The following is a 57671-nucleotide window of genomic DNA, read 5'->3' on the forward strand; positions in this document are numbered from 1 at the left end:
CGAATGGCCCGGCCGTGGTCGCCGTGCGCGGCGATGGTGTGTTCGACGTCACCGCAAAATTCCCGACCGTCAGCGCACTCTGCGAGGAAGACAATCCGGCGAAGGCGCTTGCCGCGATCAAGGGCGAGCGCATCGGCGATCTCGAAGCGATCGTGGCCAATACGGCCCCCGATGGTCGCGACCCCAAGAAGCCGTGGCTGCTTGCACCCGTCGATCTCCAGACGCTGAAGGCGGCCGGGGTGACCTTCGCCATCTCGATGCTGGAGCGCGTGATCGAGGAGCGGGCGAAGGGCAATCCATCCTCGGCCGAAGCGATCCGGAAGGAAGTGACCCGGCTGATCGGCGACGATCTGTCGAAGCTCAAGCCCGGCTCGGACCAGGCGATGCAGCTGAAGCAGGTGCTGATCGACCAGAACGCCTGGAGCCAGTATCTCGAGGTCGGTATTGGCCCCGATGCCGAGGTCTTCACCAAGGCGCCGACCTTGTCGTCGGTCGGTACCGGCATGGATGCGGGGCTGCATCCGAAATCGACCTGGAACAACCCCGAGCCGGAGCTGGTGCTGTTCGTCTCGAGCCGCGGCAAGATCGTCGGCGGTGCGCTCGGCAATGACGTCAATCTGCGCGACTTCGAGGGCCGTTCGGCGCTGCTGTTGTCGAAGGCCAAAGACAACAACGCCTCGTGCTCCATCGGCCCGCTGCTGCGCCTGTTCGACGACAGCTTTACCCTCGATGACGCCCGCAAGCTCGACATCAGCCTGAACGTGAAGGGGCAGGACGGTTTCGTCCTCGACGGCCATTCCTCGATCAGCATGATCAGCCGCGATCCGACCGATTTGGTCGAGCAGACCATCGGCAAGGTGCACCAATATCCAGATGGCTTCGTGCTGTTCCTCGGGACCATGTTCGCGCCGGTCAAGGATCGCGACGCGCCGGGACAGGGGTTCACCCACAAGCGCGACGACATCGTGACGATCTCGGCGCCCCAGCTCGGTAAACTCGTCAACCGCATGCGGACCAGCGACGAATGCGAGCCTTGGACGTTCGGCATCGGAGCGCTGATGAAGAATCTGGCGCAGCGGAAGCTGATTTAGCGCCGACCTTCACCTCGCCCCGCTTGCGGGGAGAGGTCGAATTTGCGCAAAGCGCAAATTCGGGTGAGGGGGACTCTCCACGAGTCCGTCTGTCACCGATTGAGCGGAGAGAGCCCCTCACCCCAACCCTCTCCCCGTAAGAACGGGGCGAGGGAGCGCACCGTCGCTCTCGCAACAGCCCGTATTATTTTCTTCATCTCCTCGTTGCATCGCTGGAACAAAATCGCGCTGCGCGTGTCATAGAAGTCGCCCAGCCGCTCGCGTGCGTTTTCTCGCTCAATAGTAAAATAATATGACTAGTCGGAACCAAACTTCCGTGAAATAGTCCCTCCCGCCGCCTCAAAGGTCGGCCTGTGGGTGCGATGCTACCAATCGGCGCCCCGGATAACATTTTGGGAGACACGCCTGATGATCCTCAAAGCCCTCTTTGCGGCCAGCGCCACGGCCGCCTTGCTGCTCGCGCTGCCGGCGAATGCCGCCGAACTCACCATCGGCTTCTCGCAGATCGGATCGGAATCCGGCTGGCGCGCGGCCGAGACCTCGGTCTCCAAGCAGGAGGCCACCAAGCGCAAGGTCAATCTCAAGATCGCCGACGCGCAGCAGAAGCAGGAGAACCAGATCAAGGCGATCCGCTCCTTCATCGCGCAGAACGTCGATGCGATCTTCCTCGCGCCCGTTGTCTCGACCGGCTGGGACTCGGTGCTGAAGGAAGCCAAGGAGGCCAAGATCCCGGTCGTGCTGCTCGACCGCGACATCGACCCCTCCGGCAAGGAGCTCTACCTCACCGCCGTCACGTCAGACAGCGTGCACGAAGGCGCAGTCGCCGGCGATTGGCTGGCGAAGACGGTCGGCGGTAAAGCCTGCAACATCGTCGAATTGCAGGGCACGGTCGGCGCGAGTGTCGCTGCCAACCGCAAGAAGGGTTTTGACACCGCCATTGCCAAGCATGCGAATCTGAAAGTGGTGCGCAGCCAGACCGGCGACTTCACCCGCGCCAAGGGCAAGGAAGTGATGGAGAGCTTCATCAAGGCGGAAGGCGGCGGCAAGAACATCTGTGCAGTCTATGCCCACAACGACGACATGATGGTCGGCGCGATTCAGGCAATGAAGGAGGCCGGCCTCAAGCCGGGCAAGGACATTCTCACGGTCTCGATCGACGCGGTCCCCGACATCTTCAAGGCGATGGTTGCGGGCGAGGCCAATGCGACGGTCGAGCTGACGCCGAACATGGCGGGCCCGGCCTTCGATGTCGTCGCGGCGTTCAAGGAGAAGGGCACCGTTCCGCCGAAATGGATCCAGACTGAATCCAGGCTGCTCACCGCTGCCGACAATCCGCAGAAGGAATACGACAGCAAGAAGGGCCTCGGCTACTGAGGCGAGCCCTTCGCCGGACCACTCCTTGTGGTCCGGCCCCCTTCGAATCCGCTGCGCGAATGAATAGGCTGGGTGTCCGCAGCATAAGCGGACGCCGGTGGGAGTGACGTCGTTATGGAGAACAGCCTTGATCCTGCTCCTTCCCTGCTGCAGGTGCGCGGGATCAGCAAGAGCTTTGGTGCTGTGCGTGCCTTGCAGGAGGTCGACTTCACGCTTCGCGCCGGCGAGATCCATGCGCTACTCGGTGAGAACGGCGCCGGCAAGTCCACGCTGATCAAGGTGATCACGGGCGTGTTCCCGCGCGATGCTGGCATCGTCAGGATCTGCGGCGAAGAGGTCGCGCCGCGCTCGGCCAAGGCGGCGGTTCAGGCCGGCATTGCCACCGTCTACCAGGAGGTCAATTTGCTGCCGAATCTCTCGGTGGCGCAGAACCTGTTCCTCGACCGGCAGCCGATGCGCTTCGGCATCGTGCGCGAAGGCGAGATGCGACGCCGCGCGAAGTCGCTGCTCGCGGATTTCGGACTCGACATCGACGCATCCGCGCCGCTTGGCAATTATTCGGTGGCGATCCAGCATGTCACCGCGATCGCGCGCGCCGTCGATCTCTCCGCCCGCGTGCTGATCCTGGACGAGCCGACCGCGAGCCTGGATCGCCATGAGGTCGAGATCCTCTTTCGCATCATGCGTCAGCTTGCCAAGCGCGGGATTGGCATCGTCTTCGTCAGCCATTTCCTCGACCAGGTCTACGAGATCTCCGATCGCCTCACGGTTTTGCGAAATGGTCGCCTGGTCGGCGAGCGCGAGACCGCGTCGCTGTCGCGGCTCGAGCTGATCCGGATGATGCTCGGCCGCGAGCTGGCCGAGACCACCAGCGCGCGGGCCGCGACGCGCGAGCATCAGGCCCGCGAAGTCTGTGCGAGCTTCGAGGGTTACGGCAAGGCCGGCTATGTCGCGCCGTTCAATCTCGAGCTGCGCCATGGCGAGGTCGTCGGTCTCGCCGGCCTGCTCGGCTCGGGCCGGACCGAGACGGCGCGGCTGGTGTTCGGCGCCGAGCGCGCCGATGGCGGGCAGGCGAGGGTGGAAGGCGCGCCTGTCCGGCTTCACTCGCCGCGCGACGGCGTGCGCCACGGCTTTGGCTATTGCCCTGAGGAGCGCAAGACCGACGGCATCGTCGCCGAGCTCACCGTCCGCGAGAACATCGTGCTCGCGCTCCAGGCCAAGCGCGGTTTGCATCGGCCGCTGTCGCGACGCGAGCAGGACGAGATCGCAAGCCGTTACGTCAAGATGCTCGACATCCGTCCGGCCGATCCGGAGCGTCCCGTCGGCCTGCTGTCCGGCGGCAATCAGCAGAAGGTCCTGCTGGCACGGTGGCTTGCGACCTCGCCACGGCTGCTCGTGCTGGACGAGCCGACACGCGGCATCGACGTCGGCGCGCACGCCGAGATCATCCGCCTGATCCGCGAGCTCTGCGACGACGGGCTCGCGCTGCTCGTGATCTCCTCCGAGCTCGACGAGATCGTGACCTATTCCGATCGCGTGGTGGTGCTGCGCGACCGCGCTCATGTCGAGGAGCTCATCGGCGAGGCCATCGACGTCGGCAGCATTCTCGCCGCCATCGCCGCCGATAGCGTCGCCGTTGCGCTTGAGGCTCACACATGACCGCGCTGCTGCCGCGCCGCGGCCTTGCCCAGATCCTCGCGTTGATCGTCATCCTCGCGATCGACCGCGTGGTGTCGCCGCAATTTTTCGATCTGCGGCTGCAGGACGGCCGCCTGTTCGGCAGCCTGATCGACGTGCTCAACCGCGGCACGCCAGTGGCGCTGCTCTCGCTCGGCATGGTGCTGGTGATCGCGACGCGCGGCATCGATCTCTCGGTCGGTGCGGTGATGGCGATCTCGGGCGCGATCGCGGCGAGCCTCGCCGACAACTACAGTCTGGCCGTGGTGCTGGCGGCTGCGCTCGGCGCGGGCCTGATCTGCGGATTGTGGAACGGATTTCTCGTCGCGGTGCTCGGCATGCAGCCGATCGTGGCGACCTTGATCCTGATGGTGGCGGGGCGCGGCATCGCGCAGCTCATCACCGAGGGGCGCATCGTAACCTTCTCCTCGCCCGATCTGGTCTGGCTCGGCAATGGCTCTATTCTCGGCCTGCCGGTGCCGGTCGCGATTGCGCTGGGCATGCTGATCCTCACCGGCGCGGTGGTGCGCGGCTCGGCGCTCGGATTGCTGATCGAGGCAACCGGCGGCAATGCGCGGGCGAGCGAGCTTGCCGGCGTCGGCACGCGCGCGATGATTTTGGCGGTTTATGTCTGGTGCGGCGTTTGCGCTGCGCTGGCCGGCGTCATCGCGGCGGCCGACATCATGGGCGCGGATGCCAACAATGCCGGCCTCTGGCTCGAGCTCGATGCCATCCTCGCGGTGGTGATCGGCGGCACCTCCCTGTTCGGCGGCCGCTTCAGTCTCGTGCTGGCCGTGCTCGGCGCGCTGATCATCCAGACCATGAACACGGGCATTCTGCTGTCGGGCTATCCGCCGGAGTTCAATTTGCTGGTCAAGGCGGTGGTGGTGCTCGCGGTGCTGCTGCTGCAATCGCCGAAGCTGTCGGGCTTTGCCGGTGTCGCGGCGCGGCTGCGGAGGACCAAGGCATGAAAGGCCTGCCGCCCGTCCTCATCACGGCGATCGTGCTCGTCGCGGGATTCGCGCTTTGCGCGATACAGTTTCCCAACATCGCCTCCACCCGCGTGGTCGGCAATCTCCTCACCGACAACGCCTTCCTCGGCATCGTCGCGACCGGCATGACCTTCGTCATCATTTCCGGCGGTATCGATCTCTCGGTCGGCTCGGTGATCGGCTTCACCACGGTGTTCGTCGCGCTGGCGATCGAGCGCTGGGGAATGCCGCCCCTGGTCGCCTTCGTCGCCATTCTCGCGCTCTCAGCGGCCTTCGGCGCGGCGATGGGCGCGGTGATCCATGTCTTCGATTTGCCGCCTTTCATCGTGACGCTCGCCGGCATGTTCTTGGCCCGGGGTGCCAGCTTCCTGCTCTCGACAGAATCGGTGCCGATCACAGCACCGGTCTATTCCACCGTGTCGGACTTCGCACTGCGACTACCCGGCGGCGGGCGGCTCACGGCGGTCGCGATCATTATGCTTACGATCGTGATCGGCGGCGCATTGCTGCTGCAGCTCACCCGGTTCGGCGCGAATGTCTATGCGCTCGGCGGCAGCCGGGCGACCGCGAGCCTGATGGGCGTCGCCGTCGGCAGGATGACGGTGAAGATCTACATGCTGTCGAGCCTGCTCGCCGGCATCGCCGGCATCGTCTTCTCCTTCTACACCAGCGCCGGCTACTCGCTCTCCGCCGTCGGCGTCGAGCTCGACAGCATCGCGGCCGTCGTGATCGGCGGCACGCTGCTCACGGGTGGGCAGGGCTCGGTGATCGGCACCTTCCTCGGCGTGCTGATCCAGGGCATGATTCAGACCTACATCAATTTCGACGGGACGCTGTCGAGCTGGTGGACCAAGATCGCGACCGGCGTGCTGCTGTTCGCCTTCATCGCCTTGCAACAGGGATTGGTCGCGCTCGCGCGCCGGCCTGTGGCAAAGCGCGCGGGAGCAGTATCATGACCACCTCGCGCATCCTCATCATTCCGACGCGCCGGGCGCACTCCAATCACGCCGAGGTGGCCCGCTCGATTGGCGTCGACATCATCGCCGGCCGCTATGCGGAAGGCACGCGCCTGCCGGGTGATGCCGAAATGATCGCGATGTTCGGAGTGTCACGGCCGGTGCTGCGCGAGAGCGTGAAGACACTGGTCGCCAAGGGCCTGCTCACCACCAAGGCCCGCGTCGGCACCGTCGTGCGCGAGCGCGTCGCCTGGAACATGTTCGACGCCGATGTGCTGGCCTGGCATCTCGACGCCGGCATCGACAAGCGCTTCCTCAACGACCTCGCCGAGATCCGCCTCGCGGTCGAGCCGCGTGCGGCCGCGCTGGCAGCGGCGCAGCGGTCGGAGCAGGACGTCGTCGAGCTGCGTCGCTGCATGGAGCGGATGCGGCTTGAGGCTTCCGATTCCGTCGGCTTCGCCGATGCCGACCTCGCGCTTCATGTCAGTGTGGCGCGCGCCTCCGGAAATCTGTTCATGCGCTCGATCGGGCACGTCATCGAGGCTGCGCTGCGCGCCTCATTCCTGCTCAGCGCACCGGTCGAACCGGAAGACCGCGACACCGTTCTGCTCTGGCATCAGAAGATCGTCGATGCCATCGCGGCCGGTGATGCCACGACTGCTTCGGAGGCGATGGTCTACGTCATTCACAACGGCATGCGCCGCCACGATGGTACAGTGATCGAGACTGTACCGGCCGAAGCGCTGCCGTCCGCGGAAGCTGGAGAAAGATCGTGACTGAACTTCGCATCGCCATCGTCGGCTTCGGCAAGATCGCGCGGGATCAGCATGTCGGCGCCATCGCAGCGGTTCCCGGCGCGACGCTGGCAGCCGTCGCCAGCCGCAATGCCTCGCTGCCGGATCTGCCGCATTTCGCGACCATCGAGGAGCTGCTGGACAAAGGTCCGCCGATCGACGCGGTCTCGCTCTGCACGCCGCCTCAAGTGCGCCGCGCCCAGGCCGTCGCAGCGCTCAGGGCCGGCAAGCATGTCATGCTGGAGAAGCCGCCCGGCGCCGGCGTTGCCGAGCTCGATCCGCTGATCGCGATGGCGAGGGAGGCAAGACGGACGTTGTTCGCGACCTGGCATTCGCGCCATGCGCCGGCGGTCGAGCCGGCGCGCGAGTGGCTCGCGGCGCGGCGGATCACCTCCGTCCATATCAGTTGGAAGGAGGACGTCCGCGTCTGGCATCCCGGGCAGGCCTGGATCTGGGAGCCGGGCGGGCTCGGGGTGTTCGATCCCGGCATCAATGCGCTGTCGATCCTGACCAGGATCCTGCCGTCTCAGGTGTTCGTCACCGCAGCCGAGCTCGCCTTCCCCGCCAATTGCCAGGCGCCGATCGCCGCGAAGCTGACGCTGACCGACATCGACGGCCTGCCTGTGGCCGCCGAGTTCGATTTCCGCCAGACCGGGCCGCAGAGCTGGGATATCCTCGTGGAAACCGACCAGGGCCGGATGACGCTATCCCGCGGCGGCCGGATCATGGCCATCAATGGCAAGACCGTTGCCGAGGCGCCCGACGAGGAATATCGGGAGCTGTACCGGCGCTTCGTCACGCTCGCCGCGACAGGCGCGAGCGACGTCGATTTGGCGCCGCTTCGTCTCGTTGCGGACGCCTTCCTGCTCGGCAGGCGCACGATCGTCGAACCGTTTGTGGATTGATCATGGCTGCATCGAAAACGGAAAGAGACGTCTTCGGAACGCTGCCGGACGGCCGCGAGGTCGAGCGCATCGTGCTGCGCGGCGAGGGCGGGTTCGAGGCGCGCATCATCACCCATGGCGCGGTGATCCAGGCGCTGATCGCGCCGGACGCCAAAGGCGGCTACGACGACGTCGTGCTCGGCCATGATGGGTTCGCCGGCTATCTCGCTGAACGAAAGTTCTTCGGCGCCACCGTCGGCCGCTACGCCAATCGCATCGCCAACGGACAATTTTCGTTGGACGGCGAGGCGGTCCAGCTTCCCGTCAACAACGGTCCGAATGCGCTGCATGGCGGGCTGGACGGTTTTGATCGCAAGCTCTGGGACATTGCGGAGATCGACGACGGCGCCGAGCCCGCGGTCACGCTGTCCTATGTCAGTCCGCACGGCGAAGAGAACTATCCCGGTCGTCTCGACGTTCGCCTGACCTATCGCGTCACCGGCCCGGCCGAGCTATCCCTGAACATGGAGGCGCGGACCGACCGGCCGACCATCGTCAACCTGACCAACCACAGCTTCTTCAATCTGGAAGGCGCGACATCAGGCACGCCCATTCTCGATCACAAGCTGATGGTCGCCGCCGGGCATTTCCTCGCGATCGATCCCACCGCCATTCCGTTGCCCGAGCCGCCGCGCAGCGTAGCCGGCACGCCGTTCGACTTCCGCGAGCCGCAGGCCGTCGGCGAGCGCATTCGCGAGAGCGACCAGCAATTGCGTAACGGCAGGGGCTACGACCACACCTACTGTCTCGCGCGTGACGGCAAGCTTGCGCTCGCGGCGCGGCTGGAGGCGCCGCGCTCGGGGCGCATCATGGAGCTGTTCACTGATCAGCCCGGTCTGCAGGTCTATTCGGGCAATTATCTCGACGGCACGATTTCGGGCAAGGGCGGCAAGCTGTACCGGCAGTCGGACGCCATGTGCCTGGAGCCGCATATCTGGCCGGACGCACCGAACCGGCCGGATTTCCCGAGCCCGCGCCTAGCGCCCGGCGAGGTCTACCGACATCATACGGTCTATCGCTTTGCGGTGAGGAGGTCATGATGGAACAGGTGCCGACCTCGGTTCTTTCGAACGATCCGTGCCATCTCGGCGAGGGACCGACCTATGACGTGAGCACCGACACCGCCTGGTGGTTCGATATCCGGGAGGGGCGACTGTTCGAGGCGCAGCTCGGCAGCGGCAGCATTCGCGTTCATGCGCTGGGCCGGATGGCGAGCGCACTTGGGCGGATCGATGCCGAACGGCAGTTGATCGTCGCGGAAGACGGCCTCTATATTCGCAAAATTGCCGACGGCGCGATGACGCTGCGCTGTCCGCTCGAAGCCGACAATCCCACGACCCGCTCCAACGATGCCCGCGTGCATCCCTCCGGCACGTTCTGGATCGGCACCATGGGCCGCAAGGCGGAAGCAGAAGCAGGCGCGATCTACGCGTTCCATCACGGCGAGATCTCGATGCTGTTTCCCCGCATCAGCATTCCCAATTCGATCTGCTTCTCGCCCGATGGCGCCACGGGCTACTTCGCCGACACTGCGCGCGCGGTGCTCTACGCGGTGCCGCTCGATCCCGCGACCGGCCTGCCGCGCGGCGAGCCGGAAGTGCTGCTGCGCCACACCGGCATCGGCGGCCTCGACGGTTCGGTGTGCGACGCCGACGGAAACATCTGGAATGCCTGCTGGGGCGCGAGCCGCATCGACCTCTACTCTCCGCAAGGCGAGCGGCTGCGCTCGATGAGCGTGCCGGCAAAGCAGGCGAGCTGTCCCGCTTTTGTCGGCCCCGATCTGTCGCGTCTCCTCGTCACCTCGGCCTGGCAGGACATGGATGCGGCGGCGCGTGCCGCCGATCCGCAAGCCGGCTACACCTTCCTGTTGGAGGCCTCCGCGCATGGTCGCGCGGAGCCGGACGTCAAGCTCGCATAGGAGGCTCGAAGCCGAACACCACCAAACTTCTCGAAGACACGAAAAAACAGTCTGACATCCAAGGGAGCGAAACATGTTGAAACTGAAGACGACATTCCTCGCGCTGGCGCTGGCCGGCGCCGCGACGATGGCCGCGGGCGTCACCGCCTCGGCCCAGGACAAAGCAACAGTCGGCATTGCCATGCCGACCAAATCGTCGGCGCGCTGGATCGACGATGGCAACAACATGGTCAAGGTGCTGAAGGAGCGCGGCTACAACACCGACCTGCAATATGCCGAAGACGACATTCCGAATCAGCTCTCGCAGGTCGAGAACATGGTGACCAAGGGCGCGAAAGCGCTGGTGATCGCCGCGATCGACGGCACCACGCTCTCTGACGTGCTCAAGCAGGCGAAAGCAAAAGGCATCATTGTGATCGCCTATGACCGCCTGATCCGCGGCACGCCGAACGTCGACTACTACGCGACCTTCGACAATTTCCAGGTTGGCGTGCTCCAGGCCGAGTCGATCGTGCAGGGCCTCGGCCTCAAGGATGGCAAGGGTCCGTTCAACATCGAGCTGTTCGGCGGCTCGCCCGACGACAACAACGCCTACTTCTTCTACAACGGCGCGATGAGTGTGCTGAAGCCGTACATCGACAGCGGCAAGCTCGTCGTCGTCTCCGGGCAGATGGGCATGGACAAGGTCGCGACCTTGCGCTGGGACGGCGCCACCGCGCAGGCCCGCATGGACAATCTGCTCAGCGCCTACTACGGCAATAAGAAGGTCAACGCGGTGCTGTCGCCGTATGACGGCCTGTCGATCGGCATCATCTCCTCGCTGAAGGGCGTCGGTTATGGAAGCGCCGGCCAGCCGATGCCTATCATCTCGGGCCAGGATGCCGAGGTGCCCTCGATCAAGGCGATGCTGCGCGGCGATCAGTATTCGACCATCTTCAAGGACACCCGCGATCTCGCCAAGGTGACCGCCGACATGGTCGACGCTGCGCTTGCCGGCAAGCAGGTCACCGTCAACGACACCAAGACCTACGAGAACGGCGCCAAGACCGTGCCGTCCTATCTGCTCAAGCCAGTCGTGGTCTATAAGGACAATTGGGAGAAGGTCCTGGTCGAGAGCGGCTACTACAAGAAGTCGCAGTTCCAGTAAGGCCAGATATTCTCCCTCGCCCCGCTCTTGCGGGGAGAGGGTTGGGGTGAGGGGCTCTCTCCAAACGGGCAGCTGCCTTCGCGGAGACCCCCCCTCACCCGGATCGCATCTAACGATGCGATCCGACCTCTCCCCGCGAGCAGGGAGAGGTGATCTAACACTGATTGAGGGACGTGAAATCATGACCGCGATGCTGGAGATGCGCAACGTCAGCAAGAGCTTTTCCGGCGTGCAGGCGCTGCGCGATGTCAACTTCTCGGTTGAAGCCGGGCAGATCCACGCCCTCGTCGGCGAGAACGGTGCCGGCAAGTCCACGCTGATGAAGGTGCTCAGCGGCGTCTACCCGGCCGGCAGCTACGAGGGCACCATCATCTTCGATGGCGAGGAGCGCCGCTTCCGCGACATCAACGATTCCGAGGCGCTCGGCATCATCATCATCCATCAGGAGCTGGCGCTGATCCCGCTGATGTCGATCGCCGAAAACATTTTCCTGTCGCACCCGCCGTCCAAGCTCGGTGTCATCGATCGCGACGAGGTGTATCGGCGCACGCGCGACCTGCTCGCGCAGGTCGGCCTGAAGGAATCGCCGGATACGCTGATCACCGATCTCGGCGTCGGCAAGCAGCAGCTGGTCGAGATCGCCAAGGCGCTGTCCAAGCGGGTGCGGATGCTGATCCTGGACGAGCCGACCGCGAGCCTCAACGAGGCCGACAGCGCCGCGCTGCTGGAGCGGCTGATGGCGTTCCGCACGCAGGGCATCGGCTCGATCCTGATCTCGCACAAGCTCAACGAGGTCGCCAAGGTCGCCGACCACATCACCGTGCTGCGCGACGGCCGCACCGTCGACAGCATTGATTGCCACGCCGAGCCGATCCAGGAAGACCGCATCATCCGCAGCATGGTCAATCGCGATCTCGCCCATCGCTTTCCCGAGCGCAGCGTGAAGATCGGCGAGCCGGTCTTGACCGTCGAGAATTGGTCGGTCTATCACCCCATCCACCCCGAGCGGCAGGTGATCAAGAACGTCAATTTCGGCGTCAAGCGCGGCGAGGTCGTCGGCATTGCCGGGCTGATGGGGGCGGGGCGTACCGAATTCGCCATGAGCCTGTTCGGACGGTCCTGGGGCACCAATATTAGCGGCCGTATCAGGCTCGAAGGCCGCGAGATCGCGCTGCCGAGCGTCGCCGCTGCGATCGACGCCGGCCTCGCCTATGTCACCGAGGACCGCAAGCAACTCGGCCTGATCCTCGCCGACGACGTTCGCAAGAACATCACGCTGGCAAGCCTCGACCAGGTCGCCCCCAACCGGGTGATCGACGACATCGCCGAGCTGAAGGTCGCCAGCGATTACCGCAACCGGATGCGCATCCGCTGCTCCGACGTCTACCAGGAGACCGGCCAGCTCTCCGGTGGCAACCAGCAGAAGGTGGTGCTGTCGAAATGGCTGATGACCGACCCCAAGGTGTTGATCCTGGACGAGCCGACCCGGGGCATCGACGTCGGTGCCAAATACGAGATTTACTGTATCATCAACGAGCTTGCGGAAGCCGGCCGCGGCGTCGTGGTGATCTCCTCGGAGATGCCCGAGCTGCTCGGCATCTGCGACCGCATCTGCGTCATGAACGACGGCGCCTTCGTCGGCGAGTTCAAGGGCGCAGACGCAACGCAGGAAAAGATCATGCGCGCCATCATGCGCAACGACAGAAATTATGGAAGCAGCGCCCTTGCGGGTGCGGAGATGGGAGGATCGCAGCCATGACCGACAAGACGGTTTCGCTGCCCGAGGAGGGCCGGCACGGCAGCTTCATCAAGAACAATTTGCGCAGCTACGGCATGCTGATGTCGCTGATCGCGATCATGCTGTTCTTCCAGGTCATGACGGGCGGCACGCTGCTGCAGCCGCTCAACCTGACCAATCTGGTACTTCAGAACAGCTACATCGTCATCATGGCGCTGGGCATGCTGCTTGTCATCGTCACCGGCCATATCGACCTCTCGGTCGGCTCGGTCGCGGGCTTCGTCGGCGCGGTGGCCGCCGTGCTGATGGTGACCTACAAGGTCGACTACACGCTCGCCTTCATCGCCTGCCTGCTGCTGGGCGCGGCAATCGGCGCCGCGCAGGGCTATTGGGTGGCCTATTTCAAGATCCCATCCTTCATCGTGACGCTGGCCGGCATGCTAGTGTTCAAAGGACTTGCGCTTGCGGTATTGCAGGGCCAGTCGCTAGGACCGTTCCCGGCGACCTTCCAGAAGCTGTCCTCCGGCTTCATTCCGGAGATGCTGCCAGAGGCCGGCACGCTGCATCCGACCTCGATGCTGGTCGGTGCGGTGCTCGCGCTCGGCCTCGTCTACGCCAGCGCCAAGGGGCGCTCGCGCGAGCAGCTGCACGGCATCGAGGTCGAGCCCTACGCGTTCTTCCTCGGCAAGAGCATTCTTCTGGCCTGCGCCGTGCTCTATTTCACCTTTCTGATCGCCTCGCATCGCGGTCTGCCGAACGTGCTGGTCATCATGACCGCGCTGATCGCGCTCTACGGCTTCGTCACCCGCCGCACCGTCATCGGTCGGCAGGTCTATGCCGTCGGCGGCAATGCGAAAGCGGCAAGCCTGTCGGGCATCAAGACGGAACGGTTGACCTTCCTCACCTTCGTCAACATGGGCGTGCTCGCCGCGCTCGCCGGCCTCGTCTTCGCCGCGCGCCTCAACACCGCAACGCCGAAGGCGGGTCTCGGCTTCGAGCTCGACGTCATCGCGGCCTGCTTCATCGGCGGCGCCTCGGCCTATGGCGGTGTCGGCCGCGTCGGCGGCGCCGTGGTCGGTGCCATGATCATGGGCGTGATGAACAATGGCATGTCCATCCTCGGCATCGGCATCGACTATCAGCAGGTCATCAAGGGCCTGGTCCTGCTCGGGGCGGTGTGCATCGACGTTTATAATCAGCGGAGATGAGGCTGTGTAGCCGGATGGAATGTATCGCAATACGGGACCACTGACCCGCTTCCGCTCTGCTCCATGCAGGCTGGGGCAGCCGTTACTGCGTCGTGAACAGCACCGCCGCGATCGCGACGGAGATGCTCACCGCCGACACGGTGGCCACGGTCGATAGCACGCCCATTCGCCGGAGCGCGATGGCGAAGACGATGATGATGGGCGTCGCGGTCATCAGCCCGATTTGTGCATCGCTCATGTCATCGCTCGCAGCTCCATGGAACCTGGGGCGTTTGGTACCGCGACCCGGCCGGCCGGACGTTGCGACGGCGCAAACAAATTGACCGGCATCCGCCCAAGTTTGTCCGGCGACAAACTCGGATCGACACGGCTGAGCTAAGTCTGGCCGGTGTCCTGATCCGGAAGAGCAGATGTCGGCAGCCGATTGCGAACCACAGGGAGCGGGCTGGGGAATCCTGGACGATCTTCCCGGCGATCCCATGATCTGGGTGCTGATCTTCAGCGAGCTCGCCGCCTTCGGTCTTTTTCTCGGTACCTTCACGGTCGCCCGCGCGATCCATCCCGCCGTGTTCGCCGCGGGGCAGGCGGCGCTCGATCCGGGTCTCGCCGGATTGAACACTGTCGTGCTGATGACGAGCGGTTGGGCCGCGGCCCGGGCTACGAAGGCCGCGCGGGCCAGCGAGAGGCGGGCGACACGATACTGGCTCCTCACAGCCATGGGACTTGGTGGCCTGTTCGTGGCGGTCAAGCTCGCCGAATATGCCGAAGAGATCGGACGCGGTATTGGACTCGAGACCAGCCCGTTCTTCACACTCTACTTCCTCCTGACCGGCTTCCATCTTCTGCACGTCTGCCTCGGCATCATCATCCTCGCATTGGTCTGCCGCCGCGCTGAAGCGTTCGGCGTCGAGACGGGAACGGCCTTCTGGCACATGGTCGATCTGGTCTGGATCGTGATGTTCCCGATTCTTTATCTGGTGCGGTGACGATGCCGGATCGCCTGGACTTCACCTGGATTGCGCTGATCGGCCTCGCACTCGCGACCATCCTGGTGCCGCCGCTGGTGCCGCGGCCACTGCTCGGCAACGCCCTGCTGCTGGCCTTGGCCGCCGTCAAGGGCCGCCGGATTGCACTCGACTTCCTCGAGCTTCGCGCGGCGCCTGCGCTCTGGCGCGGCCTCGTCAGCGCCTGGATCCTCATCGTGGTGCTGTTTGCCTGGCTCACATCCGCCGTCGTCGCCCTGATCTGACTCACTCCTTGCGCCCTGACAAAGAACGGGCTGGGCCAATCGGCAATAAATCGCATCACCGATTTATGCGACGCGACTCAATTGAAAGGATTGGCAATGGCTGAACGCCTGACCAAGTCGGCCGCTCGAAACGTCTTCTACGGCGGCTCGGCTTTTTTCTTCGCCATCTTCATCGGGCTGACGGCGCACAGCCACTACTATATGGCCACGACCTCGACGGATGCGACGACGCTGACGTCGTCGGTCGCCCGCGGCAAGCATGTATGGGAGAAGAACTCCTGCATCAACTGCCACACGTTGCTCGGCGAAGGCGCCTATTTCGCGCCCGAAGTCGGCAATGTCTGGGATCGATGGGGCGGCAAGGAGGACCCGGCCGGCGCGCGAGAGACGCTGAAGGCCTGGATGCAGTCGCAGCCCTCGGGCGCGGAGGGCCGGCGGCAGATGCCGCAATTCAACCTCACCGACCAAGAGCTCAACGATCTCGCCGATTTCCTGCAATGGGTGAGCACGATCAAGCGCCAGGATTGGCCGCCGAACAAGGCCGGCTGAGCCCGCCGCTTTCCTCTTTCAAGACAGAGAGAATCCGAGATGAAATATCAGACCCAGAAAGTCGCGATGCTGTATTTCTACGGTGCGCTGACCCTGTTCCTGGCCCAGGTCCTGTTCGGCCTCCTCGCCGGGACCATCTACGTCCTGCCCAACACGCTGTCGGTGCTGCTGCCGTTCAACATCGTCAGGATGATCCACACCAACGCGCTGATCGTGTGGTCGTTGATCGGCTTCATGGGCGCGACCTACTTCCTGCTGCCTGAGGAAACCGAGACCGAGCTGTACAGCCCACTGCTCGCAAAGATCCAGTTCTGGATGTTTTTTGGCGCGGCGGGCGTGGCGGTGGTGGGCTATCTCTTCCACTACCACGAGGGCCGCGAGTTCCTCGAGCAGCCCTTCATCATCAAGGTCGGCATCGTCGTCGTCTGCCTGATGTTCCTGTTCAACGTGACCATGACCGCGCTCAAGGGGCGCAAGACCACGGTCACCAACATCCTGCTGTTCGGCCTGTGGGGCGTCGCGATCTTCTTCCTGTTCGCCTTCTACAATCCGGCGAACCTTGCGGTCGACAAGATGTACTGGTGGTACGTCGTCCATCTCTGGGTCGAGGGCGTCTGGGAGCTGATCATGGCCTCCGTGCTCGCCTATCTCATGATCAAGCTCAATGGCATCGATCGCGAGGTGGTCGAGAAGTGGCTCTACGTCATCATCGGCCTCGCGCTGTTCTCGGGAATTCTCGGCACCGGCCACCATTTCTACTGGATCGGCGCGCCCGGCTACTGGCAGTGGATCGGCTCGCTGTTCTCGACGCTCGAGGTCGCGCCGTTCTTCACGATGGTGATCTTCACGGTGCAGATGACCTGGAAGGCCGGCCGCAAGCATCCGAACCGCGCCGCCCTGCTGTGGTCGGTCGGTTGTTCGGTGATGGCGTTCCTGGGGGCCGGCGTCTGGGGTTTCCTGCACACGCTGTCCTCGGTGAACTACTACACCCACGGCACCCAGGTCACCGCTGCGCACGGCCATCTCGCCTTCTTCGGCGCCTATGTGATGCTCAACCTTGCCGTGATGGCTTACGCCATCCCGCAGATCAAGGGACGCGCGCCCTATAACCAGTGGCTCAGCATGACGAGCTTCTGGATCATGTGCACGGCCATGATGACCATGACGTTCGCGCTGACCTTTGCCGGCGTGGTCCAGGTCCATCTCCAGCGCGTGCTCGGCCAGGGCTACATGGACGTGCAGGACCAGCTCGCCTTCTTCTACTGGGTGCGGCTCGGCTCCGGTGTGTTCGTCGCGATCTCCGCGCTGATGTTCGTCTGGGCCGTGCTGGTACCCGGCCGCGAAAAGCAGGCGACCATTTCGGCCGCGCTGCAGCCGGCCGAGTAGGCATGACGGCGGCCGCGTTCCACCGCGGCCGCCACCTCAGACATTTTCGGAGAGAGATCATGAAAGCAGCTCTTCACGCCTTGGCCGCGCCTGAACCCGCGCTACCGGCCTATGTCGCAAGCGGCAACGAATGCGCGCTGTTCGAGCATGCCTGGCGGCACCAGCTTCCGGTCCTGCTGAAAGGGCCGACCGGTTGCGGCAAGACGCGTTTCGTCGCGCATATGGCGGCACGGCTGGGCTTGCCGCTCCACACCGTCGCCTGCCACGATGATCTCACCGCCGCCGATCTCACGGGCCGCTATCTGCTGAGAGGCGGCGACACCGTGTGGACCGACGGTCCATTGACGCGCGCGGTCCGCGAGGGCGGCATCTGCTATCTCGACGAGGTGGTGGAAGCCCGCAAGGACGTCACCGTCGTACTGCATCCGCTCACCGACGACCGTCGTATCCTGCCGCTGGAGCGAACCGGCGAGGAGCTTGTTGCTCCCGCGAGCTTCATGCTCGTCGTCTCCTACAATCCCGGTTACCAGACCCTGCTCAAGGCGCTGAAGCCCTCGACGCGGCAACGCTTCGTCGCCATCGAGTTCGGCTTCCTGCCGGCCGAGCAGGAGATTGCGGTGGTGTCGGCCGAGAGCGGGCTGTCGCCGGATCGCGTACGGCCGCTGGTCGCGCTTGCCGGACGTCTGCGGGCGCTGAAGGGGCATGATCTGGAGGAGGGCGTCTCGACCCGGCTCGTGGTGTATTGCGCGACCTTGATTGCGGCGGGAGTCTCGATCGCCGATGCCGTGCTCGCCGGCATGATTGAGCCGCTGACCGACGATTCCGACGTCAAGGCGGCGCTGCTGGATGTCACGCGCGCCGTGATTGGGTGAGGCCGATTCCATGCTCGACTTCCTCGAATTGGAGGAGACGGTCGGCCGTGCCTGGCACCGGATGGTCGGCGGCACCGCGAGCTATCCGGTCCACGATGATCACGCGGTCGCGCTCGCAGAGGTGAGGGGTCGGCTCGCGGTGATGTTCCGTGCGCTTGGGGGCGAGACGGGCGTTCAGATCGCGAGCGCAGGCGCACGCAGGGCGGGCCATCGGCTCGGCTGGCGACAGCGCATCGGCCTTGGAGACGAACGTCTCGAGCAGCCGGGCCGCGACGCCGCGACCATCTTCCTCCCCGATCGCATCGCGATATTTGCCGACCGCGACCTCAACGCATGCCTCTACCGCTGGCTTGCGGCATGGTTCGCGGTCGCGCCGATCGAGACGATCACGGAGGATGATCCGCTGCGGCGGGACCTTCTGGTCTTGCGCCGGGCGAGCGAGACGGCAGTCTTTGTGCTCATGCAGTTTCCCGGGCTCGCCGCCGATTACGCTCAGCTCGCCGCAGCAATGGCCGGGGCCCGGCCGCGACGTCCGTTGCCGCGTCTCGAGCAGGAGATCGAGCAGATCGCTCTCGCCTTGCTCGGGGCCGGAATGGCGCCGGCAGGCCAGCTGTGGCCGGCGATGATGGGAACAGGTCCGTTGCCGGACAAGGCACCGCCGGGCTATCGCTCGGTCCTGCCGTGTCCGCTCTGGGGCGATTGCTGGACGCGAGAGTTTTGGACCGCGCATGCAGGCGACGACGCGTGCGTAACAGGCGCGGAGGCCGCGGCCGGGGACAATCGCAAGCGCTTTGCCGTGCGCGAGCGCGAGGACAACGCCAACCGCCGCGACCCCTTCGTGCTCAACCGCTTCGAAAAGATTCTCGCAATGGCCGAGATGGTCAATGTCGACCGTCCGGCTGACGACAGCGAGGACGAGGACGCGCAGAAAGCCGCCGACGATCTCGAGGAGATCACGCTCGGTCGCCGCAGCGGCAAGCCGGCGAGCCGGCTCAAATTCGATCTCGACCTGCCGCCGGAAGCTCTTGATGCCTCGCCGCTGAACGCAGATCTCACCTATCCCGAATGGGACTACCGCAGCAGCTCCTACCTGCCCGATCACTGCCGCGTGCTCGCGGGCGCCGCGTCCGAGACCGGCGAGACCTGGTCGCCGGACGAGTCCATGCGCCGGCATATCCGCCAGGTGCGGAGCCGCTTCGAGATCTTGCGGCCGCGCCGCGAATTGATGCGCGCCCAAGCCGATGGACACGACCTCGACCTCGACGCGCTGGTGCGCGCGCGGTGCGATCTTCGCGCCGGCAGCAGCGGCGGTCTCGAACGTATCCATGTCGCGATGCGCCCGCAGGGGCACGATCTCGCCGTCACGCTGCTTGTCGACGTCTCGCTCTCGACGGACGCCTGGGTCGACGGCCATCGCGTGCTCGACGTCGAGAAGGAAGCGCTGCTCGTGCTCGCGCACGGCCTGTCGGCCTGCGGCGATCACCACAGCATCCTGACCTTCACCTCGCGCCGGCGGTCGTGGGTGCGGCTCGAAACCGTCAAGGCCTTCGGCGAGCCGATGAGCGGGGCAGTGGAGCGTCGTATCGGTGCGCTGAAGCCCGGTTATTACACGCGAATCGGCACGGCGGTGCGCCACGCCTCGGCCGAGCTCGCGCGTCAGCCTCAGCGCAAGAAGCTGCTGCTCGTCCTCACCGACGGCAAGCCGAACGATGTCGATCACTACGAAGGCCGCTTCGCGGTCGAGGACACCCGCAAATCGGTGCAGGAGGCGCGCCGGCTCGGCATCGCCACCTTCGGCGTCACGGTGGACGCAACCGCGCAATCCTATTTCCCGACGCTGTTCGGGCGCGGCGGCTACGCCATCGTCGGCAACATCCGCCGGCTGCCCGCGGCGCTCCCGGCGATCTACCGGCAGGTGGCGCACTGATCCGGGAAAGGGTGCGGCGTTCCGTTCTCTGGTGAGCTATTGCCCATGCTATGGGTATATGATCGAATGGCGGGATGGACCAGGGCCGGCCGAAACCCGATCTGATCATCTTCGACTGCGACGGCGTTCTGGTCGACAGTGAGCTGTTGAGCTGTCGGTGTCTGTCCGACGTGCTGGCCGAATGCGGCATCGCGCTGAGCCCGGAGCAGGCGCTCGAACTCTTTCTCGGACGCAGCACCAAAGCGGTCGAGCAGCATTATCGGGATCTCGGGCAGGTCGTGCCGGACGGCTTTCTGCCGCGCTTGAAGTCGCATGTATTGAGCACGTTCGCCGGATCACTCCAGCCGATCGCGGGTGTTGCCGCCCTGATATCGGAATTGCGGACACCATTCTGCGTGGCCTCGTCCAGCGACATCGACCGTATCGCGCTCTCCCTTGACGTCACCGGCCTGCGGGCGCATTTCGGCGACCGGATTTACACCGCGCAGATGGTCAGGCACGGCAAGCCGGCGCCCGATCTCTTTCTCCACGCCGCCGAGCAGATGGGCGCGCAACCTGCGCGTACACTGGTGATCGAGGACAGCGCGAGCGGCGTGCAGGCGGGCAAGGCGGCCGGCATGATGGTCTGGGGATTTGCCGGCGGCAGCCATTATCGCGGCCGCGATGGGCACGCTATACTCTCGGGTGCGGGGGCCGACCGGGTCTTCGCGCGTATGACCGAATTCTGGAAGGACGCCTGACGCCTGCCATGGCCGCCGAGAACGAAAAGACCAGGCTCGACGACGCCGCGCGTGCCGGCTGGCTCTATTTCATTGCCGGTCACACCCAGGACGAGATCGCGAAGATGCTCCAGGTGTCGCGCGCGTCGGCGCAGCGATTGGTGTCGCTGTGTCTCGCGGAACGGCTCATCACCTTCCGGCTCGAACATCCCATCGCCGCGTGCATGGAATTGGCGGCGCGTCTGAAGGCGCGTTTCGAGCTCACCCATTGCGAGGTGGTGCCGGCAGATTCCGCCGCGCCCCAGGCCACAGCGGGCATTGCCGAACGCTGCGCCAACCTGCTCGATTCGACGCTGCGTTCGGAGACCCCCGTCATCGTCGCGCTCGGGACCGGCCGCGCCGTGCGCGCCGCGGTCGAGCGCGTCACGCCGATCGACCGGCCCAACCACCAGATCGTCTCGCTGGTCGGCAATATCTCCGCCGATGGTTCTGCGAGCTTTTACGATACCGTCGGCCGGCTCGCCGATCGCACCGGCGCACGGCATTACCCGATGCCGCTGCCGTTCCTGATGTCGTCCGAGGACGAACGCAACAAGATGGTCCGGATCGAGCCGATCGCGAAGGTGAAGGCGGTCGCGGCGAAGGCGGATTTGCGCCTCGTCGGCATCGGCCAGATGGACCAGAAGGCGCAGGTCCATGTCGACGGCTTCGTCACCCGGGACGAGTTGTTCGAGATGATGCGGCAAGGGGCGATCGGCGAGATCACCGGCTGGGCCTATGATTCCAAGGGCCGCCTGCTGAAGGCGGGCACCAACAGGCGCCTGACCAGCATCCCGCCGGAAGTCCCGGCGAAGACCACGACGATCGGCGCCGCGGTCGGTGCGGCCAAGGTGCCGGCGATCGGGGCGGCGCTGAATGGACGCTTGATCAACGGGCTGATCACGGACGAGGCGACCGCAAGGGCGATTCTGGAACGGTAGGGCGACGATCTCGCCCCTCGTACTGCTGTCATCATCCGCGAAGGCCGATGATCCAGTACGCCGCGGCTTCGCTTAGGGCACATCAATAAACAACACGGAGTACTGGATGCCCCGCTTTCGCGGGGCACGACGGGAGGAGGGTATCGCACCGCAGCACTCATAAGTTGCGCGAACATCTTTGTGCCTGCTTGACAATGGCCCGCCCTCAGTTGAACATACGCCCAACGCGTGGGTATATGCTCAAAAGCGCGATCCTAGGGAGGTCACCGTGAAACACGTCCTCGGCGCCGTCTGCGGCGCGTCTTGCCTGTTGCTGGCCGTCCCCGCGATGGCCGAAACCACCCTGACGATCGCCACCGTGAACAACGGCGACATGATCCGCATGCAGGGGCTGACGGGTGAATTCACCAAGAAGAACCCCGATATCAGCGTCAAATGGGTGACGCTGGAGGAGAACGTGCTGCGCCAGCGCGTCACCACCGACATCGCCACCAAGGGTGGCCAGTTCGACGTCCTCACCATCGGCACCTACGAGGTGCCGATCTGGGCCAAGAAGGGTTGGCTGGTGCCGCTCGCGAATCTCGGCGCCGACTACGACGTCGCCGACCTCCTGCCCAAGATCAAGGATGCGGTCTCCGTCGACGGCAAGCTCTACGCCGCGCCGTTCTACGGCGAGAGCTCGATGGTGATGTACCGCACCGACCTGTTCGACAAGGCCGGCCTCAAGATGCCGGAAAATCCGACCTGGGATTTCGTCGTCGATGCCGCCAAGAAGCTCACCGACAAGAGCGCCGGCGTCTACGGCATCTGCCTCCGCGGCAAGGCCGGCTGGGGCGAGAACATGGCGTTCCTCTCCGCCATGGCCAATTCCTATGGCGCACGCTGGTTCGACGAGAAGTGGCAGCCGCAGTTCAACACCCCGGAATGGAAGGCGACGCTCACGACCTATGTCGACGTGATGAAGCAGGCTGGCCCCCCCGGTGCGAGCTCGAACGGCTTCAACGAGAACCTCGCGCTGTTCAATGCCGGAAAATGCGCAATGTGGATCGATGCCACCGTCGCGGCGTCCTTCGTCACCAATCCGAAGGACTCCAAGGTCGCCGACAAGGTCGGCTTCGCGCTGGCGCCCAACACCGGGCTCGGCAAGAACGCCAACTGGCTGTGGGCCTGGAGTCTCGCAATCCCCGCCGGTTCGAAGAAGGCGGAAGCCGCCGAGAAGTTCATCGCCTGGGCGACGAGCAAGGATTACACCAAGACCGTCGCCGCGAAAGAGGGCTGGGCCAACGTGCCGCCGGGCACCCGAACTTCGCTCTACCAAAACCCCGATTATCTGAAGGTCGCCCCGTTTGCCAAGCTGACGCTGGCCTCGATCGATGCCGCCGATCCGAACAAGCCGACAGTGAAGCCGGTGCCTTACGTCGGCGTGCAATATGCGGCGATCCCCGAATTCCAGGGCATCGGCACGCAAGTGGGCCAGCAATTCTCGGCCGCGCTTGCGGGATCGATGACGGTTGATGCCGCGCTCACTGCGGCGCAATCTTCAACCGAGCGCGAGATGAAGCGGGCCGGTTACATCAAGTGAGCTCGAGTTCTCCCTCCTGAGCTCAGACTTGCGGCCATCCACCGCTCCAGATGGATGGCCGCCTTCTTCCCGCAAGCGGAGAAGCCAAGAATGGCAACCCGGCAGACGCAGCTTCTCGCACGGACGCTCCTGACGCCGGCCGTCGGGCTGCTGTTCATCTGGATGATCGTCCCGCTCGCGCTGACGCTCTATTTCTCGACGCTGCACTACAGTCTGCTCGATCCCGGCTCGGAATCATTCGTCGGGCTGGAAAATTTCCGCTACTTCCTCACCGATCCCGCGTTCCTCGCCTCGCTCCAGAACACGCTGGTGCTGGTCGGCTCGGTGCTGGTGCTGACCGTCCTGCTCGGAATTCCGCTGGCGCTGCTGCTCGACCAGCCCGTGATCGGCCTCAACATCGTGCGGCTGATGGTGATCGCGCCGTTCTTCGTGATGCCGACGGTGAGCGCGCTGGTCTGGAAGAACCTGCTGATGCATCCGGTGTCCGGGCTGTTTGCCTGGATCGCGTCGCTGTTCGGGTTGACGCCGATCGACTGGTTCACCGACGCGCCGCTGCTCGCGGTGATCCTGATCGTGTCCTGGCAATGGCTGCCGTTCGCGACGCTGATTTTACTCACTGCGATGCAGTCGCTCGACGAGGAACAGAAGGAAGCCGCCGAAATGGACGGCGCCAGCGCGGTCTCGACCTTCATCTACATTACGCTCCCGCACCTCGCGCGTCCCATCACGGTGGTGATCCTGATCGAGACGATCTTCCTGCTCACCGTCTTTGCCGAGATCTACGTCACCACCGGCGGCGGCCCGGGACTGTCGACCACCAACATCGCCTTCCTGATCTATTCGCAGGCACTGATTCAGTACGATGTCGGCACCGCCTCGGCTGGCGGCCTCGTCGCTGTCGTGATCGCCAACGTCGTAGCTTTCTTCCTGGTCCGCATCGTCGGTCGCAATCTGGAGGCGTGAGACATGGCGCGGATGGCGACGAGGCAGCGGGTGGTGGTCTCGACAATCGGGGCGTGGTTCTTCGGCTTCCTGATCTTCTTCCCGATCCTCTGGATGGTATTGGCGAGCTTCAAGACCGAACTTGAGGCCTTCGCGATTCCCCCGTCCTTCCTGTTCTTCCACTGGACTACCGAGAACTACGCAACGGTCCAGGAGCGCAGCGACTATTTCCTCCACGCGATGAACTCGATCATCATCGCCGGCGGCTCGACCTTGATTGCGCTTTTGATCGCGATCCCCGCCGCCTGGTCGATGGCGTTCTCGCCGACCAAGCGCACCAAGGACATCCTGCTCTGGATGCTCTCGACCAAGATGATGCCGCCGGTCGGCGTGCTGGTGCCGATCTACCTGATCTACAAGTCCTTCGGCCTGCTCGATTCCCGCATCGGCCTCGTCTTCATCCTGTGCCTCGGAAACTTGCCGATCGTGATCTGGATGCTGTTCACCTATTTCAAGGAGATCCCGCGTGACATCCTGGAAGCCGCGCGCATGGACGGCGCCACCATCGGCCGCGAGCTGGTCTATGTCCTGACGCCGATGGCGATCCCGGGGCTCGCATCGACCATGCTGCTGAACCTGATCCTGGCCTGGAACGAGGCGTTCTGGACGCTCAATCTGTCGACCTCGAACGCTGCGCCGCTCACCACGTTCATCGCGTCCTATTCGAGCCCGGAAGGGCTGTTCTGGGCAAAGCTGTCGGCGGCCTCGACGCTGGCGATCGCGCCCATTCTCGTCCTCGGTTGGTTCAGCCAGAAGCAGCTCGTGCGCGGGCTCACCTTTGGCGCGGTAAAGTAGGAAGGGCTGCCGGATCATGGGTCAGATCACACTTCAGGACGTGCAGAAATCCTTCGGCCCCGTGCACATCATCAAGGGCGCGGACCTCGAGATCGCCGACGGGTCGTTCGTGGTGTTCGTGGGGCCATCGGGCTGCGGCAAGACCACGCTGTTGCGGCTGATCGCGGGGCTCGAGGACGTCTCGGGCGGCAAGATCCTGATCGACGGCAAGAACGTGGTCGACACGCCGCCGGCCAAGCGCGGGCTCTCGATGGTATTCCAGTCCTACGCGCTCTATCCGCATATGAGCGTGCGCGGCAACATCGGCTTCGGCTTGAAGATGGCGGGGCTGGCCAAGGACGAGATCAACCGTAAGGTCGAGGCCGCCGCCGCAACGCTGAACCTCACCCCTTATCTCGATCGCAAGCCGCGCGAGCTCTCCGGCGGCCAGCGCCAGCGCGTCGCGATCGGGCGTGCCATCGTCCGCGAGCCCAAGGCGTTTTTGTTCGACGAGCCGCTCTCCAACCTCGACGCGGCCCTGCGCGTGCAGATGCGGATCGAAGTGACGCGGCTCCAGAAGCAGCTCGGCACCACGGCGATCTATGTCACCCACGACCAGGTTGAGGCCATGACCATGGCCGACAAGATCGTGGTGCTCAACGGCGGCAAGATCGAGCAATACGGCTCGCCGCTGGATCTCTACGAGAAGCCGGCCAACCTCTTCGTCGCCGGCTTCATCGGTTCGCCCAAGATGAACTTCGTGACCGGCGAGCACGCCTTGCAGAAGGGCGCGGCCACGATCGGCGTACGGCCGGAGCATCTCAAGATCGAGCGCGATGGTGCCGGTGGCTGGCAGGGAACGATCGCGGTGGCCGAGCACCTCGGCAGCGACACTTTCCTCTATGTCGATGCCGGTCCGCTCGGCATGCTGACGGCGCGCTACATCGGTGAATTGAGCCTGCACGCCGGCGACCATGTATCGCTGGTGCCGGAGCCCGCGCGCATCCATCGCTTCGACGCGAGCGGCAACGCCATTCGGAACTGACAAGAAACGGCCAAGAAAATCGGAAGACCAAAATGTACCTGGAAAAATTCAAGCTGAACGGCAAGACGGCGTTCATCACCGGTGGCGGGCAGGGCATCGGGCTCGCCTGCGCCGAAGCGCTGGCTGAAGCCGGCGCCAGGGTCGTCATCGGCGATCGTGACAGCAAGGTCGCCGATGCTGCGAAAGCCAGCCTGAAGGCGAAGGGCTTCGACGCCGAGACGGCGATCATGGATGTCACCGACACCAAGCGCGTGGCGGAGGTGGCGAGCGACCTCGTCGCGCGCCACGGCAAGGTGGACATCCTCGTCAACAACGCCGGCATTGCCCGCAGCGAGACGCCGGCAGAGACCGTGACCGACGAACACTGGCTCAACGTCATCGACGTCAATCTCAATGGCACCTTCTGGTGCTGCCGCGAGTTCGGCAAGCACATGCTGAAAGCAAAGAGCGGCGCCATCGTCAATGTCGGATCGATGTCCGGTTTCATCGTCAACAAGCCGCAGGAGCAGTGCTTCTACAATGCCTCCAAGGCTGGGGTGCACCATCTCACAAAGTCGCTCGCCGCCGAATGGGGCGCGCGCGGCATCCGCGTCAATGCGGTAGCGCCGACCTATATCGAGACGCCGCTCAACGCCTTCGTGAAAAGCAATCCGAGAATGTACGACGCATGGATCGGTGGAACCCCGATGGCACGGATGGGGCAGGTCGATGAGATCGCCTCCGTCGTGCTGTTCCTGGCTTCCGAGGCCGCGAGCCTGATGACCGGCAGCATCGTGCTGGTGGATGGCGGCTACACTTGCTGGTAGGCTTGCGTCAAAACTGACGAGAGCTTCCGGGGACGACAATGCCGCGAGCGTATATCGGCGTCGATGTAGGGACCAATAGCACGCGGGCAGGGGTGTTCGACGAGGCCGGCACCTTGCTTGCGATCGCGCGGCATCCGATCAGGATATGGCACGAGGCCGGCGACATCGTCGAACAATCGTCCCAGGATATCTGGGACGCTTGCACGGCGTCGGTGCGGGCCGCGATGGCGGAAGCTGCAATCGCGCCCGACAGCGTCGGCGGCATCGGTTTCGACGCCACCTGCTCCCTCGTGGTGCTCGACCGGCAAGGCGAGCCGCTCACCGTCAGCGCCTCCGGCGACAGGCAGCGCAACGTCATCGTCTGGATGGATCACCGCGCCACGGCCGAGGCGCGGCTGATCAACGAAACCGGTGATGCCGTGCTGCGCTATGTCGGCGGTTCGATCTCGCCCGAGATGGAGATGCCGAAACTGCTGTGGCTGAAGCGGCATATGCGCGCGAGCTTCGACGCTGCAGGGCACTTTTTCGATCTGGCGGATTACTTGAGCTGGCGCGCCACCGGCTCGTTGCAACGCTCGACCTGCACGGTCACCTGCAAATGGAACTATCTCGCGCATGACGGCGGCGGCTGGAGCGCGCCGTTCTTCAAGCGGATCGGCCTGTCGGACTTCGTCAACGAGAAATACGCCCGCATCGGCACCGAGATCGTCGCGCCCGGCACGCACCTGGATGCAGGTCTCTCCCGCACTGCTGCCGCCGATCTCGGCCTGTCAGCGGGCACACCGGTCGGAGCGTCCTTGATCGATGCGCATGCCGGCGGCATCGGTGCCATCGGCGGGCGCGATGAATCGGACGGCGCGACAGATGTCTCCGACCGGCTTGCCTACATCATGGGAACGTCGGCCTGCATCATGGCGACGACGAAAGAACCGTGTTTCGTGCCGGGCGTGTGGGGTCCTTATTACTCCGGCATGGTACCCAATTTCTGGCTCAACGAGGGCGGGCAGTCGGCTGCGGGCGCTGCGATCGACCATCTTCTCAAGTCCCATCCCGGCCACGCCGAGGCGAGCGCGGCCGCGCGCAGCGAGGGGCTCGACCTCATCGAGTTCCTCGAGCGCCGCATCATCGCGCGCGCAGGCGGCGCCAGCCGCGCCGCGCTGCTGGCCCGCCACGTCCATGTGCTTCCCGAGTTCATCGGCAACCGCTCGCCCTATGCCGACCCTGACACGCGCGCGGTGATCGCAGGCCTCGATCTCGACACCGACATCGCCTCGATGGAACGGCTGTTCGTCGCCGGTCTGTGCGGGCTCGCCTATGGGCTTGCCGAAGTGATCGAGGCCTTTGCCGCGCATGGCGTCCATGCCGGCATGATGATCATGGGCGGCGGCGCCAGCCGCAGTCCGCTGGTGCGGCAGATCATGGCGGACACCACCGGCCTCACGGTCGCGCTGCCGCAGACCAAAGAACCTGTGCTGCTCGGCGCTGCCATGCTCGGCGCGGTCGCCGGCGGCGCCTATGCCTCGATCGGTGAGACCATGGCAAAGATGTCGGCGCTGGGACGCAAGAGCGAGCCGACCACGCCCGACATCGCCGCCTTTCATGCCCTCAAGCGCGAGGTCTACAAGCTGCTGCGCGAGGTCGATCGTGGCAGCCGCGCCGCGATGCGCGTGGGAGTTTGAAACGGATGCTGATTTCCTGCGGTGATGCGCTGATCGATTTCGTCCCGACGCGAAACACCGACGGGCGCGAAGCCGTGATGCCGGCTGTCGGCGGCTCCTGCCTCAACGTCGCAATCGGCATGGCGCGGCTCGGCGCGCCGACCGGCTTTGTCGGCGGGATCTCGACGGACATGTTCGGGAAGATGATCGCCGAGCACGCCGCTGCCTCCAATGTCGAGCTCGCTCTCGCCACAAGCAGCGAACACCAGACCACGCTCGCCTTCGTGCGCATCGTCGCCGGCGAGTCGCATTACGCCTTCTACGACGCCGAGACCGCGACGCGGAACTGGACCTACCGGCGCGGCTCCATTCCGTTCGCGACCGTTGAAGCCCTCCATGTCGGCTCGACCACGCTGGTCAACGACCAGGGCGCCGCCGAAACGAAAGCGCTGATTGCGGACGCGCGGATGTCGTCCACGATCTCCTTCGATCCGAATTGCCGGCCCAACCTCGTCAAGGACAAGCCGGCTTATCTCGCCCGCATGGCTGAGTTTGCGGCCAGCGCCGATCTCATCAAGATGTCGGACGTCGATTTTGCCTATTTGTTCGGCGACGAGCCGTACCACCAGCGTGCGAGCACGCTGCTCGCAGGCGGCGCGAGCCTCGTCGTCATCACCCGTGGCAACAACGGCGCGATCGCGTGGCATGTGGGGGCAGGGCAGATCGAGGTCGCCGCTCCCAAGATCGCAGTCGCCGACACCATCGGCGCGGGCGACAGTTTTCAGGCGGCGTTGTTGTTCGCCCTGCACAAGCAGGGACGTCTCCCCCGACAGCCATTGAAGGATATCGGCGCAGACGAGCTTCGCCGTGTACTGTTCTTTGCCGCCAATTGCGCCGGTCTGACCTGCACCCGCCCGGGCGCCGATCCGCCGTGGAGTCACGAGATCACCTGGAGCTGGTAGCTAGGGCGTCGAGCCTCGCCCCACTCCCGGGTTGTCTCGGTGAACAGCGGCCATGCGCAAGCCGAAATGGACACGATGCGTGCGCACTGGCAAGGTCCGCGTCATCCTGACGCGAGCCGGTCCTGCCATGAACGATGATCTCTGTTTCCTGTCCGCCACCGAATTGCGCGCGCGCATCGACCGCAAGGAAGTCTCCCCCGTCGAACTCGTCCGCGCCGTGCTCGCGCGCGCTGAGGCACTCCACCCCCAATTGAACTGCTTCATCACGCTGTGTGGCGACGAGGCAATGGCGCAGGCGCGCGAGGCCGAGCGCAAGGTGATGGCCGGCGAGCGGCTTGGCTTGCTGCACGGCCTCCCCGTCACCGTCAAGGACATCGTCAACACCAAGGGCGTCAAGACCACTTTCGGCGCCATTCCCTACAAGGACAATGTTCCGACCGAGGATGCCGTCGCGGTTGCAAGGCTGCGCGCGCAAGGCGCGATCTTGATCGGCAAGACCACGACGCCGGAATTCGGCAGCAAGTGCCTGACTGACTCGCCGCTGTTCGGCCGCGCCCGCAATGCGTGGAGCGCCGAGCGCTCGTCGGGCGGCTCCAGCGGCGGCGCGGCGGTGGCGGTGGCGAGCGGCATCGCGCCGCTTGCGATCGCGACCGATGGCGGCGGCTCGACACGGATTCCCGCCGCTTGCAACGGCGTGGTCGGGCTGAAGCAGAGCAACGGCGTGATCCCGCACAGCCAGGCGCTGGACGTGTTCGGCAACCAGACCTATGTCACGCCGATGACGCGGACCGTCGCCGACACCGCGCTGATGATGCAGGCGATGGCCGGCGAGGATTCTTGCGATCCCTGGTCGATCGGCGTTCCCGTGCCCGACTTCGTCGGCATGGCCGCGCCGCGCGGCGACCTGCGTGGGCAGAAAATCCTGTACTGCCTGTCGCCCCCCGGACGCCCCGTCTCCGCCGATGTCGCAGCCGGCTTCAAGGCGAGCCTCGATCGGTTGGCAGGGCTCGGCGCCGAGCTGGAGGAATTCTCCGGCGAGGGGTTCGACATCGAGCCGATCTGGCGCGCCATCAACCACACCGTCTGGCGGACGCGCTTTGCAAAGCTCGCGGCCGAGCATGGGGACGCGCTGAGCGAGGCCTTCCTCAGGCAGCTCGCGCTTGCCACCGACGTCAGCGGCGTCGCTTATCAGGAGGCGATGTTCGCGCGCACGGCGCTGTTCCGCCGGGTGCAATCCCTGCTTGCGCGCGGGCATCTGCTGGCGATGCCGACCATCACCCGCACCGCCCTGCCGATCGATCAGGATCTGTTCGGCACCATCGAGATTGACGGCGAGCAGTTTGACAGCGTCCGGCCGCACTGGTTCCCCTGGACCATGCCGTTCAACATGACCGGACACCCCGCGATCAGCCTGCCCTGCGGCTTCGGCCGCGACGGCCTGCCGATCGGATTGCAACTCGTGGGCCGCTTCCGCGCCGATGCGGACTTGCTGCGCGCGAGCGCGCTGTTCGAGGCCTCGCAGGACCTCCTGTCCCGCTGGCCTGGCTGAGGGTGAGGGCATGCAAAGGACCTGTTTGCAAAGCACTTGCCTCCGGTGCCCGGACATGTTGATCGTGCAACGGATGAGCCCTGAATCCGAGCGCGCATGAGCGTATTTGTCCTCCGACGTGTGCTGACCTTGCTGGCGACGCTGGTCGGCGCATCCGTGATCATTTTCCTGGTGCTGGATGCTCTCCCGGGCAACGCTGCGCAGATGCTGATGGGCGCCGATGCCTCGCCAGACGCGGTGCGTGCGCTCACCGTCAAGCTCGGGCTCGATCAGCCGCTGGCTGTTCGTTATTTGCAATGGGTCAAGGGTCTGCTGGTCGGCGATCTCGGCAACTCCTATGTCTACGGCACGCCGGTTGCCGCCTTGATCGTGGAGCGGCTGGTGCTGACCATTCCGCTCGCGATGATGTCCATGCTGATCACGGTGACGCTGGCGCTCTCGGCCGGCATCTACACCGCCGCCAACCACAACAAGCTCGGCGACGTCGGCGTGATGTCGCTGACGCAGGTCGGCATCGCGCTGCCGAATTTCTGGTTCGCGATCCTGCTGGTGCTGTTGTTCTCGGTGCGGCTGCAATGGCTGTCCGCGGGCGGCTTTCCCGGTTGGGAGGACGGCATCTGGCCCGGCATCAAATCGCTGCTGCTGCCGGCGGTCTCGCTCGCCGTGGTGCAGGCCGCGATCCTCGCACGCGTCACGCGCTCGGCGGTGCTGGAAGTGCTGCGTGAAGACTTCGTCCGCACGGCGCGCGCAAAAGGGCTCGGCAAGCGCGAGGTGCTGTGGAAACACGTGCTGCGCAACGCCATGATTCCCGTGATGACGGTGATGGGCCTGCAATTCGCCAATCTGCTCGCCGGCACAATCGTGATCGAGAACGTGTTCTATCTGCCCGGCCTCGGCCGCCTGATCTTCCAGTCGATTGCCAACCGCGACCTCATCGTGGTGCGCAACTGCGTGATGCTGCTCGCAACCATGGTCGTCATCGTCAATTTCGTGGTCGACGTGCTCTATGCCTTCGTCGATCCCCGCATCAAGGTCCACGATCTGTGAGCGCGCCGCTGTCCACCCTCGTCAACGCTCCGGCCATGGCGCGCCCTCTGCCAGCCCGGACCTTCTGGCGCCGCGCGCTGCGTCATCGCAGCTTCGTGCTCGGTGGTGCGCTGAGCCTCCTGGTTCTCGCCTCGGCGCTGCTGTCGCTGCTGTGGACGCCCTGGTCGCCCTACGAGATCGACATCGCCTCAAAGCTCCGACCGCCCTCGGCCGCGCACTGGCTCGGCACCGACGTCTTCGGCCGCGACATCGTCTCGCTGCTGCTCGCCGGCGCCCGCTCCACCATCATGGTCGGCATCATCGCGGTCAGCATCGGCCTCACCTTTGGCGTCTGTCTCGGCCTGATCGCGTCGGCTAGGCGCGGCTGGACCGAGGAGATCATCATGCGCTTCTCCGATTTCACTTTCGCTTTTCCGGCCGTGCTGTCCGCCATCATGCTCGCCGCGGTCGTGGGGCCCGGCATGGTGACCTCGATCGTGGCAATCGGCATCTTCCAGATCCCGACGCTGATCCGGCTGACGCGCGGCTCGGCCAACGCGATCTGGGCGCGGGAATTCGTGCTGGCCGCGCGCGCGGCAGGCAAGGGCAAGTTTCGCATCACCATCGAGCACGTGCTGCCCAACATCCTGTCGATCCTGATCGTGCAGGCGACGATCCAGTTTGCGCTCGCGATTCTTGCCGAAGCCGCCTTGTCCTATCTCGGGCTTGGCACGCAGCCGCCGCAGCCGTCCTGGGGACGGATGCTGAACGACGCGCAGACGCTGCTGTTCCAGTCGCCAATGCTCGCCGTCTATCCGGGCGCTGCGATTGCAATTGCGGTGCTCGGCCTCAATCTGCTCGGCGACGGGTTGCGCGATCTGCTCGACCCTCGACTGGCGCGGGAGCGATGAGGATGGGCGAACGCTCGACCATGCCGTTGATCGAGGTCGAAAATCTCGGCGTGCGCCTCAACACCAGCCGCGGGCCGGCGCAGGCCGTGCGCGGCGTCAGCTTTGCCCTGAAGCGCGGCGAGACGCTCGGGCTGGTCGGCGAATCCGGCTGCGGCAAGTCGGTGACGGCATTGTCGCTGATGGGGCTGCTGCCGGACAGCGCAGTCATCAGCGGTAGCATCAAGCTGGATGGCGGCGAACTCGCTGGATTGCCGGACGCGGACTATTGTCGGCTGCGCGGCAATCGCATCAGCATGATCTTCCAGGAGCCGATGACCGCGCTCAACCCGATGCACACGATCGGCCATCAGGTCGCCGAGCCGCTGCGGCGTCACAGGAAATTTTCGGCATCGCAGGCGCGCAAGGAAGCGATCGCCTTGCTCGACCGCGTCGGGCTGCCTGATCCGGCCAGGCGCGTCGACGCCTATCCGCACCAGTTCTCCGGCGGCCAGCGTCAGCGCGTCACGATTGCGATGGCGCTCGCCTGCGAGCCGGACCTTCTGATCGCGGACGAGCCGACCACGGCGCTCGACGTCACTATCCAGGGCCAGATCCTCGACCTCATCGCCGACCTCGTCGAGGAGCGCAGCATGTCGATGATCCTGATCTCGCACGATCTCGGCGTCATCGCCGAGAACGTGCAACGCATGATGGTGATGTACGGCGGCACGATCATCGAGAGCGGGCCGACCGACGAAGTGTTCCGCCGGATGGGCCATCCCTACACGCAGGGCCTGTTCCGCGCCCGGCCGAAACTCGGCGCACGCAAGGGGACGCGGCTGACGACGATCTCGGGCACGGTGCCGGAGCTCGCCGATCTGCCGTCCGGCTGCACCTTCGCCGATCGGTGTCCGCTCGTGATCGAGCAGTGCCGGGTCGCACTTCCACCGATGGTGGACGTCGGACCCGGTCACTTCGTGCGCTGCATCCGGACGGATGTGTCGATGGCCGAACGCGTCGGAGCGCTGACCGTATGAGCACGGCGCCTCTTCTCGATGTGAAGGATCTCGAGCAGCGCTACACGCTGCCGCGCGAAAGCGTGTTTCGCCCGCCGGGGCAGGTGCGCGCGCTCAATGGTGTCAGCGTGCGGGTCCAGGCCGGCAAGAGCCTCGGCATCGTCGGAGAATCCGGCTCGGGCAAGTCGACCTTTGCACGTGTGGTGATGGCGCTGGAGCGGCCAACATCGGGGCAGGTCGCGCTGCTCGGCCGCGACCTCAACCGCATCTCCGCGGACGAGCTGCGCCGCGCTCGCCGCGATTTCCAGATGGTGTTCCAGGATCCCTACGGATCGCTGGACCCACGCCAGACCATCGCGCGGGTCGTCGCCGAGCCGCTGACTGTGCTGGAGGGCGCCGACCGTACGACGTTCCGCGCCCGCGTCTCCGCCGTGCTGCGGCAGGTGGGCCTGCGCGATGCCGACATGGAGAAATATCCGCATGAGTTCTCCGGCGGCCAGCGCCAGCGCATCGCCATTGCGCGCGCGCTGATCACTCAGCCGAAGCTGATCGTCGCCGACGAGCCGGTCTCCGCGCTCGACGTCTCCGTGCAGGCGCAGGTCTTGAACCTGATGCAGGACCTCCAGGAGCAGTTCGGCCTGAGTTACGTCCTGATCAGCCACGACCTCGCCGTCGTCGACTATCTCTGCGACGAAGTCGCGGTGATGTATCTCGGCCGTATCGTCGAGCAGGGGCGGCCGGAGGATTTGTTCGAGCGCTGCGCCCATCCCTATACGCGAGCGCTGCTGGAGGCCGTGCCGCGGGTGCGCGCCGGCGGCGGCCGGCGGCGGCGCGGGGCCCAGGCGATCGCCTCGCAATCGGCGGCCGCGACCGGCTGCCCCTATGTCTCGCGATGCGCGCTCGCCGACCAGCATTGCCGCGAGGTTCTGCCTGAGCTACGCAAGGTGGGCGAGACGCATCTGGCCGCCTGCCACAAGGCGGAAGCCGTGATGGCCTTGCCGCAATTGCCCGTGGAAGGTTAGCGTCCGCGGCGGGATTGGCGTAGGCTTGAGACAAGAGAAGGCCGGGGAGTTACGCATGTTCAGGAAACTATCGATCGTCGCATTCGCCGCCGCGTTTGCCGCGGCACCGTTGCCGGTGTTGGCGCAGAGCAAGAAGGACAGCGTCGTCATGGCGATGGCGCTGGAGCCGCCGGGGCTTGACCCCACCAACGCCGCCGCCGCCGCGATCGCCGAGGTCACGCTCTACAACATCTATGAGACCCTGACCAAGATCAACGAGGACGGCACCACGTCGCCCCTTCTGGCGGAGAGCTGGACCGCATCGCCCGATCTGAAGACCTATACGTTCAAGCTGCGCAAGGGCGTCAAGTTCCACAATGGCGAGCCGTTCGACTCCGCGGCCGTGAAGTTCTCGTTCGAGCGCAACGCTGTTGCCACCAGCACCAACAAGGACAAGAGCCTGTTCCAGAGCTTCGAGTCCGTTGCCACGCCCGATCCCGATACGGTCGTGATCAGCCTGAAGAATTCCGAGCCCAATCTGCCGTTCCTGCTGGGGCAGGCGAGCGGCTCGATCGTCGAGCCGAAGAGCGCTGCCACCAATATCACGCAGCCGGTCGGGACCGGGCCCTATCAGCTGGGCACCTGGGCCAAGGGCTCCTCGATGACTCTGACCAAATGGGCCGACTATCGCAACGCCGCCGCGATCAAGCTCGCGAAGGTGACGATCCGCTTCATCTCCGATCCGTCCGCGCAGACGGCGGCGCTGCTATCGGGCGACGTCGATGCGTTTCCGCGCGTCTCGGCCCAGCGCACCATCGCGCAGTTCAAGGCTGATCCGCGCTTCAACGTTATGGTCGGCGGCTCCAGGGCGAAGACCATCGTCGGTATCAACCATCGCAAGAAGCCGCTCGACGATGTTCGCGTGCGCCGTGCGATCCTTGCCGCGATCGATCGCAAGGCGATGATCGACGGCGCCGTCGATGGTTTCGGCACGCCAATCGGCAGCTTCTACGTCCCGACGGCGCTCGGCTATGTCGACACCACAGGCATCAACCCCTACGATCCCGAGAAGGCCAAGAAGCTGCTCGCAGAGGCCGGCGTTACCACCCCGCTCGAGCTGTCCTTGAAGCTGCCGCCGCCATCCTATGCGCGGCAGGGCGGCGAGATCCTGGCGGCCCAACTCGCCAAGGTCGGTATCATCGCCAAGATCGAGAACGTCGAATGGGCGCAATGGCTGTCGCAGGTATTCGCCGGCAATGGTCCGCACAATTTCGACCTCACCATCGTCAGCCATGTCGAGCCGTTCGATCTCGTCAAGATCACCGAGCCGGACTACTATCTCGGCTACAACAACGACGCCTTCAACGCGCTCTACAAGCAGATCGTGTCGACGCCGGATGAAGCCGCCCGTGTCAAGCTGCTCGGCGATGCCCAGCGCATGCTGGCAACCGACGCGGTCTCCGGCTATCTGTACCAGCCGCAGCTGATCACCATCACCAACAAGAAGCTGAAGGGCGTCTGGAAGGACGTGCCCCAGTACGAGAACGACTTCTCGACATGGGCGTGGGAGTAGGGGGCGCACAGTTCGGCTCGATGTCGGTGACGATCTCTCCCACCGGAAGAGATCGTCACAACACAGGTCCAAACAAAAAACCTGAAAAACAACCCCATGCACAGTAGCCGAGGATAGTGATTTCAATGACTTGCGCGCCGCGCGATTGATGAGTTGCCCGTTGCGCGATGCCGTTGACGCGTCGGGCAAAACACTGGCATGATGGCATCATCGAAAGAGACCCGCGCCCGCTTGGTTGAATTGGGCCGCTCGATGCTCCCCCGACTTTGAACGTTCGGAACCCTCATGCGTTAGCTCGGCGCAGGATGGCCGCATGCCGTGCGATCCGGCGCGAGGGTAGGCGGAGTTCGATTCCTTGCTCAAGCTGTACAGGTGGCCATCCGACGACTGGCAGAAGATCGGCGCGGAAATGCCGTCCGAGATCATCTGGGCTGATCTTTTGAACGCGACCGCGGAGGAAAAGCAGTTCGTCGAACGATTACTCGGGATTCGCGTTCCGTCCGAGGATTCGCTCAGCGAGATCGAAGCGTCGAGCCGCCTGATCCTCGACAACGGCACGCTCTATCTCAGCTCGCCGGCGGTCCGGCTCAACGAGGACAGCGAGGCCGAGATCACGCCGGTGGGATTCGTCATCGGCCCGCGCGTGCTGGTGACGGTGCGCTTCGCGCAGCTGCCGATCTTCGACGACATCGGCAAGCGTATCGGTTCCGATGACAGCCTGGAGAACGGCATGTGCGTGTTCACCAGCCTGGTCGAGGCCATGGTCGACCGCGGCGCCGATGTTCTGGAGCATCTCGGCGCGGAGGTCGACAGGCTCTCGCGGGGCGTCTTCAAAGGCGGGCTCGTTCGCACCAAGCGGCCGGTCCGCTCCAGCCGGCGAATGCGCGAGGCGCTGGAGAACATCGGGGAGCTGGCCGATCGGCTCGCCAAGGCGCGCGATGTCCTGCTTGGCGTCGGCCGCGTCGCTTCATTCGCCGGGGATGTCGGGGTGAATGGATCACCGCCGCCTCGAAGAAGCGCCTCGAAGCCGTCTCCAAGGATGTCGCTTCGCTCGGCGATTACGAGACACGATTGTCGGACAAGATCCAGCTTCTGCTCGATGCCGTGCTCGGCTTCATCAACATCCAGCAGAACGAGCTGTTCAAGATCCTGACCATCGTCTCGGTCGTCGGCGTGCCGCCCACGATTCTGGTCGGCATCTGGGGCATGAACTTCAAGCACATGCCGGAGCTGGACTGGACGTTCGGCTACCCGCTGGCGTGGCTCGGCATCATTGCCAGCGGCGTGCTGCCGCTGATCTGGTTCAAGCGGCGCGGCTGGTTCGAATGAAGCCGCGGCGCACCGTTCGAAAACGATGCGCCGCCTTTCGCAGTCATGCGGCTTCGGCGGCAACGTAACCGATCCAGTCGCGGGCGAGCGTCACATCCGCTTGCGACAATTGATGGCCCGCCGGCAACACCTTGTGTTCGACCCGCGCTCCGGCTTCCGACAACAACGAGGCAAGCTTCGCCGAATTGCTCGCCGGCACGATCGGATCAGCCTGCCCTGACAGAAGCAGGACAGGCTTGCCGCCGAGCTCAGCCTTGGGCGGATCCGACAGCGGCACCATCGCGCGGAGCAGGATCGCGCCAGCAAGCGCGTCCGGCTTCAGCAACAACAGCGCGGCTGCGATGTTGGCGCCGTTGGAGAAGCCGACCGCGACCGGTGCAGCGATGCCGTACTGCTTCCGCGCTTCCGCAACGAAGTCGCCGAGTTCGTGCGCGCGGCGACGCACGTCGTCCTCGTCGAACACGCCTTCGGCAAGGCGGCGGAAGAAACGCGGCATACCGTGCTCGAGCACGCGGCCGCGCGGCGAGAGCAGGGCCGAGCCGGGCGAGATCATCTTGCCAAGCCCGAGCAGGTCGTTCTCGTCGCCGCCGGTGCCGTGCAGCAGCAGGAGAGGAGGGGAGCCCGCGCCGGTCGCGGGCTCGAAGCGATGGACGAATGAATTCTCGGTCACGACACCCTCTCTTCCAAATTCGGCAGAACACCTTCGATCTGCTTGCGCTGCGCTTCGAGGAAGCTCGGCAGCTTCAGGTCACGTCCCAGCGTCGCGACGGGCTCGTCGACGGCGAAGCCGGGGATGTCGGTCGCGATCTCGAACAGCACGCCGCCCGGCTCGCGGAAGTAGATCGAGCGGAAGTAATTGCGGTCCCTCTGCTCGGTCGGGTGCAGGCCGTGATTGCTGACGAGCCTCCCGGCCATCTTGCCCTGCTCGGCATCGTTGGCCGCGCGGAAGGCGATGTGATGCACGGAGCCGCCACCTTGGTGCCCGCGCAGGAAGCCCTTGGCCTCGTAGATATCGACGACGCTGCCTTCGACATCCCCCGGTGCCTTGAAGCGGATCACGGAGCCTTCGCGCGCCGTCTCCTTGAAGCCGAACACGTCGGTGAGGACGGCAGCCGTCTTCGCCGCGCTGTCGAGCAGCAAGGTCACCCCGTGGAAGCCGCGGATCGCATGTTCGGCGGGAACGCCGCCGTTGCTCCAGCCGGGCTCGCTCTCGGCACCGGGAATGCCGACCAGCGCGAGCGCCATGCCATCAGGGTCTGTGAACGGCAGCACGGACTCGCCAAAGCGCTTCTCCAGCGCCTCGTAGGCGATGCCCTTCTCGACGAAGCGCTGCGTCCAGTAGCCGAGCGAGCGTTGCGGCACGCGGAAGGCGGTCTGATGGGTCTCGCCGACGCCGCGGCGCCCGGCCGGCACGCCGGCCCAGGGAAAGAAGGTGAGGATTGTGCCGGGGCGGCCGGTCTCGTCGCCATAGTAGAAGTGATAGGTGCCAGGATCGTCGAAATTGACCGTCTTCTTGACGAAGCGCAGGCCGAGATCCCGGGTGTAGAAGCCGAAATTCCTGATCGGGTCGCCGGCGATCGCGGTCACGTGGTGCAGTCCAGACATTGTCGTCCTCCAAAGCTCCGGGAGCGGTCTTGCTCTGACCGGAAATATCGTTCCGCTTTGGATTGGAGACAATCCATGCAAATATGACGTCTATGTCTACGATTTGGAAACAATCGCCGGCGCCAGCCCATGGATAAGGTCGCCAGCCTCCGGGCCTTCGTAAAGGTGGTCGAAAGCGGCAGTTTTGCCGAGGCGGGCCGGCAGTTGCGGCTGTCACGCTCGGCGATCAGCAAATACATTGCCGACCTCGAAGAGAGCCTCGGCGTCCAGCTCCTGAACCGGACCACGCGCCATGCGAGCCCGACCGAGAACGGCCAGCGCTATTTCGAGCGCGCGGTCGTGATCCTGTCGGAGATCGAGGCGGCCGACCAGGCCGTAGCGCAAGCCCAGTCGGCGCCGCGCGGCCTGTTGCGCGTCAACGCGCCGATGTCGTTCGGCACTCTGCGGCTCGGGCCGGTGCTCGCCGATTTCATGGCGCGATATCCGGAGCTCCAGCTCCAGCTCGTGCTCAGCGACGATCTGCTCGATCCCGTCCAGGATGGCTTTGACGTGACCTTGCGGATCGCGGAACTGGAATCGTCGAGCTTGATCGCGCGAAAAATCATGCCGGTGGCGCGCATGATCTGCGCTTCACCCGATTATCTCGCACGTCACGGCACACCACAACATCCGCAGGATCTGCGCGGCCACGCCTCCCTGACCTACGGCTTCCTGCTGACGGGCAATCAGTGGAAGCTCACCGGCACCGACGGCGATCACTGGATTCAGCCGACCTGGTCGCTCTGCGTCAACAATGCCGAAGTGCTGCGTGATGTCGCGATCAACGGCAGGGGGCTCGCGCTGCTCCCGGAGTTCATCGCCGCCGATGCCTTGAGGAGAGGCGAGCTGCGAACGGTGCTGGACGATTATTCCGCGCCGCCGCTCGCGCTCTATGCGGTCTATCCGCCGACCCGGCATCTCTCGGTGAAGGTGCGGCTGTTCATTGATTTTCTGGTGGAGCGGTTTGGCCGGGAAAACGAACCTGATGCGCGCAGACGCACTGAGGGATCAGCGGCTCGATGAGATGAAGGCCGCTGAGCTTGGTGGACAGGAGATCGGCCCGGTCGGCCATCGCCTTCAATAGCTGCCACTCGATTGGGCAAAAAGACCAGGTTTGCCCAAGTGTTGAGCGCTGCAAGCCTGCAAATCAATCAGCCAAATGATTGATTTCAATATGCATTCCTGCACGATCGATTGCACATCTCGCCATTTTCTTTCGGGCTCCCGAAGCCAACACTTCTGGCGCTCACGGCGGAAGGCGCGCAGCGAGGCGCGAAGACCACGAGGATGCCGATGCAACGGATCAATGAAGCGATATCGAATCCAAAGGTGAAGCGCGCCATCGAACTCGCGATCGGGCCGCTGCTGCTGTTCGCGTTGTGGTGGATCGCGTTCAAGGGACAGCTGGTCAACAAGGATCTGCTGCCGTCGCCGGTCGACACGCTGCGCGACACCGCGGCGATCATCGCCGCCGGCAAGATGACAGGTGATTTCGTCCATACCATCGCGCGCGTCGGCTATTCGACCCTGATCGCCGTGGTTGCCGGCGTCCCCATCGGTATCGTACTCGGTGCCAGGGCCGCGATCTATCGTTCGGTCGAATTCCTGGTGGACTTCTTCCGCTCCACGCCGGCGACCGCATTGTTTCCGCTGTTCCTGCTGCTCTTCGGCCTTGGCGATTTTGCCAAGATTGCAGTCGCCGCTTTCGCCGCCTGGCTCGTGATTATCTTCAACGTCGCCTACGGCGTGATGAATGCTCGTCAGACCCGCATCCTCGCAGCGCGCTCAATGGGGGCGTCGTCGCTCCGCATTTTCAAGGACGTCATCTTCTATGAAACCTTGCCGCAGACCTTCATCGGCCTGCGTACCGCGGTGTCGCTTGCGCTGGTCGTGATTATCGTCGCCGAGATGTTCATAGGCGCGACCGATGGCATCGGTCACCGCATCATCGACGCGCAGATCTCGTACTCGCTCACCGATATGTACGGCTCCATTCTGATCGCAGGCGCGATGGGATACGGGCTCAACCTCGTGCTTCTGACGATCGAACGTTCGCTCATTCACTGGTCCGGCAAATAGTCCGCCTAATCGAAACGAAGAGGCCATCATGCAGATGAAGAGATTTCTTGGAGCATTCGCAGTTTCCACGTTCTTGCTCGGGATCACCGGCGCACATGCGGCCTGCGACAAGACCGAGAAGGTGACGGCGGTCTGGCTGCCGATCATGCAGACCACCGCCTATTACGTCGCTCTCGAAGAGAAGCTGTTCGAGAAGGCCTGCATCGAGATTGTTTCCACCAAGATGGAAGCGCCGAACCAGATCATCGACGCGCTGATCGCGGAGCGCGCGGATTTCGGTCCGCCCGGCGCGGCGGCCGGCATCGCGATGATCGCGGAGGCCAAATTTCCCGGCAAGCTGAAGGTGTTCGGTCTGCAGGGCGGGGGCATCGCCGTCGATCGCATCAATGACGGCCTGATCGTCAAGCCTGACAGCCCGATCAAGAGCTTTGCCGACCTGAAGGGGAAATCGCTCGGTCACGTTCCGGGCATTCAGTGGCGCACCATATCCCGCCACATGGTCCGATCGGCGGGCCTCGATCCCGACACCGACGTCAAGCTGGTCGATCTTGCGGTCGCCATGCAGATTCCTGCCGTGGTCGGCGGCACGGTCGATGCCACGCTGTCGCTCGAGCCGGTCGGATCGATTGCCGTCGCCTCGGGCAAGGCGGCCCGTGCCATGACCAATCCGGTCGCGCGCGTGATTGCGGATCCGTTTTATTCCGGAGCCTCGCTCATGACCACGAAGTTCCTGAAAGAGCGGCCCGACGCGGCGCGCAAGGTGGTGGCCGTCCTCGACGAGGCGACCGACCTCGTCAACGCCAATTTCGCAAAGTACAAGCCGATCCTCAGCAAATACACACCCACCAAGGAAGACCAGCTCGAATATCTGGCGCAACCCTATCTACGCGGCTTCAAGGACCTCAACGAGACCGACATGAAGTCGTACCAGGCGCTGGTCGACATCTTCATCAAGGAAGGCGTCGTGGCAGGCCCAATCAATGTCAAGGACAAGGTCCTTGCCAAGTCCGATCTCGGAAATTGAGTGGACATTCCGATGGGCAAAGTGACCGCGATCCGCAGCGTGGGCCAGCCGCAAACCGAGAGCCCGTCACCGGTCCTGTCGCGCAAACCGCGGCAGGCCTATGTGACGGTGCGTGGACTGAGCAAGAGCTTTCAGGGCACGACGATCTACGACGACTTCTCGATCGAACTGCCGATGGGAAAGTTCATCTCGGTGTTCGGCCCGAACGGCTGCGGCAAGAGCACCTTCATCAACATGATCTCCGGCCTGATGCCGATGGATGCGGGTGAGGTGCTTTACGACGGCCAGACCATCCGCGACACCAGGATATCGTACGTCTTCCAAAACTACAGGGAGGCGCTGTTTCCCTGGATGCGCGCGATCGACAACATCCATTATCCCCTGAAAGTGATCGGGGTGGATCGCAAGGAGCGCCGCCGGCGCGTCGAAAAGCTGCTCGCGGATTTCGACGTGCCGTTCGACCTCAACGCCTATCCCTACACGCTTTCCGGAGGCCAGCAGCAGACGGTTTCGATTCTGCGCGCGCTGGTGACCGAACCCGAAGTGCTGTTCCTGGACGAGCCTTTCTCTGCGCTGGACTACGAGATGACGCTGTTCATGCGCGAACGGCTCCAGCACATCTTCATGAAGCTGAACACGACGATGCTGCTCGTATCGCACGATCTCGAGGAGGCCATACAGCTCGCTGACGAGGTCGTGTTGCTGACGCGTCGGCCGACGCGGGTGGCGGAAATTGTTCCGGTGAATCTGCCTTGGCCACGCGACCTCGACGTCACCACCGGTGAGGGGTTCATCAACCTGAAACGCCATTGCCTCGACCGCTTCTGGCGGGAAGTCAGACGGGACTAATCAATCCTCGAAAGATGGAGACCAACATGACGAAGCGCCGTTTCCGCGCTGCCGCCGTCCAGACGCTCGCCCGCTTGGGAGACTTCGACCACAACATCGCGTTGGCCACGCAATATGTCGAGGATGCGGTGCGGCAGGGAGCCGAGCTGGTGGTGTTCCCCGAATGCATGGACACCGGTTACCTCTTCGACTCCGCCGAGCACTGCCGTGAACTCGCCGAGACCATGAAGGACGGCCCGTTCGTCACGGCTTTGTCCGCGCTGGCCAAAAAGCACCGCATCTACATCGCCAGCGGCGTCACCGAGTGGGATCCGGACAAAGAGAAGATATTCAATACCGGCATCATGTTCTGCCGAAACGGCGAGACCGTCTGTCATTACCACAAGCAGTTCCTTGCCACGCACGATCAGAATTGGTTTGCGTTCGGCGAGCGCGGCTGCCCGGTGGTGGATACAGACCTCGGAAAGATCGGCCTGTTGATTTGCTTCGACGGCCGCATTCCCGAGATCTTCCGCTCGATGGCGCTGCAGGGTGCGGAAGTGATCGTGGACATGGCGAATTTCTTCAGCATGGACCAGGCGGACATGTGGGGCCCGGCCCGCAGCTACGAGAACGGAATGTGGCTCGTGGCGGCCACCAAGGCCGGCTATGAGCGGTCGATCTACTATCCGGGGGGCAGCATGATCGTCGATCCCAAGGGACGCGTGCTGTCGAAGGTACCGTATGATACGCACGGTATGGCCGTTGCCGATATCGATCTCGATGCCGCGAACGACAAATCGATCTATTCGGCGAACGACAAGATCGCCGATCGCCGTCCCGAGACCTACGGCCTGATGGCCCTGCCTTATGAGAAGACGCCGGTCTATGGGATCGCGGAGCAGCCGCTGATCCCGGCGAAATCCGTTGCCAAGGTCGCGGCGGTGCAGATGCACGTCACCAGGGACAGTCCGGCCGAAGACGTGTTCGACATGGTCGATCACGCGGCCAAGCTCGGCATCAAGGTCCTCACGTTGCCGGAATACGCATTCTGTCCGACGGCCATTCCGAACGCGGCGGAGGCCGCGGCGCTGGCCGACCAAACGCCGACTTTGCTGGCGAGGATGGCCGCGATCTCGTCTCGCTATCACTGCCTGATCGCACTCCCTACGGTGGAGCGCGCCGCAGCCGGACTGTACGTGACGACGTTCCTGATCGGGCCGGATGGGAAGGAGGCTGGGAAGTACCGCAAGACCCATCTGACAGCCGAGGAGCGGACATGGGCGAGGGCGGGCGATGAATATCCGGTGTTCGAGACGCCATTCGGCCGCATCGGCATCATGTCCGGCTATGACGCGGTATTCCCGGAGGTCTCGCGTTGCCTCGGCATCGCGGCTGCCGATATCATCTTGTGGCCAGCCTCGCTGCGCGAGCCGTTCGAACGCGAGCTGCTGGCGGTTCCGAGGGCCGAGGACAATCGCGTAGCGGTGGTGCTGGCGAACCGCGTCGACTCGCCCTATCCCGGCGGAAGCCTCGTGATCCCGCCGACCGGATTTCCGCTCTGGGACATCAACGTCGTAGCGCCGCGCGTTCTCAAGCTGGGCGCCGTCATGCCCAAGCACATCGATCTCGCGGTCTGCCGGCAGAAACTGATGATCCCGAAGGTCGACATGTTCGCCAACCGGCTGGTCGAGACCTACGCCCCGATCATCGCCGCCTGACGGTTGCGGTGCCGGCCGATATGCCCGAAAGTGGCGAGTGTTAGATGCCAAAGCTCGCGAACGGGCATATCAGGACGGCCGAGGTGGCAAAGGCTGCACGAACCCTGCGTTATAATTGGGATGACGTCATCTTCTTCCTGGAGGTTGCGCGCACCCGCAATCTCGTTCGCGCGGGCCAAAAGTTGAAGGTCGACCACACGACCGTCAGCCGTCGGGTGAGGGAACTCGAACGCAGCCTCAACACTACGCTGTTCAAGCGCAGCAAGGCAGGCTTCGCCCTGACTGAAGCCGGTGTGCGGCTGCTCCAGTTTGCCGAAGGCATGGAGAACAACGCCAACGCCATCATCGAGACCGTGGTCGGTTCCGAGAACGCGGACGCCGCCGGAGCAGTGCGTATTGCGGCCATGGAAGGCATCGGCAGCATGTACCTGACGAGATGCATGGCCGCCTTCAGCAAGGCGTGGCCCTCGATCCAGGTCGAGTTAATCACCGATACCCGTCTCCTCGACATGACGCGGCGCGAGGCGGATATCTTCATCAGCTTCTTCAAGCCAAAGGGAAGGCGACTCTCGGTCAAGAAGATCGGCGAGTTCAGGAGCTTTCTTTACGCCTCCAGCGGTTACCTGCATCGCGCACAGGCACCTTCCGACCTGAAGGACCTGGACAATCACGACTTCGTCGATTTCATTGACGAGCACATCCACATCAAGGAGAACCGCTGGCTGTCCGACATCCTGCGGCCGGCCCACGTCGTCTTCCGCAGTACCAGCCTGGTCTCACAATATGTGGCCGCATCGAACGGGCTCGGCATCGCCATGCTGCCGTCCTACGTAGCCGCCCACAACAAGGATCTGCGTCCGATCCTGCCCAGCTATTTTTCCGTCCGCGATATCTGGTTATCGGTCCACGAGGACCTGCTGCACATCTCCCGCATCAAGGCTCTGATGGGGTTCCTCGAGAAACGCGTTGCGGCCGATGTCGATTTCCTGATGTCGGCGAGCCATCACGCACAGGCATAAGGCTCGTTGCCCGAAGCGCTAGTGGCCGAACGCTGTTAGGTCGGCCGGAGCAGATCGTCCAGCGCGCTCATCGAGGCCTCTCGAAGCGCGGCGAGCTCGCGGGCGGCGCTCTGGGATTCGGGCGGGGACATCGTGACCGCCGCCAGCTCGACCTCGCGGCAGAATTCGAACAGGCGGACGAGGCCGAGCGCGCTCGCGCCGCTGCCGAGTTGATGCGCGCAGCGTGCGAGCTGCGTGGGATCGCCAATCACTGCTGCCTTGGCGATGTCCTCGATCAGTTTTTCGCTCGTCTCTTCCAGCAGGTGGTGGAGTTTTGCGACCTGCGCCGCGCCGAGCAGCTCCTTCTGGTCATCGAGGAAATGCCGGTCGATCAATGCGCCTGCCGCGAGCTGCGCCGCGGCTGGCTGGTTCTGGGCATCGTCCTCGATCGCCTCGCGCAGCGCATTGATCAGGATCGGCTTGCTGACGATCCTGGCAATGCCTGCCCCCGCGAGCCGCTCGCGGGCGCGGCCCGACATGTCGGCGGTCACCGCGATGATGCGCGGCATCGTCGGCAGACCGAGCTTTCGAATCCGCGATGCCGCTTCGACGCCATCCATGTCGGGCATGTGCAGATCCATCAGAATGATGTCGAACGCCTGATCGCGCGCGTGAGCGATGGCCGACGCGCCGTTCGTGGCGATGGTGGCGTGGTGGCTGAGCCTCTTCAACATCGCTTCGCCGACCTCGCAATTGACGGGGTCGTCGTCGACCAGCAGCACGCGAAGCCGCCGCGATGGCGGCTGGTCCGCGCCTTGCGCGATGCCGTTCGCGGCGAGGCCAAGCGGTACCTCAAGCATGAACGAGCTGCCGGTGCCCGGCGTACTCGCCACCGTCAACTCCCCGCGCATCAGGCGGGTGAGGCGCCGCGCGATTGCCAGTCCCAGGCCGGTGCCGCCAAACCGCCGCGCGATGCTGTCGTCGGCCTGGACGAAATCCTCGAAAATCCGCTCGTGCATGTCGGGCGCGATGCCGATGCCGGTATCGCGAACGGTGATGCGCAGCAGGACATGATCGTCATGTGCCTCGGCGGCCGCGCTCAAGCCGATGCCGCCTCGCGGGGTGAACTTGATCGCGTTGCCGATCAGATTGAGCAGAATGCGATTGAGCCGCACCGGGTCGCCGCGCACGGAGGTATTGACCGTCGCAGCGCAGGCGAGATCGAAGGAGAGGCCCTTGTGAAAGGCCTGCGGACGCATCAGATCGGCCGCCGTTTCGATGAGCTGGTCGAGGCGGAAATCGCGGGTCTCCAGAGTCTCGGCGCTGGCCTCCAGGCGCGCATATTCGAGGATGCCGTCGACCAGCGCGATCAGCGTTTCGCCCGACGCGGCCGCGGTCGTGAGGTGGCGCCGCTGCGCTTCGCCGAGGCTGCCGTCGTCGAGCAGTTGCAGCACCCCCATGACGCCGTTCAGCGGCGTGCGCAGCTCGTGGCTGACCACCGCGAGAAAGCGCGATTTGGTCTCGTTGGCCGCAACCGCCGCGCTGCGCGCGCGCTCGGCGGCATCGTGCTCGGCCAGGGCCTGGTCGCGGGTCTTTTCCAGTTCGGAGGTGCGCTCGATCACCTTGCGCTCGAGCGTCGCATAGGAGTAGCGCAAGTGAGCGGCCATCCGGTTGAACTGATCGCCGAGCGCCTCCAGCTCGTCACCGGTCTTGATCGCGAGCCGCAGGCCGAGGTCGCCGCTGCCGATCCGCCGCGCGCCCTGCGTCAGGATCTGGATCGGCACGGTCATGCGACGGCTCAGAAAGAGAGAGACCAGCACCGCACAGGCCAGCAGGATGACCAGCAGAAAAGTCGAGCGCCCGATCGACGCATAGATCGGCGCATAGGCTTCGGTGAGCGGCAGCTCGACGAACACCAACCAGCCCAGCGAGGGGACCGTCGCATAGGTCGACAGCACGCGTTGACCGGACATATCCTCCTTGACCAGGCCGCCGGAGGGCGGCCCGACGCCATCGAGCGCGGCCTGGACGTCGGCATGGCCGGAGAGGTCGCTGCGACGCAGTGCCGGCCACAAATCGGGATGCGCGATCAACAACCCCATCCGATCGACCACATAGGCCTTGCCGGTGTTGCCGACCCTGATCCCGGCGACGAGGTCCCAGATGAAGCGAAGATTGACCTCGGCGACAATCACATCCGGCGTGAGGCCGGTTCCGCGCGTGGCGAGCGTCATGAACGGCTCGGTGTCGCCGAGGAAGTAGACCGGTCCGTAATAGGCGCGGCTTTCATTGGCGCCGCGGAAGGCCTGCGAAGCGGAGAGATCGGCCTTGCTGCCGATCCTGTCCGCGACACGGCGCGACACGCGCACCTGCTCGCGGCCGCGGGCGTCGAGCTCGGCGATTTCCGCAATCGCAGGCGAGAGGCGCAGGAGGCGGATGGCGTTCAGACGCTGGTCCTCGTTCGTGGACAGTTCCGGGGGCAGGCGCGAGAGCCATCTGATCTGGTTTTCGATCTGGCCAATGAACTGGCCGATCTGGATGGCGGCGCTCGCTGCCTGCTCGCGCTGGATCGCCGCCAGAAGCTGCTTTTGCTCGCGATAGGAGAACCAGACGTCGAAGCCGGTGTTGATGGCGAGCGCGGCGAAAGCGAGCGCGACGATCGAGTAGAGGTATTTGCGGAACAGCCGGCCGGGAGGTGGCCGCAAATCTCCCTGGTCGATCGTCTCGTTCACTCGCGGATCTCGTCGGCGCGCGCGAGCAGCGTGAATGGTATCGTCAGATCCAGCGTGCGGGCGACCGTGCGGTTGATCAGGAGTTCGTATTTCCGCGGCGATTGCACCGGCAGATCGCCGGCCTTGGTGCCGCGCAGGATGAGATCGACATAGTCAGCCGAGCGCACTTCGAGCGTCGGCCCATAGCTCATCAGCCCGCCCGCATCCATGAAATAATAGAACGGGTAGATCGTGGGCACGCGATATTTGGCCGCCGCGGCCACCGCAGCCTGCCGGTGGACCACGAGGAAGCTGTCGACCAGCGCAATCATCGCCGCCTTGGGCGGTTCGGAGAAGAGCCTGACGGCTTCGTCGATCTCCGTTGGCGCGCTGACGGGGGCGGGGACCACGGACACGCCAGCCAGTGCTGCCTCTTGCTCGATGGAATCGAGGAAGAAGCGGCCGCCGCGAGGTGTGGTCGCCGGGTTGTACAGGATACCGACGCGCGCAAGATCCGGCACCGCCTCCCGGATGAGCTGAAGCCATTTGCCGCCCATCTCGGCGCTGCTGTTGGTGAAGCCGGTCACGTTGCCGCCGGGATGGGCGAGGCTTTCGACGAAGCCGTTGCCGACGGGATCGTTGGCGGTCGCGAACACGATCGGGATGGTTTTGGTGGCCGCCAGGACTGCTGCGGTTTCGACCGTCGAGCCGGTCAGGATCACATCCGGCTTGAGCGCGAGCAATTCCTGAACCGCGGTTTTCAGTCTATCCGGCGGGCCGAAGGTCGAACGGAGCTCAAGGCGGAAATTGACGCCTTCGACCCAGCCTCGCTGCCTCAAGCCCACGATGAGGCCACCCAGGCGCGAGGTCGGGCTGTCGATCATGCTCCTTCTGGTCAGTTCGTCGTCGAGCGGCAACGCCGTCAGCGATGCCACGACCCGCACGCGATCAGATGTTGCGCCGAGCGCCAGCCACCCCGCGGCGGTTGTGCCCGCAAGGCGAATGAACCCGCGGCGATCGACCGCGAGAGCGGAAGGCCGTTCGGTCATGACATTCTTTGCATGATGGTGTGCCCCAAGCCGATGCTTAGCGCGAACGGCCGGCATCCACAATTGATGAAAAAATGCGTTTGTGACTGCTCATTCGCAGCGTTTGGCGGCCCGATACCGTATTCCTACGCCGCCAAAGAGTCGCTGTTTCGAACCTTGCCTCCTCCGTGACACCTTGTAACGCACTGCGGCGTTGCAACATTTTCCGTCTCGGTCGTGATGACGGTTCGGGGAGGCCGATTTCGTCGCTGCCGATTTTTGAAGCGTTGTTTCAAATTTTTTCGAAGGTTTTCGATGCGCAAAATCTATCTCGTTCCGGCCCTGGTCGGCCTGCTCACCTCTGTTGCAGCGGGGCCCCTTGCGGCCCAGGGCGCTGTACCGAAGCAGAAAGCTGCGCCGGCACCGAGAGCCGCCGGTGCCACTCCCGCAGCAGCCGGTACGCCGGTCGCTGCCGGCGCGACGTCGGCCGCCGCCGAGACAGCGGCGCCGGACGACAAGTCCAAGGCGATCGACACCAAGGCGATCGACGGCTTCCGCTCGGCCAAGTTCGGGATGAACGAGGCCGACGTGCGCGCGGCGATAGCCAAGGATTTCGGCGCAAAGCCCGACACCGTCAGGGCTCAGGACAATGCGTCCGAGCTGACGCACAGCCTGCTCTATTCGGCGCCCGAGCTGCTGCCGAACGGCGGTACCGCCGAGCTCTCCTACGTGTTCGGCTACAAGTCCAAGTCGCTGATCCAGATCGGCGCGGTCTGGTCGAAGGGCACCGACGCGACGATCACGCCGGAGAAGCTGTTCTCCAACGCCAACATCCTGCGCGCCCATTTCCTCAGCGAGGGCTTCAAGCCCGACTCCATCGCGGTCAACATGCCCGTCAACGGCGGCATCGTGATGTTCCGCGGCAGCGACGCCAAGGATCACTCGGTCATCCTGCTTCTCCAGGGCACGTTCGAGAACAAGGACAACAACCAGCGCGTGCTGACGCCGACCAGCCTGCTGCTGTTCTACGTGGCCGACGCCAAGAGCCCCGACATCTTCAAGCTGCCGCCCGGCCAGTTCTGATGTCGCGCTTCCACGACATTCTCCCACCCGGTTGTGGATCGGCGCCAGTGCCGATGAAGAGGATCTGAAATGCGCCGACCATCTGCAAGGCGAGACAATGACGAGCTGACGCTGCGGGGGCTCGCGCGTTTCCGTTCGATGTCACTGCTCTGCGCGATGCAGATGGTCTTCCTGCCGGTGTTCAGCGTCCGCCTGCAGGCGCAGCCGGCGAACGTGATCACGCCGGACGGCCGCACCGGGACCAGCCTTCAGACGTCCGGCAGCGTGACCACCGTCACGACGTCGACCGTCTCCGGCACCAGTGCCTTCAACTCGTTCTCGCAGTTCAGCGTCGGGCAGGGCAACACGGTCAATCTGCAACTGCCGACCGGCACGCAAAATCTCGTCAACATCGTTCGCGACGCACCGGTCTACGTCAACGGCACGCTGAACTCCTACATGAATGGCGCGATCGGCGGTAACGTCTATTTCGCCGATCCCAAGGGTTTCGTGGTCGGCCGCAGCGGCACGGTCAATGTCGGCAGCCTCAACGTCTCGACGCCGACGCGCGAGTTCACCGACAGCCTGATCGGCGCGCAGGGGCAGATCAATGGTTCGGCCGTCGCCAATCTGATGGCGGGGTCTTTTCCGGTCTCGCCGGACGGCAACATCCGGATCTACGGCCGGGTCAATGCCATCGACGGCGTGCGCCTGACCGGGCAGAACGTCCTTGTCGGCGGTGCCAGCCAGCGCGACATTGCCAATCTCGATCATGCCGCGAAGTTCGCGGCCTCAGTCAATTCCAAGGGGCTGCGGAGCGCCGCCGCGATTTCCGTGCGCAACGGCTCCATTCACATCGGCGCCGTCAACAACGCCAGCGTCAACGGACGGCTGACCGCGCGCAGCAAGACCGCGACGCCGAGCAACATCACGGTCGTGGCCGGCAACCAGGCCGAACTCGGCAAGAATGCGCGCTTGAGCACGGCGAGCAGGACCGCGGATGCCGGCGGCGTTCTCGTCAAGGCCGGCAACGACGTGACCGTGAAGAGCGGCGCGAAGATCAATGCCAGCTCGAAAACCGGCAATGCAGGCCTGGTCGAGCTGAGCGGAAACGGTGTGATCGACGTCGGCAGCGGCGTCACGATCAACCTTGCCGCACCGAACGGCCGGGCCGGCACGCTGCTGATCGACCCGACCGATGTGGTGATCGGCGACGCCAGCCAGGGCGACGTCGGCGTAACCCTCGGCAACACGTCCGTCGCCAACGCCATCGCGGCGCTCAGCGCTGGTGGCACTTATCTGGTTCAGGCCGACAATTCGGTCACGCTGGCCGGGCATGCAGTGATCGATGCCCGCAACCTCGACGTCACCAAGACTCATTCCGTCGGCAACGCCATCAACGTCGAGATCGACGCGCCGACCATCAGCATCGTCAACGGAGCGCAGATCCTCGCCCAGGCGATCAATACTGGTGGAACGACCTACAGCAGCGGCAGTGTCACGCTTGCAGCCACGGCGAGCCAGATCCTGATGTCCGGCCACGCCCATGCGACCACGGGCATCACCGTTGACGGCACGATCACCGGCGGCGCGATCTCGATCAGCGCGAGCTCCACCGCAGTCGCGAGCTTCACGAGCTCGCTCGCTTCGACGTTCGCGCTGGTCGGCGAGTCGGTCCCCGGCATGATCCTGGGCCTCAACGGAGGCTATGTCGCGGCGAGCGCAACCGCGACCGTGAACATCAACGGCCATGCCAATATCTCCGGCAGCGGCAACGTCTCGATCAGCGCGTACGGGTCGGAGAGGGCCGAGGATCCCGTTATCGCCTCGTCGCTCCTCGGCGTATCGCCGGTCGGCGCCGCGGTCGTGGTCGGGAACATCGCCGGCAACGTCACCACCAACGTCGCAAGCAACGCGACGATCAGCGCGGGTGGCACCCTCGGCATCAAGGCCACCAACGATGCCACGATGAACGTCACGGCCGTATCGCTGACCTCGAGCGCAGTTCTCGTGGCAACGGTGGCCTATTCGACGGCGTCGGTGACGACCACGGCAAACGTCGCGACCGGCGCCCACCTGAGCGTCGGCACCGCGAGCGGATCGACCGGTGGATTCGCGCTGCGTGCGCTGAATAACAACAGCTTCTCGACGTCCGCGACTTCTGTGGGGCTGGATAATCCGGCCCTGAACGGCGGCGTCGGCGGTGCCGTCGCGATCAGCAACGTCAACACCTCGGCGACCGCGACCCTCGGGTCGTCGCTGGGGTCCAGCACGTCGAACCGGATGAACGGCTCGGTGACGGTCGAGGCGACCTCCAACACGACGTCGAACTCGACGATGTCCTCGACCATCACGGGTACGCCGGCTTTGATTGCCGGACTTCAGGGTGCCCTGGTCGTGGGCACGATGAATCCCAACCTGTTCTCGCAGCAGTTCAGCACGTTGTTCACCGCGGATCTGAACCTGAAGGCGGCGGCGGCCTTGACGATCGCGCGCAGCACGGAGAGCGCAACGGCGGCGATTGCGCAGAATCCGAGCGGCGGCGCGCCGTCGATCTACACGTCGGGTAACGTCGCCGTCATCAGCAACGTGATCGACGTGGGCGTGCGCAGCATTGCGACGGCCTCGGCGATCAGCTCGAGCCCGGTCGATGGTCAGTCGACGGCCGTCGCCGCGGCGGTCGCATGGGGCGATTTCACGCACAATTCGAACGCCTATATCGGCGGCGGGACCCTGATCAATGCGCCGGAGATCGGCGTCTCGGCAAACACCTATATGCCGATTACCAACACCTGGTTGCAATGGGCCTCGCTGACCGACGTGCTGAGGCATCTCAACGGAAATCTCGGCGTCGGCGGCAGCATCCTGACCAGCTACGCCAATGCGACCGCTGACGCAGGCGACACCGTCGGCATCTCGGGGTCGCTGAACAATTTCATGGTTCACAACAACACCACGGCGTGGGTTGCGACCGGCGCCAGCCTGACGTCGACCTGCACCGTTGCGAGTTGCGGCAGCGGCGCTTGGACGGCCGCGCTGGACAGCGGTGCGACGCAGGCCTTCGACGCGACCCTCGCCATCGCGGCGACGGCCTATTCGGCCTCGATCGACGCCGCCGGCAATGTCGGCACGCTCGGCTTCCTTCCCGGCAACACCTCGGGCGGCTCGTCGCTGGGCGGCGCGCTCAATCTGGTCCAGTTCTGGAACAACACGATCGCCGGAGTGGCGTCCGGCGCTTCGCTCGGCGCGACCGACAACGTCTCCATCACGGCATCGACCACCGACCAGTTCTTCGGCGTCGCGCCGACGTCCGGCAAGGCGGCCGGCGCGCTCGCGCTGAACGGGATCACGTCGGTCGCGCTCGTGAACAACACGACTCATGCCTCGATCGGGATCGGCGCCACCGTGTCGGCTCCCACGGTGAATGTGCTCGCCCAGCAGGATCTGTCGATGCTGTCGGTTGCCGGCGCGGTGTCAGCCGGCGGCAACTCCGCCGTCGGCCTCGCCGTCGCCTATCTCGGCGCGACCACCGACACCGCCGCCTATGTCGGTGACAATCACAGCGACATCCACCCGGGCCCGTTCAGTTCGGACGATCCGTTCTCGGGAACTGGCAGCGGTAACGGGTCGGTCACGGCCGACCATTTGGCGATTTCCGCGACGACCGCGGGCCGGATCACCGCGGCGTCGATTGCGGCTGCGATCTCGGAACCTTCGGTCTCGGACTTCGGCACCAAGGCCGGTGCCGTCGGCGCAGCCGCGACCGGCGGCGCGGGCGGGATTTCAACCGCGCTGGCCAAGGTTGGCTCGTCGTCGGGCGCCTCCAGCAGCGGCTTCACGATCGATCTTGCCGGCAGCTCCTCCATCAGCGATGTGAGCCTTGGCACGACCGCCTCGATCACCGGCGTCACGATCAACCGCTACTCGCCGAGCCCAACGGCCACCTTGCTGGTCCAGGCGCTCAACGACACCATTCTCAACAACGGCTCGGGCGGCGCCGCCGCCAATCTGGGAGGCAGCGCCGGCTCGACGAGCGTGGCCGTCGACGGCACCATCGCCGCGGCGATCTCGAACAATGTGACCAAAGCCTTCATCTCCAACTCCACGGTCAATAACCAGCAGTCCGTGACCGTGCAGGCATTGAACGGCGGATCGGAAACGGTCGTGGCGATCGGCCTTGCCGCGTCAACGCGGTCCAACGCCGCCTCGATCGCTCTGTCCGTCGGCATCATCACCGACAGTGCGCAGGCCTACATCGAGAATTCGACGATCGCCGGCGGGAGCACAGGCGTCCTGCGGGCTCTCGAGGTCGATGCTTATCAGACCAGCAACATCGCGGTCGGCGGCGGTTCGCTCTATATTTCCGGCGGACAGGGCGGCTTCGGCGTCGCCATGACGTATGCCTCGATCGGCGATCCCTCCGGCGGCAACGCGACCGACGCGCACATCAAGTCCACATCGATCAGCAATTACGACTCGCTTCTGGTGCTCGCCGACAATGCCAGCATCATCGCGGCCGGTGCCGCGTCGGCCGGGGCAGGGTCGAACGGTCTGTCGGGTTCGATCGTCGTCGACGAAATCACGTCCACGACGACGGCCTATATCAGCAGCAACTCGACAGTGAACATCAACGTCGGGCGCGTGACGGTGCTGGCGGACAGCGGCGCTGTGTCGGACCTCGATACGGCGCTCGGAAATCTCGTCAAGAAGTCGAACAACAATCATCTTGCGTCGGACACGTGCACGGCCGCCGCCGGCGGTGGCACGCAGAACTGCATCGATTTCAGCGCCGCGGCGCTCAACGGCGGCACCGGTAACGGTCCGGGCGCCGGCATCATCTCCGTTGCGGGCATTATCCAGGCCGGCAAGAACAATGTCGGGGCGTCGATGGTGTACGATACCATCGCGACGACGCATTCGGCCTATATCGCCAACGTCCGGATGTCGACGATCGGCAGCGTCAGTGTGAATGCGGTCGACACCACGAAGATCCAGTCGGTCACGATTGGCTTCGGTTTGGCGACCGGTCAGTTTGCCGGCGTCGGCGGCATGACAATCAGCTCGATCGCCAATAATGTTTCGGCGGCAATCGGCAACAACCAGTCCGACACGACGCAATCGACCGTGACGGCCTCCAACATCTCCGTCACCGCGAGCGACAATTCCAGCATCACCGGCGCCGCCGCCGTCGCGGGCGCCTCGACGCAAGGCAGCGCCGCGGGGCTGGCACTCGTCTACAGCAGCATCGCCAACAATGTCAGTGCCGGCGTCACCGGCTCCAAGCTGATCGCCTCGGGCAGCGTGGCCATTAACGCGAACTCGAACGCCGATATCTCGACGGTTGCCGTCGGTATTGCGATTTCTTCTCAGATCGGCCTTGCCGGTTCGGTCGCCACCAATCTGATGGGAACCAACGTCACCGCCAGCATTACCGGCGGGGCCGACGTCACCGCAAACAACAACGTTGCCGTGATTGCCGGCAATAACGACAAAGCGGGCGTCTTCGCCGGCGCCGTGTCCATCAGCAAGGGCGCGGCCGGCGGCGCGGGCTCGATGGTCACGAACAAGATCACCGGCACCACCGCGGCCTATATCAGCGGGACGACGACGAAAGTGGATGCGCTCGGAACCAGCACGAGCGACGTGCTTTCGGTCAACAGCGGCACGCTCGCGCACGCGATCGATCTCGGCGGCTTCAGCGCGCCCACCGACATCACGCCCGATCTGAGCGAGACCCAGGAGAGCGTACGCGGCCTCGCCGTCGTCGCCAGCTCGCACCAAGCCGTCGTCACCAATGTCGCCACCCTGTCCGCGGGCTCGGGCATCTCCATCATGATCAATCCGATCACCAATGTGATGAGCGGATCCACCAAGGCCTATATCGACGGCGCGGCGATCGACACCCGGCTGGCAAGTTCGACGCTGGACCCGCAGATCGACGTGGCCGCCAGCAGCTTCTCCTATTCGGGCGCGTTCGGCGCTGGCGTGGTGCCGCCAACCGGGAGCGGGGGCGGCGGTGCGACCATTCTCAGCACGACGATGTCGCGTGACACCGAGGCCTACATCACCAGTGCGACCGTTGGCGGCATGCAGTCGACGAGCGCAACGGTGGGAGCCGTCACCGTGAAAGCCAATGCCGAGCAGGACGCGTCATCGATCGCGGTCGGTTTCGGCACCGGCTCGGTCGGGCTGAACGTCTTCGTCGCAACTACCGAGGCCTATGTCGACGGCGGCTCCCTCACGGCGTCCTCGCTCGCGGTCAATGCCTACGACGCCACCGGTATCGCGTCGGCGAACGGCTCGGGCGCCTATGGCAGCCAGGCCGCGATCGGCGCGGCGTTCCTGGTTCAGGTCTCGGCGAACCGGACCGAGGCCTATGTCGGCGACGAGTTCCACTATCAGGGCGACGGCGCGGCGCACACGACCGCGGTCAATTTGAGCGGCGCGCTCGACGTCGAGGCTACGACGAAGAACCGCTTCCAGGCCTATTCGATCGGCGGGGCGCTTTCGACCGGCACGGCGGCGATCGCCGGCATGGCCAACATCGAGATCGCCAACAACACCACCATCGCGGGCGTCTACGACACCACGCTGCAGTCCCCCACGGGCGGCGCGGCTGGCGCGGTCACCATCAACGCCACCGAAGACGTCGCGATCAAGGAGATCGCCGGCGCGCTTTCGATTGCCGCCAGCGGGTCCGGCGTCGGCGTCGGCGCTGCGGCCAATGTCATCGTCTTCAAGAGCCAGACCATTGCGGAAAGCCGCAACAGCAACCTCAATTCGTCCGGCGCAATCAATGTCGGCGCGCTCAGCACCAAGGAAGTGCTGTCCTACGCGGTCAC

At 64.6% G+C, this 57671-nt stretch carries 46 protein-coding genes and 1 pseudogene (2 of these 47 only partly in view); 42 read left to right on the forward strand and 5 right to left on the reverse strand.

Features of this window, described 5'->3' with window-relative positions; translation table 11 throughout:
• From BRA1417_RS0118380 to mmsB, 12 genes are all read left to right on the forward strand, one after another.
• On the forward strand, positions 1-1091 hold the 3' portion of the coding sequence (locus tag BRA1417_RS0118380; RefSeq protein ID WP_027517030.1) for a fumarylacetoacetate hydrolase family protein. It extends 82 nt beyond the left edge of the window; 1091 of the gene's 1173 nt are visible here — the last part of the coding sequence; its start codon lies beyond the left edge, outside the window; it ends in the stop codon at positions 1089-1091.
• A 408-nt stretch (positions 1092-1499) separates the two neighbouring features.
• A complete protein-coding gene (gene ytfQ / locus BRA1417_RS0118385; protein WP_027517031.1) occupies positions 1500-2465 on the forward strand; it encodes a galactofuranose ABC transporter, galactofuranose-binding protein YtfQ in 966 nt (321 codons plus the stop codon).
• A gap of 114 nt (positions 2466-2579) precedes the next feature.
• Positions 2580-4124, forward strand: coding sequence for a sugar ABC transporter ATP-binding protein (locus BRA1417_RS0118390; protein WP_027517032.1), 1545 nt, complete (start codon positions 2580-2582; stop codon positions 4122-4124).
• Positions 4121-5113 carry an ABC transporter permease gene (locus tag BRA1417_RS0118395; protein WP_027517033.1) on the forward strand — a complete coding sequence of 331 codons (993 nt, stop codon included), beginning with the start codon at positions 4121-4123 and terminating at the stop codon, positions 5111-5113. The genes BRA1417_RS0118390 and BRA1417_RS0118395 overlap by 4 nt, the downstream gene beginning before the upstream one ends.
• Entirely contained in the window at positions 5110-6090 is a 981-nt protein-coding gene (gene yjfF, locus BRA1417_RS0118400; protein ID WP_027517034.1) for a galactofuranose ABC transporter, permease protein YjfF, read from the forward strand. Before BRA1417_RS0118395 ends, yjfF begins: the two co-directional genes overlap by 4 nt.
• Entirely contained in the window at positions 6087-6866 is a 780-nt protein-coding gene (locus tag BRA1417_RS0118405) for a FadR/GntR family transcriptional regulator (RefSeq protein WP_027517035.1), read from the forward strand. Before yjfF ends, BRA1417_RS0118405 begins: the two co-directional genes overlap by 4 nt.
• The gene (locus BRA1417_RS0118410) at positions 6863-7789 is read left to right on the forward strand and encodes a Gfo/Idh/MocA family protein (RefSeq protein ID WP_027517036.1); all 927 of its coding nucleotides are present in this window, start codon (positions 6863-6865) and stop codon (positions 7787-7789) included. The genes BRA1417_RS0118405 and BRA1417_RS0118410 overlap by 4 nt, the downstream gene beginning before the upstream one ends.
• A gap of 2 nt (positions 7790-7791) precedes the next feature.
• Complete coding sequence (locus BRA1417_RS0118415) at positions 7792-8868, forward strand: aldose epimerase family protein (RefSeq protein ID WP_027517037.1); 1077 nt, start codon at positions 7792-7794, stop codon at positions 8866-8868.
• Complete coding sequence (locus tag BRA1417_RS0118420) at positions 8868-9746, forward strand: SMP-30/gluconolactonase/LRE family protein (protein ID WP_027517038.1); 879 nt, start codon at positions 8868-8870, stop codon at positions 9744-9746. The genes BRA1417_RS0118415 and BRA1417_RS0118420 overlap by 1 nt, the downstream gene beginning before the upstream one ends.
• 73 nt (positions 9747-9819) lie before the next feature.
• Entirely contained in the window at positions 9820-10893 is a 1074-nt protein-coding gene (chvE, locus tag BRA1417_RS0118425) for a multiple monosaccharide ABC transporter substrate-binding protein (RefSeq protein WP_027517039.1), read from the forward strand.
• 181 nt (positions 10894-11074) lie between these two features.
• Positions 11075-12652 carry a multiple monosaccharide ABC transporter ATP-binding protein gene (gene mmsA / locus BRA1417_RS0118430; RefSeq protein ID WP_027517040.1) on the forward strand — a complete coding sequence of 526 codons (1578 nt, stop codon included), beginning with the start codon at positions 11075-11077 and terminating at the stop codon, positions 12650-12652.
• A complete protein-coding gene (mmsB, locus tag BRA1417_RS0118435) occupies positions 12649-13839 on the forward strand; it encodes a multiple monosaccharide ABC transporter permease (protein ID WP_027517041.1) in 1191 nt (396 codons plus the stop codon). The genes mmsA and mmsB overlap by 4 nt, the downstream gene beginning before the upstream one ends.
• Before the next feature lie 82 nt (positions 13840-13921).
• Here mmsB and BRA1417_RS44835 read toward each other — a convergent pair whose 3' ends face one another.
• The gene (locus BRA1417_RS44835; protein ID WP_198034840.1) at positions 13922-14077 is read right to left on the reverse strand and encodes a hypothetical protein; all 156 of its coding nucleotides are present in this window, start codon (positions 14075-14077) and stop codon (positions 13922-13924) included.
• Positions 14078-14249: 172 nt separating this feature from the next.
• Between BRA1417_RS44835 and BRA1417_RS0118445 the strand changes: the two genes are divergently transcribed.
• From BRA1417_RS0118445 to BRA1417_RS46310, 22 genes and pseudogenes are all read left to right on the forward strand, one after another.
• Positions 14250-14825, forward strand: coding sequence for a cytochrome c oxidase subunit 3 family protein (locus tag BRA1417_RS0118445; protein WP_027517042.1), 576 nt, complete (start codon positions 14250-14252; stop codon positions 14823-14825).
• A 2-nt stretch (positions 14826-14827) separates the two neighbouring features.
• The gene (locus BRA1417_RS0118450; protein ID WP_027517043.1) at positions 14828-15088 is read left to right on the forward strand and encodes a cytochrome C oxidase subunit IV family protein; all 261 of its coding nucleotides are present in this window, start codon (positions 14828-14830) and stop codon (positions 15086-15088) included.
• 96 nt (positions 15089-15184) lie between these two features.
• Entirely contained in the window at positions 15185-15637 is a 453-nt protein-coding gene (locus BRA1417_RS0118455) for a cytochrome c (RefSeq protein WP_027517044.1), read from the forward strand.
• A 39-nt stretch (positions 15638-15676) separates the two neighbouring features.
• On the forward strand, positions 15677-17023 hold the full coding sequence (locus tag BRA1417_RS0118460) for a cbb3-type cytochrome c oxidase subunit I (protein ID WP_027517045.1): 1347 nt from the start codon (positions 15677-15679) through the stop codon (positions 17021-17023).
• A 59-nt stretch (positions 17024-17082) separates the two neighbouring features.
• Positions 17083-17895 carry a CbbQ/NirQ/NorQ/GpvN family protein gene (locus tag BRA1417_RS0118465; RefSeq protein ID WP_027517046.1) on the forward strand — a complete coding sequence of 271 codons (813 nt, stop codon included), beginning with the start codon at positions 17083-17085 and terminating at the stop codon, positions 17893-17895.
• A gap of 10 nt (positions 17896-17905) precedes the next feature.
• The gene (locus BRA1417_RS0118470; protein WP_027517047.1) at positions 17906-19822 is read left to right on the forward strand and encodes a nitric oxide reductase activation protein NorD; all 1917 of its coding nucleotides are present in this window, start codon (positions 17906-17908) and stop codon (positions 19820-19822) included.
• Between the two features lie 74 nt (positions 19823-19896).
• Positions 19897-20562: an HAD family hydrolase gene (locus BRA1417_RS0118475; protein ID WP_027517048.1), complete on the forward strand. Its 666-nt coding sequence runs from the start codon at positions 19897-19899 to the stop codon at positions 20560-20562.
• 8 nt (positions 20563-20570) lie between these two features.
• Complete coding sequence (locus BRA1417_RS0118480) at positions 20571-21521, forward strand: sugar-binding transcriptional regulator (protein ID WP_027517049.1); 951 nt, start codon at positions 20571-20573, stop codon at positions 21519-21521.
• A 268-nt stretch (positions 21522-21789) separates the two neighbouring features.
• Positions 21790-23103 (forward strand): sugar ABC transporter substrate-binding protein, encoded by a 1314-nt coding sequence (locus BRA1417_RS0118485; RefSeq protein WP_027517050.1) that lies wholly within the window; start codon positions 21790-21792, stop codon positions 23101-23103.
• Between the two features lie 90 nt (positions 23104-23193).
• The gene (locus tag BRA1417_RS0118490; protein ID WP_027517051.1) at positions 23194-24066 is read left to right on the forward strand and encodes a carbohydrate ABC transporter permease; all 873 of its coding nucleotides are present in this window, start codon (positions 23194-23196) and stop codon (positions 24064-24066) included.
• Positions 24067-24069: 3 nt separating this feature from the next.
• Positions 24070-24900: a carbohydrate ABC transporter permease gene (locus BRA1417_RS0118495; RefSeq protein WP_007608460.1), complete on the forward strand. Its 831-nt coding sequence runs from the start codon at positions 24070-24072 to the stop codon at positions 24898-24900.
• Positions 24901-24916: 16 nt separating this feature from the next.
• Positions 24917-25924 (forward strand): ABC transporter ATP-binding protein, encoded by a 1008-nt coding sequence (locus BRA1417_RS0118500; RefSeq protein WP_027517052.1) that lies wholly within the window; start codon positions 24917-24919, stop codon positions 25922-25924.
• A gap of 32 nt (positions 25925-25956) precedes the next feature.
• A complete protein-coding gene (locus tag BRA1417_RS0118505) occupies positions 25957-26730 on the forward strand; it encodes an SDR family NAD(P)-dependent oxidoreductase (RefSeq protein WP_027517053.1) in 774 nt (257 codons plus the stop codon).
• Between the two features lie 38 nt (positions 26731-26768).
• Positions 26769-28409, forward strand: coding sequence for an FGGY-family carbohydrate kinase (locus tag BRA1417_RS0118510; protein ID WP_027517054.1), 1641 nt, complete (start codon positions 26769-26771; stop codon positions 28407-28409).
• Between the two features lie 5 nt (positions 28410-28414).
• Positions 28415-29350 (forward strand): carbohydrate kinase, encoded by a 936-nt coding sequence (locus BRA1417_RS0118515; protein WP_027517055.1) that lies wholly within the window; start codon positions 28415-28417, stop codon positions 29348-29350.
• Positions 29351-29477: 127 nt separating this feature from the next.
• A complete protein-coding gene (locus BRA1417_RS0118520; RefSeq protein ID WP_027517056.1) occupies positions 29478-30899 on the forward strand; it encodes an amidase in 1422 nt (473 codons plus the stop codon).
• Positions 30900-30995: 96 nt separating this feature from the next.
• Positions 30996-31946 carry an ABC transporter permease gene (locus tag BRA1417_RS0118525; protein WP_027517057.1) on the forward strand — a complete coding sequence of 317 codons (951 nt, stop codon included), beginning with the start codon at positions 30996-30998 and terminating at the stop codon, positions 31944-31946.
• Positions 31943-32836: an ABC transporter permease gene (locus BRA1417_RS0118530; protein ID WP_027517058.1), complete on the forward strand. Its 894-nt coding sequence runs from the start codon at positions 31943-31945 to the stop codon at positions 32834-32836. The genes BRA1417_RS0118525 and BRA1417_RS0118530 overlap by 4 nt, the downstream gene beginning before the upstream one ends.
• Positions 32837-32838: 2 nt before the next feature.
• Complete coding sequence (locus tag BRA1417_RS0118535; protein ID WP_027517059.1) at positions 32839-33852, forward strand: ABC transporter ATP-binding protein; 1014 nt, start codon at positions 32839-32841, stop codon at positions 33850-33852.
• Positions 33849-34853, forward strand: a complete 1005-nt coding sequence (locus BRA1417_RS0118540; RefSeq protein WP_027517060.1) for an ABC transporter ATP-binding protein — start codon at positions 33849-33851, stop codon at positions 34851-34853. The genes BRA1417_RS0118535 and BRA1417_RS0118540 overlap by 4 nt, the downstream gene beginning before the upstream one ends.
• A gap of 55 nt (positions 34854-34908) precedes the next feature.
• Positions 34909-36405: an ABC transporter substrate-binding protein gene (locus BRA1417_RS0118545; protein ID WP_027517061.1), complete on the forward strand. Its 1497-nt coding sequence runs from the start codon at positions 34909-34911 to the stop codon at positions 36403-36405.
• Positions 36406-36760: 355 nt separating this feature from the next.
• Positions 36761-37734, forward strand: a pseudogene (locus tag BRA1417_RS46310) (magnesium transporter CorA family protein).
• Between the two features lie 43 nt (positions 37735-37777).
• Here BRA1417_RS46310 and BRA1417_RS0118555 read toward each other — a convergent pair.
• Both BRA1417_RS0118555 and BRA1417_RS0118560 read right to left on the reverse strand, forming a co-directional pair.
• Entirely contained in the window at positions 37778-38404 is a 627-nt protein-coding gene (locus BRA1417_RS0118555) for an alpha/beta hydrolase (RefSeq protein ID WP_027517062.1), read from the reverse strand.
• Positions 38401-39339, reverse strand: coding sequence for a ring-cleaving dioxygenase (locus BRA1417_RS0118560; protein WP_027517063.1), 939 nt, complete (start codon positions 39337-39339; stop codon positions 38401-38403). Before BRA1417_RS0118560 ends, BRA1417_RS0118555 begins: the two co-directional genes overlap by 4 nt.
• 129 nt (positions 39340-39468) lie before the next feature.
• On the opposite strand from BRA1417_RS0118560, the gene BRA1417_RS0118565 reads away from it, so the two are divergent.
• The 6 genes from BRA1417_RS0118565 to BRA1417_RS0118590 all read left to right on the forward strand — a co-directional run bounded on the left by BRA1417_RS0118565 (position 39469) and on the right by BRA1417_RS0118590 (position 46049).
• Positions 39469-40401 carry a LysR family transcriptional regulator gene (locus BRA1417_RS0118565; RefSeq protein ID WP_027517064.1) on the forward strand — a complete coding sequence of 311 codons (933 nt, stop codon included), beginning with the start codon at positions 39469-39471 and terminating at the stop codon, positions 40399-40401.
• 270 nt (positions 40402-40671) lie between these two features.
• A complete protein-coding gene (locus tag BRA1417_RS0118570; RefSeq protein ID WP_027517065.1) occupies positions 40672-41457 on the forward strand; it encodes an ABC transporter permease in 786 nt (261 codons plus the stop codon).
• A gap of 28 nt (positions 41458-41485) precedes the next feature.
• Positions 41486-42481 (forward strand): ABC transporter substrate-binding protein, encoded by a 996-nt coding sequence (locus BRA1417_RS0118575; protein ID WP_245286245.1) that lies wholly within the window; start codon positions 41486-41488, stop codon positions 42479-42481.
• Positions 42482-42493: 12 nt separating this feature from the next.
• Positions 42494-43330 (forward strand): ABC transporter ATP-binding protein, encoded by an 837-nt coding sequence (locus tag BRA1417_RS0118580; RefSeq protein WP_035969421.1) that lies wholly within the window; start codon positions 42494-42496, stop codon positions 43328-43330.
• A gap of 26 nt (positions 43331-43356) precedes the next feature.
• On the forward strand, positions 43357-45030 hold the full coding sequence (locus BRA1417_RS0118585; RefSeq protein ID WP_027517068.1) for a carbon-nitrogen hydrolase family protein: 1674 nt from the start codon (positions 43357-43359) through the stop codon (positions 45028-45030).
• Between the two features lie 44 nt (positions 45031-45074).
• Complete coding sequence (locus tag BRA1417_RS0118590) at positions 45075-46049, forward strand: LysR family transcriptional regulator (protein ID WP_027517069.1); 975 nt, start codon at positions 45075-45077, stop codon at positions 46047-46049.
• Between the two features lie 35 nt (positions 46050-46084).
• Here the strand turns inward: BRA1417_RS0118590 and BRA1417_RS0118595 are convergent, their stop codons facing one another.
• Together BRA1417_RS0118595 and BRA1417_RS0118600 are read right to left on the reverse strand one after the other, a co-directional pair.
• Positions 46085-48760, reverse strand: a complete 2676-nt coding sequence (locus tag BRA1417_RS0118595; RefSeq protein ID WP_027517070.1) for a hybrid sensor histidine kinase/response regulator — start codon at positions 48758-48760, stop codon at positions 46085-46087.
• Positions 48757-49788 (reverse strand): ABC transporter substrate-binding protein, encoded by a 1032-nt coding sequence (locus BRA1417_RS0118600; protein WP_027517071.1) that lies wholly within the window; start codon positions 49786-49788, stop codon positions 48757-48759. Before BRA1417_RS0118600 ends, BRA1417_RS0118595 begins: the two co-directional genes overlap by 4 nt.
• A gap of 294 nt (positions 49789-50082) precedes the next feature.
• Here BRA1417_RS0118600 and BRA1417_RS0118605 point away from each other — a divergent pair, with 294 nt between their 5' ends.
• Positions 50083-50850 carry a hypothetical protein gene (locus BRA1417_RS0118605; protein WP_027517072.1) on the forward strand — a complete coding sequence of 256 codons (768 nt, stop codon included), beginning with the start codon at positions 50083-50085 and terminating at the stop codon, positions 50848-50850.
• A gap of 69 nt (positions 50851-50919) precedes the next feature.
• Positions 50920-57671, forward strand: the 5' end (the start) of a protein-coding gene (locus tag BRA1417_RS0118610; protein ID WP_027517073.1) for a leukotoxin LktA family filamentous adhesin. The gene runs 10102 nt beyond the window's last position; the window shows 6752 of its 16854 coding nt (coding positions 1-6752); it begins with the start codon at positions 50920-50922; its stop codon lies off the right edge, out of view.

Source organism: Bradyrhizobium sp. WSM1417 (assembly GCF_000515415.1).
Classification (GTDB): Bacteria; Pseudomonadota; Alphaproteobacteria; order Rhizobiales; family Xanthobacteraceae; genus Bradyrhizobium.

Excerpts from the sequence above, each read along its gene's own strand:
- BRA1417_RS0118515 (WP_027517055.1), top strand. The coding sequence starts at position 28,415 with ATGCTGATTTCCTGCGGTGATGCGCTGATCGATTTCGTCCCGACGCGA.
- BRA1417_RS0118520 (WP_027517056.1), top strand. The coding sequence starts at position 29,478 with ATGAACGATGATCTCTGTTTCCTGTCCGCCACCGAATTGCGCGCGCGC.
- BRA1417_RS0118495 (WP_007608460.1), top strand. The coding sequence starts at position 24,070 with ATGGCGCGGATGGCGACGAGGCAGCGGGTGGTGGTCTCGACAATCGGG.
- BRA1417_RS0118490 (WP_027517051.1), top strand. The coding sequence starts at position 23,194 with ATGGCAACCCGGCAGACGCAGCTTCTCGCACGGACGCTCCTGACGCCG.
- BRA1417_RS0118450 (WP_027517043.1), top strand. The coding sequence starts at position 14,828 with ATGCCGGATCGCCTGGACTTCACCTGGATTGCGCTGATCGGCCTCGCA.
- BRA1417_RS0118445 (WP_027517042.1), top strand. The coding sequence starts at position 14,250 with ATGTCGGCAGCCGATTGCGAACCACAGGGAGCGGGCTGGGGAATCCTG.
- BRA1417_RS0118465 (WP_027517046.1), top strand. The coding sequence starts at position 17,083 with ATGAAAGCAGCTCTTCACGCCTTGGCCGCGCCTGAACCCGCGCTACCG.
- BRA1417_RS0118480 (WP_027517049.1), top strand. The coding sequence starts at position 20,571 with ATGGCCGCCGAGAACGAAAAGACCAGGCTCGACGACGCCGCGCGTGCC.
- ytfQ (WP_027517031.1), top strand. The coding sequence starts at position 1,500 with ATGATCCTCAAAGCCCTCTTTGCGGCCAGCGCCACGGCCGCCTTGCTG.
- BRA1417_RS0118405 (WP_027517035.1), top strand. The coding sequence starts at position 6,087 with ATGACCACCTCGCGCATCCTCATCATTCCGACGCGCCGGGCGCACTCC.
- chvE (WP_027517039.1), top strand. The coding sequence starts at position 9,820 with ATGTTGAAACTGAAGACGACATTCCTCGCGCTGGCGCTGGCCGGCGCC.
- mmsA (WP_027517040.1), top strand. The coding sequence starts at position 11,075 with ATGACCGCGATGCTGGAGATGCGCAACGTCAGCAAGAGCTTTTCCGGC.
- BRA1417_RS0118535 (WP_027517059.1), top strand. The coding sequence starts at position 32,839 with ATGGGCGAACGCTCGACCATGCCGTTGATCGAGGTCGAAAATCTCGGC.
- BRA1417_RS0118455 (WP_027517044.1), top strand. The coding sequence starts at position 15,185 with ATGGCTGAACGCCTGACCAAGTCGGCCGCTCGAAACGTCTTCTACGGC.
- mmsB (WP_027517041.1), top strand. The coding sequence starts at position 12,649 with ATGACCGACAAGACGGTTTCGCTGCCCGAGGAGGGCCGGCACGGCAGC.
- yjfF (WP_027517034.1), top strand. The coding sequence starts at position 5,110 with ATGAAAGGCCTGCCGCCCGTCCTCATCACGGCGATCGTGCTCGTCGCG.
- BRA1417_RS0118395 (WP_027517033.1), top strand. The coding sequence starts at position 4,121 with ATGACCGCGCTGCTGCCGCGCCGCGGCCTTGCCCAGATCCTCGCGTTG.
- BRA1417_RS0118600 (WP_027517071.1), bottom strand. The coding sequence starts at position 49,788 with ATGACCGAACGGCCTTCCGCTCTCGCGGTCGATCGCCGCGGGTTCATT.
- BRA1417_RS0118505 (WP_027517053.1), top strand. The coding sequence starts at position 25,957 with ATGTACCTGGAAAAATTCAAGCTGAACGGCAAGACGGCGTTCATCACC.
- BRA1417_RS0118470 (WP_027517047.1), top strand. The coding sequence starts at position 17,906 with ATGCTCGACTTCCTCGAATTGGAGGAGACGGTCGGCCGTGCCTGGCAC.
- BRA1417_RS0118585 (WP_027517068.1), top strand. The coding sequence starts at position 43,357 with ATGACGAAGCGCCGTTTCCGCGCTGCCGCCGTCCAGACGCTCGCCCGC.
- BRA1417_RS0118590 (WP_027517069.1), top strand. The coding sequence starts at position 45,075 with ATGCCAAAGCTCGCGAACGGGCATATCAGGACGGCCGAGGTGGCAAAG.
- BRA1417_RS0118605 (WP_027517072.1), top strand. The coding sequence starts at position 50,083 with ATGCGCAAAATCTATCTCGTTCCGGCCCTGGTCGGCCTGCTCACCTCT.
- BRA1417_RS0118575 (WP_245286245.1), top strand. The coding sequence starts at position 41,486 with ATGCAGATGAAGAGATTTCTTGGAGCATTCGCAGTTTCCACGTTCTTG.
- BRA1417_RS0118420 (WP_027517038.1), top strand. The coding sequence starts at position 8,868 with ATGGAACAGGTGCCGACCTCGGTTCTTTCGAACGATCCGTGCCATCTC.
- BRA1417_RS0118390 (WP_027517032.1), top strand. The coding sequence starts at position 2,580 with ATGGAGAACAGCCTTGATCCTGCTCCTTCCCTGCTGCAGGTGCGCGGG.
- BRA1417_RS0118415 (WP_027517037.1), top strand. The coding sequence starts at position 7,792 with ATGGCTGCATCGAAAACGGAAAGAGACGTCTTCGGAACGCTGCCGGAC.
- BRA1417_RS0118565 (WP_027517064.1), top strand. The coding sequence starts at position 39,469 with ATGGATAAGGTCGCCAGCCTCCGGGCCTTCGTAAAGGTGGTCGAAAGC.
- BRA1417_RS0118580 (WP_035969421.1), top strand. The coding sequence starts at position 42,494 with ATGGGCAAAGTGACCGCGATCCGCAGCGTGGGCCAGCCGCAAACCGAG.
- BRA1417_RS0118525 (WP_027517057.1), top strand. The coding sequence starts at position 30,996 with ATGAGCGTATTTGTCCTCCGACGTGTGCTGACCTTGCTGGCGACGCTG.
- BRA1417_RS0118570 (WP_027517065.1), top strand. The coding sequence starts at position 40,672 with ATGCAACGGATCAATGAAGCGATATCGAATCCAAAGGTGAAGCGCGCC.
- BRA1417_RS44835 (WP_198034840.1), bottom strand. The coding sequence starts at position 14,077 with ATGAGCGATGCACAAATCGGGCTGATGACCGCGACGCCCATCATCATC.
- BRA1417_RS0118510 (WP_027517054.1), top strand. The coding sequence starts at position 26,769 with ATGCCGCGAGCGTATATCGGCGTCGATGTAGGGACCAATAGCACGCGG.
- BRA1417_RS0118460 (WP_027517045.1), top strand. The coding sequence starts at position 15,677 with ATGAAATATCAGACCCAGAAAGTCGCGATGCTGTATTTCTACGGTGCG.
- BRA1417_RS0118545 (WP_027517061.1), top strand. The coding sequence starts at position 34,909 with ATGTTCAGGAAACTATCGATCGTCGCATTCGCCGCCGCGTTTGCCGCG.
- BRA1417_RS0118560 (WP_027517063.1), bottom strand. The coding sequence starts at position 39,339 with ATGTCTGGACTGCACCACGTGACCGCGATCGCCGGCGACCCGATCAGG.
- BRA1417_RS0118475 (WP_027517048.1), top strand. The coding sequence starts at position 19,897 with ATGGACCAGGGCCGGCCGAAACCCGATCTGATCATCTTCGACTGCGAC.
- BRA1417_RS0118540 (WP_027517060.1), top strand. The coding sequence starts at position 33,849 with ATGAGCACGGCGCCTCTTCTCGATGTGAAGGATCTCGAGCAGCGCTAC.
- BRA1417_RS0118500 (WP_027517052.1), top strand. The coding sequence starts at position 24,917 with ATGGGTCAGATCACACTTCAGGACGTGCAGAAATCCTTCGGCCCCGTG.